This window comes from Streptomyces sp. NPDC050164 (assembly GCF_044459945.1).
Taxonomy (GTDB): domain Bacteria; phylum Actinomycetota; class Actinomycetes; order Streptomycetales; family Streptomycetaceae; genus Streptomyces; species Streptomyces coeruleorubidus_A.
In genome coordinates this window covers 1-54,566 of the sequence record NZ_JBITJK010000009.1, presented here as the reverse complement: position 1 = coordinate 54,566, position 54,566 = coordinate 1, and the positions used below count along the sequence as shown (strand labels likewise).

Annotated in this window: 53 protein-coding genes and 3 pseudogenes (1 of these 56 running past the window's edge); 28 read left to right on the top strand and 28 right to left on the bottom strand. The window is 71.7% G+C overall.

Annotated elements, in window-relative coordinates; translation table 11 throughout:
* The 4 genes from ACIBNA_RS15655 to ACIBNA_RS15640 all read left to right on the top strand — a co-directional run.
* Window positions 1-250, top strand: partial view of an amidohydrolase family protein gene (locus ACIBNA_RS15655; RefSeq protein WP_399165754.1) — the 3' portion only. The gene continues 947 nt to the left of window position 1, outside the view; 250 of the gene's 1,197 nt are visible here — the last part of the coding sequence; its start codon lies beyond the left edge, outside the window; the stop codon is at window positions 248-250.
* Window positions 250-1,383, top strand: coding sequence for an acyl-CoA dehydrogenase family protein (locus ACIBNA_RS15650; RefSeq protein ID WP_399165753.1), 1,134 nt, complete (start codon window positions 250-252; stop codon window positions 1,381-1,383). The genes ACIBNA_RS15655 and ACIBNA_RS15650 overlap by 1 nt, the downstream gene beginning before the upstream one ends.
* 2 nt (window positions 1,384-1,385) lie before the next feature.
* Window positions 1,386-2,267, top strand: coding sequence for an acyl-CoA dehydrogenase family protein (locus ACIBNA_RS15645; RefSeq protein ID WP_399165752.1), 882 nt, complete (start codon window positions 1,386-1,388; stop codon window positions 2,265-2,267).
* Window positions 2,268-2,710: 443 nt separating this feature from the next.
* Window positions 2,711-3,190 carry an ATP-binding protein gene (locus tag ACIBNA_RS15640; protein WP_399165875.1) on the top strand — a complete coding sequence of 160 codons (480 nt, stop codon included), beginning with the start codon at window positions 2,711-2,713 and terminating at the stop codon, window positions 3,188-3,190.
* 506 nt (window positions 3,191-3,696) lie between these two features.
* Here the strand turns inward: ACIBNA_RS15640 and ACIBNA_RS15635 are convergent.
* The gene (locus ACIBNA_RS15635) at window positions 3,697-4,623 is read right to left on the bottom strand and encodes a cyclase family protein (protein WP_399165751.1); all 927 of its coding nucleotides are present in this window, start codon (window positions 4,621-4,623) and stop codon (window positions 3,697-3,699) included.
* A 106-nt stretch (window positions 4,624-4,729) separates the two neighbouring features.
* On the opposite strand from ACIBNA_RS15635, the gene ACIBNA_RS15630 reads away from it, so the two are divergent.
* The 3 genes from ACIBNA_RS15630 (at window position 4,730) to ACIBNA_RS15620 (ending at window position 7,949) form a co-directional block, all read left to right on the top strand.
* Window positions 4,730-5,644, top strand: a complete 915-nt coding sequence (locus tag ACIBNA_RS15630; protein ID WP_399165750.1) for an SDR family NAD(P)-dependent oxidoreductase — start codon at window positions 4,730-4,732, stop codon at window positions 5,642-5,644.
* 107 nt (window positions 5,645-5,751) lie between these two features.
* The gene (locus tag ACIBNA_RS15625; RefSeq protein WP_399165749.1) at window positions 5,752-6,900 is read left to right on the top strand and encodes an acyl-CoA dehydrogenase family protein; all 1,149 of its coding nucleotides are present in this window, start codon (window positions 5,752-5,754) and stop codon (window positions 6,898-6,900) included.
* Window positions 6,900-7,949 (top strand): Zn-dependent alcohol dehydrogenase, encoded by a 1,050-nt coding sequence (locus tag ACIBNA_RS15620; protein ID WP_399165748.1) that lies wholly within the window; start codon window positions 6,900-6,902, stop codon window positions 7,947-7,949. Before ACIBNA_RS15625 ends, ACIBNA_RS15620 begins: the two co-directional genes overlap by 1 nt.
* Here the strand turns inward: ACIBNA_RS15620 and ACIBNA_RS15615 are convergent.
* Window positions 7,939-9,018: a GlxA family transcriptional regulator gene (locus tag ACIBNA_RS15615; protein WP_399165747.1), complete on the bottom strand. Its 1,080-nt coding sequence runs from the start codon at window positions 9,016-9,018 to the stop codon at window positions 7,939-7,941. The two genes, ACIBNA_RS15620 and ACIBNA_RS15615, sit on opposite strands and share 11 nt — an antisense overlap.
* 71 nt (window positions 9,019-9,089) lie before the next feature.
* Between ACIBNA_RS15615 and ACIBNA_RS15610 the strand changes: the two genes are divergently transcribed.
* Window positions 9,090-10,409, top strand: a complete 1,320-nt coding sequence (locus ACIBNA_RS15610; protein WP_399165746.1) for an MFS transporter — start codon at window positions 9,090-9,092, stop codon at window positions 10,407-10,409.
* Between the two features lie 376 nt (window positions 10,410-10,785).
* On the opposite strand, the gene ACIBNA_RS15605 is transcribed toward ACIBNA_RS15610, so the two are convergent.
* Both ACIBNA_RS15605 and ACIBNA_RS15600 read right to left on the bottom strand, forming a co-directional pair.
* A complete protein-coding gene (locus ACIBNA_RS15605) occupies window positions 10,786-11,724 on the bottom strand; it encodes a hypothetical protein (RefSeq protein WP_399165745.1) in 939 nt (312 codons plus the stop codon).
* A gap of 182 nt (window positions 11,725-11,906) precedes the next feature.
* Window positions 11,907-12,383, bottom strand: a complete 477-nt coding sequence (locus ACIBNA_RS15600) for a DUF2000 domain-containing protein (protein ID WP_399165744.1) — start codon at window positions 12,381-12,383, stop codon at window positions 11,907-11,909.
* A 327-nt stretch (window positions 12,384-12,710) separates the two neighbouring features.
* Between ACIBNA_RS15600 and ACIBNA_RS15595 the strand changes: the two genes are divergently transcribed.
* From ACIBNA_RS15595 to ACIBNA_RS15585, 3 genes are all read left to right on the top strand, one after another.
* Complete coding sequence (locus ACIBNA_RS15595; RefSeq protein WP_399165743.1) at window positions 12,711-13,220, top strand: GNAT family N-acetyltransferase; 510 nt, start codon at window positions 12,711-12,713, stop codon at window positions 13,218-13,220.
* An 11-nt stretch (window positions 13,221-13,231) separates the two neighbouring features.
* On the top strand, window positions 13,232-13,939 hold the full coding sequence (locus tag ACIBNA_RS15590; protein WP_399165742.1) for a maleylpyruvate isomerase family mycothiol-dependent enzyme: 708 nt from the start codon (window positions 13,232-13,234) through the stop codon (window positions 13,937-13,939).
* A 195-nt stretch (window positions 13,940-14,134) separates the two neighbouring features.
* Window positions 14,135-15,253 (top strand): methyltransferase, encoded by a 1,119-nt coding sequence (locus ACIBNA_RS15585; RefSeq protein ID WP_399165741.1) that lies wholly within the window; start codon window positions 14,135-14,137, stop codon window positions 15,251-15,253.
* A gap of 15 nt (window positions 15,254-15,268) precedes the next feature.
* Here ACIBNA_RS15585 and ACIBNA_RS15580 read toward each other — a convergent pair whose 3' ends face one another.
* The 3 genes from ACIBNA_RS15580 to ACIBNA_RS15570 are packed head-to-tail and all read right to left on the bottom strand — an operon-like array spanning window position 15,269 to window position 18,951.
* Window positions 15,269-15,871 (bottom strand): flavin reductase family protein, encoded by a 603-nt coding sequence (locus ACIBNA_RS15580; protein WP_399165740.1) that lies wholly within the window; start codon window positions 15,869-15,871, stop codon window positions 15,269-15,271.
* Window positions 15,872-15,928: 57 nt separating this feature from the next.
* Window positions 15,929-16,726 (bottom strand): enoyl-CoA hydratase/isomerase family protein, encoded by a 798-nt coding sequence (locus tag ACIBNA_RS15575; RefSeq protein WP_399165739.1) that lies wholly within the window; start codon window positions 16,724-16,726, stop codon window positions 15,929-15,931.
* A complete protein-coding gene (locus tag ACIBNA_RS15570; protein WP_399165738.1) occupies window positions 16,723-18,951 on the bottom strand; it encodes an acetate--CoA ligase family protein in 2,229 nt (742 codons plus the stop codon). The genes ACIBNA_RS15575 and ACIBNA_RS15570 overlap by 4 nt, the downstream gene beginning before the upstream one ends.
* A 136-nt stretch (window positions 18,952-19,087) precedes the next feature.
* Between ACIBNA_RS15570 and ACIBNA_RS15565 the strand changes: the two genes are divergently transcribed.
* Entirely contained in the window at window positions 19,088-19,357 is a 270-nt protein-coding gene (locus ACIBNA_RS15565; RefSeq protein ID WP_399165737.1) for an endonuclease/exonuclease/phosphatase family protein, read from the top strand.
* A gap of 180 nt (window positions 19,358-19,537) precedes the next feature.
* Here ACIBNA_RS15565 and ACIBNA_RS15560 read toward each other — a convergent pair whose 3' ends face one another.
* Window positions 19,538-20,737 carry a flavin-containing monooxygenase gene (locus ACIBNA_RS15560; protein ID WP_399165736.1) on the bottom strand — a complete coding sequence of 400 codons (1,200 nt, stop codon included), beginning with the start codon at window positions 20,735-20,737 and terminating at the stop codon, window positions 19,538-19,540.
* A 311-nt stretch (window positions 20,738-21,048) separates the two neighbouring features.
* Here ACIBNA_RS15560 and ACIBNA_RS15555 point away from each other — a divergent pair, with 311 nt between their 5' ends.
* Both ACIBNA_RS15555 and ACIBNA_RS15550 read left to right on the top strand, forming a co-directional pair.
* Window positions 21,049-21,474, top strand: coding sequence for a pyridoxamine 5'-phosphate oxidase family protein (locus ACIBNA_RS15555; protein WP_399165735.1), 426 nt, complete (start codon window positions 21,049-21,051; stop codon window positions 21,472-21,474).
* A 27-nt stretch (window positions 21,475-21,501) separates the two neighbouring features.
* Window positions 21,502-22,167: a pyridoxal 5'-phosphate synthase gene (locus ACIBNA_RS15550; protein ID WP_399165734.1), complete on the top strand. Its 666-nt coding sequence runs from the start codon at window positions 21,502-21,504 to the stop codon at window positions 22,165-22,167.
* 12 nt (window positions 22,168-22,179) lie between these two features.
* On the opposite strand, the gene ACIBNA_RS15545 is transcribed toward ACIBNA_RS15550, so the two are convergent.
* The 3 genes from ACIBNA_RS15545 to ACIBNA_RS15535 all read right to left on the bottom strand — a co-directional run bounded on the left by ACIBNA_RS15545 (window position 22,180) and on the right by ACIBNA_RS15535 (window position 24,842).
* Window positions 22,180-23,184, bottom strand: coding sequence for a HEAT repeat domain-containing protein (locus ACIBNA_RS15545; protein ID WP_399165733.1), 1,005 nt, complete (start codon window positions 23,182-23,184; stop codon window positions 22,180-22,182).
* A 6-nt stretch (window positions 23,185-23,190) separates the two neighbouring features.
* The gene (locus tag ACIBNA_RS15540) at window positions 23,191-23,859 is read right to left on the bottom strand and encodes a HEAT repeat domain-containing protein (RefSeq protein WP_399165732.1); all 669 of its coding nucleotides are present in this window, start codon (window positions 23,857-23,859) and stop codon (window positions 23,191-23,193) included.
* Between the two features lie 71 nt (window positions 23,860-23,930).
* Complete coding sequence (locus ACIBNA_RS15535; RefSeq protein ID WP_399165731.1) at window positions 23,931-24,842, bottom strand: LysR family transcriptional regulator; 912 nt, start codon at window positions 24,840-24,842, stop codon at window positions 23,931-23,933.
* 117 nt (window positions 24,843-24,959) lie between these two features.
* Here ACIBNA_RS15535 and ACIBNA_RS15530 point away from each other — a divergent pair, with 117 nt between their 5' ends.
* Entirely contained in the window at window positions 24,960-25,310 is a 351-nt protein-coding gene (locus ACIBNA_RS15530; protein ID WP_399165730.1) for a DoxX family protein, read from the top strand.
* A gap of 9 nt (window positions 25,311-25,319) precedes the next feature.
* Here ACIBNA_RS15530 and ACIBNA_RS15525 read toward each other — a convergent pair whose 3' ends face one another.
* The 4 genes from ACIBNA_RS15525 to ACIBNA_RS15510 are packed head-to-tail and all read right to left on the bottom strand — an operon-like array spanning window position 25,320 to window position 27,804.
* Window positions 25,320-26,177, bottom strand: a complete 858-nt coding sequence (locus ACIBNA_RS15525; protein WP_399165729.1) for a GNAT family N-acetyltransferase — start codon at window positions 26,175-26,177, stop codon at window positions 25,320-25,322.
* A 40-nt stretch (window positions 26,178-26,217) separates the two neighbouring features.
* Window positions 26,218-26,847 (bottom strand): GNAT family N-acetyltransferase, encoded by a 630-nt coding sequence (locus tag ACIBNA_RS15520; protein WP_399165728.1) that lies wholly within the window; start codon window positions 26,845-26,847, stop codon window positions 26,218-26,220.
* A gap of 31 nt (window positions 26,848-26,878) precedes the next feature.
* Complete coding sequence (locus ACIBNA_RS15515; protein WP_399165727.1) at window positions 26,879-27,355, bottom strand: Zn-ribbon domain-containing OB-fold protein; 477 nt, start codon at window positions 27,353-27,355, stop codon at window positions 26,879-26,881.
* The gene (locus ACIBNA_RS15510; protein ID WP_399165726.1) at window positions 27,355-27,804 is read right to left on the bottom strand and encodes a DoxX family protein; all 450 of its coding nucleotides are present in this window, start codon (window positions 27,802-27,804) and stop codon (window positions 27,355-27,357) included. The genes ACIBNA_RS15515 and ACIBNA_RS15510 overlap by 1 nt, the downstream gene beginning before the upstream one ends.
* 190 nt (window positions 27,805-27,994) lie before the next feature.
* On the opposite strand from ACIBNA_RS15510, the gene ACIBNA_RS15505 reads away from it, so the two are divergent.
* A complete protein-coding gene (locus ACIBNA_RS15505) occupies window positions 27,995-28,888 on the top strand; it encodes an NAD(P)H-binding protein (protein WP_399165725.1) in 894 nt (297 codons plus the stop codon).
* Window positions 28,889-29,017: 129 nt separating this feature from the next.
* Window positions 29,018-29,668, top strand: coding sequence for an HAD family hydrolase (locus tag ACIBNA_RS15500; RefSeq protein WP_399165724.1), 651 nt, complete (start codon window positions 29,018-29,020; stop codon window positions 29,666-29,668).
* 32 nt (window positions 29,669-29,700) lie between these two features.
* On the opposite strand, the gene ACIBNA_RS15495 is transcribed toward ACIBNA_RS15500, so the two are convergent.
* Complete coding sequence (locus ACIBNA_RS15495; RefSeq protein ID WP_399165723.1) at window positions 29,701-30,684, bottom strand: hypothetical protein; 984 nt, start codon at window positions 30,682-30,684, stop codon at window positions 29,701-29,703.
* A 91-nt stretch (window positions 30,685-30,775) separates the two neighbouring features.
* Window positions 30,776-31,948, bottom strand: a complete 1,173-nt coding sequence (locus ACIBNA_RS15490; protein ID WP_399165722.1) for a thiolase C-terminal domain-containing protein — start codon at window positions 31,946-31,948, stop codon at window positions 30,776-30,778.
* A gap of 110 nt (window positions 31,949-32,058) precedes the next feature.
* On the opposite strand from ACIBNA_RS15490, the gene ACIBNA_RS15485 reads away from it, so the two are divergent.
* Window positions 32,059-33,240, top strand: coding sequence for an acyl-CoA dehydrogenase family protein (locus tag ACIBNA_RS15485; RefSeq protein ID WP_399165721.1), 1,182 nt, complete (start codon window positions 32,059-32,061; stop codon window positions 33,238-33,240).
* The gene (locus ACIBNA_RS15480; protein WP_399165720.1) at window positions 33,237-33,719 is read left to right on the top strand and encodes a nitroreductase/quinone reductase family protein; all 483 of its coding nucleotides are present in this window, start codon (window positions 33,237-33,239) and stop codon (window positions 33,717-33,719) included. Before ACIBNA_RS15485 ends, ACIBNA_RS15480 begins: the two co-directional genes overlap by 4 nt.
* Window positions 33,720-33,801: 82 nt before the next feature.
* Here the strand turns inward: ACIBNA_RS15480 and ACIBNA_RS15475 are convergent, their stop codons facing one another.
* Complete coding sequence (locus ACIBNA_RS15475; RefSeq protein WP_356926052.1) at window positions 33,802-34,437, bottom strand: TetR family transcriptional regulator; 636 nt, start codon at window positions 34,435-34,437, stop codon at window positions 33,802-33,804.
* A 134-nt stretch (window positions 34,438-34,571) separates the two neighbouring features.
* Between ACIBNA_RS15475 and ACIBNA_RS15470 the strand changes: the two genes are divergently transcribed.
* Complete coding sequence (locus ACIBNA_RS15470) at window positions 34,572-35,294, top strand: VOC family protein (RefSeq protein ID WP_399165719.1); 723 nt, start codon at window positions 34,572-34,574, stop codon at window positions 35,292-35,294.
* Window positions 35,295-35,496: 202 nt separating this feature from the next.
* Window positions 35,497-37,893, top strand: a complete 2,397-nt coding sequence (locus ACIBNA_RS15465) for a PQQ-binding-like beta-propeller repeat protein (RefSeq protein WP_399165718.1) — start codon at window positions 35,497-35,499, stop codon at window positions 37,891-37,893.
* Between the two features lie 251 nt (window positions 37,894-38,144).
* Here the strand turns inward: ACIBNA_RS15465 and ACIBNA_RS15460 are convergent, their stop codons facing one another.
* From ACIBNA_RS15460 to ACIBNA_RS15445, 4 genes are all read right to left on the bottom strand, one after another.
* Window positions 38,145-39,095 carry an alpha/beta fold hydrolase gene (locus ACIBNA_RS15460; RefSeq protein ID WP_399165874.1) on the bottom strand — a complete coding sequence of 317 codons (951 nt, stop codon included), beginning with the start codon at window positions 39,093-39,095 and terminating at the stop codon, window positions 38,145-38,147.
* A 69-nt stretch (window positions 39,096-39,164) separates the two neighbouring features.
* A complete protein-coding gene (locus ACIBNA_RS15455) occupies window positions 39,165-39,938 on the bottom strand; it encodes an enoyl-CoA hydratase/isomerase family protein (protein WP_399165717.1) in 774 nt (257 codons plus the stop codon).
* A complete protein-coding gene (locus ACIBNA_RS15450) occupies window positions 39,935-40,348 on the bottom strand; it encodes a Zn-ribbon domain-containing OB-fold protein (protein WP_399165716.1) in 414 nt (137 codons plus the stop codon). Before ACIBNA_RS15450 ends, ACIBNA_RS15455 begins: the two co-directional genes overlap by 4 nt.
* Window position 40,349: 1 nt before the next feature.
* Complete coding sequence (locus tag ACIBNA_RS15445; RefSeq protein WP_399165715.1) at window positions 40,350-41,510, bottom strand: lipid-transfer protein; 1,161 nt, start codon at window positions 41,508-41,510, stop codon at window positions 40,350-40,352.
* A 97-nt stretch (window positions 41,511-41,607) separates the two neighbouring features.
* Here ACIBNA_RS15445 and ACIBNA_RS15440 point away from each other — a divergent pair, with 97 nt between their 5' ends.
* A complete protein-coding gene (locus ACIBNA_RS15440; RefSeq protein WP_399165714.1) occupies window positions 41,608-43,218 on the top strand; it encodes a FadD3 family acyl-CoA ligase in 1,611 nt (536 codons plus the stop codon).
* Here ACIBNA_RS15440 and ACIBNA_RS15435 read toward each other — a convergent pair.
* The 3 pseudogenes from ACIBNA_RS15435 to ACIBNA_RS15425 all read right to left on the bottom strand — a co-directional run.
* A pseudogene (locus tag ACIBNA_RS15435) lies at window positions 43,208-43,597 on the bottom strand (SMP-30/gluconolactonase/LRE family protein); the annotation flags it as partial. The gene ACIBNA_RS15440 and the pseudogene ACIBNA_RS15435 sit on opposite strands and share 11 nt — an antisense overlap.
* 6 nt (window positions 43,598-43,603) lie before the next feature.
* Window positions 43,604-45,163: pseudogene (locus ACIBNA_RS15430) on the bottom strand (IS200/IS605 family accessory protein TnpB-related protein).
* Window positions 45,164-45,352: 189 nt separating this feature from the next.
* Window positions 45,353-45,889, bottom strand: a pseudogene (locus ACIBNA_RS15425) (SMP-30/gluconolactonase/LRE family protein); the annotation flags it as partial.
* Between the two features lie 116 nt (window positions 45,890-46,005).
* Here ACIBNA_RS15425 and ACIBNA_RS15420 point away from each other — a divergent pair.
* Window positions 46,006-46,272: a hypothetical protein gene (locus tag ACIBNA_RS15420; RefSeq protein ID WP_399165713.1), complete on the top strand. Its 267-nt coding sequence runs from the start codon at window positions 46,006-46,008 to the stop codon at window positions 46,270-46,272.
* Window positions 46,272-46,667, top strand: a complete 396-nt coding sequence (locus tag ACIBNA_RS15415; protein WP_399165712.1) for a hypothetical protein — start codon at window positions 46,272-46,274, stop codon at window positions 46,665-46,667. Before ACIBNA_RS15420 ends, ACIBNA_RS15415 begins: the two co-directional genes overlap by 1 nt.
* 114 nt (window positions 46,668-46,781) lie before the next feature.
* Here the strand turns inward: ACIBNA_RS15415 and ACIBNA_RS15410 are convergent, their stop codons facing one another.
* Both ACIBNA_RS15410 and ACIBNA_RS15405 read right to left on the bottom strand, forming a co-directional pair.
* Window positions 46,782-46,967, bottom strand: a complete 186-nt coding sequence (locus tag ACIBNA_RS15410; protein ID WP_399165711.1) for a hypothetical protein — start codon at window positions 46,965-46,967, stop codon at window positions 46,782-46,784.
* Between the two features lie 231 nt (window positions 46,968-47,198).
* Complete coding sequence (locus tag ACIBNA_RS15405; protein WP_399165710.1) at window positions 47,199-50,210, bottom strand: BTAD domain-containing putative transcriptional regulator; 3,012 nt, start codon at window positions 50,208-50,210, stop codon at window positions 47,199-47,201.
* A gap of 217 nt (window positions 50,211-50,427) precedes the next feature.
* Between ACIBNA_RS15405 and ACIBNA_RS15400 the strand changes: the two genes are divergently transcribed.
* The 3 genes from ACIBNA_RS15400 (at window position 50,428) to ACIBNA_RS15390 (ending at window position 53,327) form a co-directional block, all read left to right on the top strand.
* Window positions 50,428-51,663 carry an amidohydrolase family protein gene (locus ACIBNA_RS15400; RefSeq protein ID WP_399165709.1) on the top strand — a complete coding sequence of 412 codons (1,236 nt, stop codon included), beginning with the start codon at window positions 50,428-50,430 and terminating at the stop codon, window positions 51,661-51,663.
* 2 nt (window positions 51,664-51,665) lie between these two features.
* Window positions 51,666-52,583, top strand: coding sequence for a TIGR03619 family F420-dependent LLM class oxidoreductase (locus tag ACIBNA_RS15395; protein WP_399165873.1), 918 nt, complete (start codon window positions 51,666-51,668; stop codon window positions 52,581-52,583).
* A 102-nt stretch (window positions 52,584-52,685) separates the two neighbouring features.
* A complete protein-coding gene (locus tag ACIBNA_RS15390; RefSeq protein ID WP_399165708.1) occupies window positions 52,686-53,327 on the top strand; it encodes a LuxR C-terminal-related transcriptional regulator in 642 nt (213 codons plus the stop codon).
* A 20-nt stretch (window positions 53,328-53,347) separates the two neighbouring features.
* Here the strand turns inward: ACIBNA_RS15390 and ACIBNA_RS15385 are convergent, their stop codons facing one another.
* Entirely contained in the window at window positions 53,348-54,139 is a 792-nt protein-coding gene (locus ACIBNA_RS15385) for a hypothetical protein (protein WP_399165707.1), read from the bottom strand.
* Window positions 54,140-54,355: 216 nt separating this feature from the next.
* On the opposite strand from ACIBNA_RS15385, the gene ACIBNA_RS15380 reads away from it, so the two are divergent.
* Window positions 54,356-54,566 (top strand): transposase (locus ACIBNA_RS15380; RefSeq protein ID WP_399165706.1); only part of this gene is annotated, 211 nt, incomplete at its 3' end.

The following is a 54,566-nucleotide window of genomic DNA, read 5'->3' as shown; positions in this document are numbered from 1 at the left end:
GCCGCCGTCGACGTACTACTACCGGCAGATCTTCTGCTGCTTCTTCCGCGACAAGCACGGAGTGGCGTCGCTCGATGCCGTCGGCCGCGACAACGCCACCTTCGAGACGGACTACCCGCACGTCGACTCGACCTTCCCGCACACCAAGGAGGTCGCCCTCGACCATGTGCAGGGCCTCGACGACGAGACGGTCTACAAGCTGATGCGCGGCAACGCCATCCGGATGCTGGACCTGGACCTCGACCGCTGATGGACCTGTCGGACACGCCCGAGGAGGAGGAGTTCCGGGCCCGGCTGCGGGAGTGGCTCGCGAAGACGCTCCCCGGCCTCCCGCCCAAGCCGTCCCCCGACGACTGGCCCGGGCGGCGGGCGTACGACCTCGGCTGGCAGCGCAGGCTCTACGACGCCGGATACGCCGACGTCCACTGGGACGCCTCCCCGGCCACCCGGCTGATCTTCCTGGAGGAGACGGAGAAGGCGGGCGCGCCCTACGTGGGCGCCAATTTCGTGGGGCTGCTGCACGCCGGGCCGACCATCGCCGCCGAGGGGACCGAGGAACAGCGGGAGCGCTGGCTGGCGCCGATCCTGCGCGGCGAGGAGGTCTGGTGCCAGGGCTTCAGCGAACCGGACGCCGGCTCCGACCTCGCGGCCCTGCGCACGCGCGCGTGGCGCGACGGCGACGACTACGTGGTGACCGGCTCCAAGATCTGGACCTCCCACGCGGAAGTCGCCGACTGGTGCGAGCTGTTGGTCCGCACCGAACCCGAGGCGCCCAGGCACCGGGGCATCACCTGGCTGGCCATGCCCATGGACGCGCCGGGCGTCACCGTACGGCCGCTGCGCACGCTCGCCGGGTCGGCCGAGTTCGCCGAGGTATTCCTCGACGAGGTGCGGGTGCCGGCGGTGAACCGGGTCGGGGACGAGAACGACGGCTGGCGCGTGACCCTGGTGACGCTGTCCTTCGAACGCGGCACGGCCTTCGCCGGCGAGGTCGTCGCCTGCCGCCGTGTCCTGGGCGAACTGGCTGTCGAGGCCCGAGAGAACGGCCGCTGGGACGACCCGGCGCTGCGTCGCCGGCTGGGCAGGCTCAACGCCGAGTTCCGGGCGCTGTGGCGGCTGACGCAGTGGAACGTGAGCGCGGCTCAGGCGTCGGGCTCGGTGCCCGGCGCCGCGGGCTCGGTCTTCAAGCTGCGGTACTCGCACGCCCGCCAGGAGCTCTACGACGCCGCCGCCGAGGTACTGGGCGCCGACTGCCTGGACCTGGACCGCCCCTGGACGCTCGACCGCCTCTCCTCCCTGTCGTACACCATCGCGGCCGGCACCTCGCAGATCCAGCACAGCATCATCGCCGAGCGGATCCTCGGCCTGCCGAAGGGACGGTGACCGTGCGCTTCCGGTTGACGGACGACCAGCGGGCGCTGCGCGACGGGATGCGGCAGCTGCTGGCGCGGCGCTTCGGCGGGGAGGCGCTGCGAGGGGCTGTGGAGAGCCCCGGGCGGCTCGACAGGGCGTTGTGGCGGGCGCTGGGGGAGGCCGGGTTCTTCGCCCTGCGGTTGCCGGAGGCGCAGGGCGGGGTGGGACTCGGGCTGCGTGAGGCGGTGTTGGTGTTCGAGGAGGCGGGGCGGGTGCTGCTGCCCGGGCCGTTGGCCGCCACCCATCTCGCGGCCGGTGTGGTGCCGGGTGCCGCCACCGGAGAGGCGGTCGTCTCGGCCGTGGACGGCGGGCTCGTGGAGTGGCTGGCGGAAGCCGACGTCGTACGCGGCGACGCCGCCGGAGCCGTGCCGATGCGCTCCCTCGACCCGCTGACGCCGCTGCACCGCGTGCCCGGCGGCGCGGCGGGGGACCCGGATCCCGTCGCCGTCCTGCTCACCGCCGCCGAGCAGCTCGGCACGGCCGCACGCGTCTGCGAACTGGCGGTGCAACACGCCCGGGCGCGCGAGCAGTTCGGTCGGCCCGTAGGGGCCTTCCAGGCGGTGGCACACCTGTGCGCCGGGATGCTGGTCCGGTCGGAAACGGCCCGCGCGGCGGTGTACGCGGCGGCCGTCACCGGCGACCCGGTCGACATCGCCGCCGCCCGCCTGCTCGCCGACGAGGCCGCCGTGCGCGGCGCCCGCGACTGTCTCCAGGTGCACGGCGGCATGGGCTTCACCTGGGAGTCCGAGGTCCATCTCCATCTGAAACGCGCATGGGTTCGAACCCAACGTGCGGGGGGAGTTACACAGAGTGAGGAAACTCTCGCGGCTGCTCTGACGGCTGGGACGGCCTGACAGGCCGTCTGGCTGCGGTGTCACCGGACGTGCCCGCGAAGATGTCGCGGATCGTGGCATACCGCGATCACGGAGCGTTGATACCGGCTCGTGTCCTCGGCGGGGCTCGTCACGGCCCGGAGTCGACTGCCCGCTCCGGTACCTTGTGTGAGATGCGAGTGGCTCAGAGCGCAGTGCGTCCCCATGGCGCCGCCTGTTCGACTCCCCGCAGCGAGCGTCGCACAGTATGCCGCACGGGTACTCCTTCGCGCTGGAATATGCCCGAAGCGCTTGTTGGGGTGACTGTACGTCAACCATGCTGTCCCACAAGGGATTCACGTTCCGTGATCCTTGTCCCGGCCGTTGTTCTGGCCATGCAGGAAATGGCTACGATCGTGGCCTTCGTGAGGCGCGAGCCTAAGTGTCCGCCGGTTCGGATGGTGTGAGCGGTGCAGGTGCTTCAAGTGCAGCTGGAGATCCGGCCCGACCCCACAGAGGTGGGGCGGGCCCGGCGGTGGGCCCGCTCCCGCCTGGCCGGGTCGGGCATACAGGCCGACGAGCCGCTCGCCGAGACCCTGATCCTGCTCGTCTCCGAGCTGGTCACCAACGCCGTGGTGCACACCGGCCGGCCCGCAGTGCTGCGGCTGTCCCTGCCGCACGCGGTGACGGAGGAGACCACCGTCCGTCTCGAGGTCGCCGACCGCAGTGGCCGGGCCCCCGTGCCCCGGTGCGCGGACGACGACGCGACCGGCGGCCGGGGCCTCGCCCTCGTCGACGGCCTCGCCGACCGCTGGGGCTGGAGCGTCGAGAGCACCGGCAAGCGCATCTGGTGCGAACTGGACCGGTGTTCGAAGTCCCCTGAGATCACGGCGGCGTGCGGGAGCGGCGCGATGGCGTGCGGCGGCGGGGCGTCCTTCGAGGGGCTGGCGTACGAGGCCGTGTAGGGCCGGGGCGCTTCGGGGTGCCCCGGCCGTGACTGCCGGGCACGCGGTCGACGAAGTGTGGTGTACGGCGGCACATGCCGCGCGGTGTTGCGGCGAGGCCGGGGCACGGTCGCAGGCGCGTCCGTCGTTTTCGTCATGGCATGCGGCGATGCGCCGGGATGTGCTTCCGTGCGCGCCCACGGGAAAAGCCGCATAAGCGATAAATCGCCGAACGGGTGTTGACGCCTCGTGACCGTTTGATCACGCTTGGAGGCAGCGATTCGCCGTGAGGGGACGGCGAGGGCTGCGACGACGGCGGCCCTCGGCGAGTGTGAGTCGTGATTCGGCGTCGGCTCCCTGTTTCAGGGCCACGGGAGCCGGGGCGGGAGCGCCGGAGTCGGGTGGCGGCGCGCGCTGCCGTGCTCGGGGCGAGCAGCGCGTCGCCGCCATCCAGCTTCAGACGGCCGGATGGCGGCCTGGCGGATGGCTTGGCGTGGCGGCCTGTCGCGCCGGCCTGTCGCGCCGGCCTAGAGGACGGCGACCGGGGCCACCGGAGAGCCGGTCGCTCCCGTGAACGGCTCGGGGGTCGCCGTCAGCAGGAACGCGTAGCGGCCCGTTTCTCCACAGGCTGTGGACAATTTTTCGAAATTCCAGTTCTGGCCCTGCGGCATCCCCATCTCCACGAGGTGGAGGGCGTGCACCGGCAGCCACAGGTCCTCCACTTCGGGCGGGAACACCTCGAAGGTGAGGGTGTCGTTGGCGACCGCCGCGACATCGCGCGCGTGGAACCACTCCGGCGTCCGGATCGACAGCCCCGGCGACGGATACGCGTACGCGTGCCGGTCCCCGGCCAGACAGAGCCGGACCTGTCCGGTCCGTACGAGCACCACGTCGCCGGCCCGCACGCGCGTACCGGCCAGCTCCTCGGCCGCGTCCAGGTCCTCGGGCGTGACGGCGTACCCGCCGTCGAGCCGGTCCGTGCCCCGGGCCCGGGCGACGTCGAGCAGCACCCCGCGTGAGACGAGGTGCCGGACCTTGTCGATGCCGCTGAACTCCGCGCCGTCGTGCGGGGTGATGGAGTTCGCCGGGTGGCCGTTGTAGAGCCTGCCCGAGTGCGAGACGTGCGGCAGCGCGTCCCAGTGGGTGGCCGCCTGGAGCCCCATGGTCACGGCGTCGTCGCTGCACGCGACGGTGCCCGGGCCGAAGAGCTCCTGGTTGATCTGCACCATGACGTGCAGCGGGTCGATCCGCCCCGGGATCATCCCCGTCTGGACGCCGTCGCGCCGCAGGGGCAGCGCGAGCGGGACCCGGCGACCGGTGCGGACCGTCGCCGCGGCTTCCCGGACGACCTCGTCGTTGATCAGGTTCAGCGTGCCGAGCTCGTCTGCGGCTCCCCAACGGCCCCAGTTGTTCACGCGCTTGGCGATGTCGTGGAACGCGTCCGGCAGCGACATGAGTCCTCCCCGGGGCTTGTGTTCCCGTATCTGGCGGGTCGTAGAATCTGAGGGTCTGCAAAATCTAACGGTCCGTCAGAAATCGTGGGACGGGAAGGGGCCGGGCGTGGGGAACTTCTTGGCAGGCAAGGTCGTCGCCGTCACCGGCGCCGGGCGGGGCATCGGCCGGGCGGTCGCGCTCGCGGCGGCGGCCGAGGGAGCGAAGGTCGTCGTCAACGACTACGGCGTGGCGGTCGACGGCGCCTCGCCGACCAGTGAGGTCGCCGAGGCCGTGGTCAAGGAGATCGAGGCGGCGGGCGGGGACGCCGTCGCCGTCGCCGACGACATCTCCACCATGGCGGGCGGGCAGCGGGTCGTCGACGTGGCGCTGTCGTCGTACGGGCGGCTCGACGGGGTGGTCTGTGTGGCCGGGATCCTGCGGGAGCGGATGCTGTTCAACATGACCGAGGAGGAGTGGGACCCGGTCGTCGCGACGCACCTGAAGGGCACGTTCACGGTGTTCCGGGCCGCCTCGGCGGTGATGCGCAAGCAGCGCGCCGGGACGCTGATCGGCTTCACCAGCGGCAACCATCAGGGGTCGGTGTCGCAGGCCAATTACAGCGCGGCCAAGGGCGGGATCATCTCGCTCGTGCGGAGCGCGGCGCTGGGCTTGCACAAGTACGGGGTGACCGCGAACGCCGTGGCGCCGGTCGCGCGTACGCGGATGTCCGCGGGCGTGCCGATGGAGCTGGCGGAGATCGGGGAGCCGGAGGATGTCGCCGCGCTGGTGGTGTATCTGCTGTCCGACGGGGCGCGGGAGCAGGGGATCACCGGGCAGGTGTACACGGTCGCCGGGGCGAAGATCGCCGTGTGGGCGCAGCCGAGGGAGCTGCGGGCCGCGTATGCCTCCGGCGGTTGGACCGTGGAGAGGATCGCGGAGTTTCTGCCCGGGTCGGTGGGGGTGGATCCGATGCCGATGCTGGAGCGGGTGCGGGAGATGGAGAGGGCGGCAGTTGAGGGGGAGCGGCCCAACGCCCAGTAGCTCGGGGGTGCGCGCGGTTTGGCGGGTGCGGGGTTTCGTCGTGGCTGGTCGCGCAGTTCCCCGCGCCCCTGGGGATTGGCACCTGCGGCGGCGAGAGGAGAACCCTGATGGACTTCGGCTTCAGCCCAAAGGACGACACGTTCCGTATCGAGGCCCGGGACTGGCTCGCTTCGCACGTCGGCCGTACTGCGGACCGCCGCACCTGGGAACGCACCCTCGGCGCAGCCGGATGGATCGGGCTCGGATGGTCTGCCTCCGGGTACGGCAACCGCACCGCCACGCTCACCCAACAGGTCGCCTGGGCCGAGGAGTACGCCCGGTCACCCGCACCCCCTCGCTCCGGCCACATCGGTGAGAACCTCCTGGCCCCCACGCTCATAGCGCACGGCACCGAGGAGCAGAAGTCCCGCTTCCTGCCCCCGATCGCCGCCGGCGAGGAACTCTGGTGCCAGGGCTACAGCGAACCCGGCGCCGGCTCGGACCTGGCCGGTGTCCGTACCGCGGCCGTGCGCGAGGCGGACGGCCGTACCTACCGTGTCACCGGGCAGAAGATCTGGACGTCACTCGCGCACGAGGCGGACTGGTGCTTCGTGCTCGCCCGCACCGAGCCCGGGTCAAAGCGGCACCACGGACTGACCTTCCTCCTCGTCCCCATGGACCAGCCGGGCCGGATCGAGGTCCGTCCCATCCGGCAGATGACGGGCACCAGCGACTTCAACGAGGTCTTCTTCGACGGCGCGCACGCGGAGCATGTCGTCGGTGGTGAGGGCAACGGCTGGCGCGTCGCCATGAGCCTCCTCGGCTTCGAGCGGGGCGTGTCCACGCTGGCGCAGCAGATCGGGTTCGCCGAGGAACTGGGCAGCGTGGTGCGGGCGGCCGTGGAGTCGGGTGCGGTGCGGGATCCCGTCGTACGGGAACGGCTCGTCCGGCAGTGGGCCGAGCTGCGCGCGATGCGCTGGAACGCCCTGCGCACACTGGGCGGTTCGGGCGACGCGGGTGCCCCGAGCGTGGCGAAGCTGCTGTGGGCCGGCTGGCATCAGCGGCTCGGGGAGCTGGCGGTGCTGGTGCGGGGCGCGGCGGCGAGCGTCGGTCCGGCGGACTGGTCGGCGTCGTCGCCGTACGAACTGGACGCGGCACAGCACCTCTTCCTCTTCTCGCGGGCCGACACCGTCTACGGCGGCTCGGACCAGATCCAGCGCACGATCATCGCCGAGCGCGTGCTCGGCCTGCCCAGGGAGCCCAAGGGAGCCGCGTGATGCGAGGCGTGATCTTCGACGGGAAGCAGGTCCGGGTCGTCACGGATCTTGAGGTGCGGGAGCCGGGGCCGGGTGAGGTGCGGGTCGCGATCGCGGCGGCCGGGCTGTGTCACAGCGATCTGTCGGTGGTGGACGGGACCATACCCTTCCCGGTTCCTGTGGTGCTGGGCCATGAGGGGGCCGGGGTCGTGGAGGCTGTGGGTGAGGGCGTTACACATGTGGCCCCCGCTGACCATGTGGCGCTGTCCACCCTTGCCAACTGCGGTACGTGCGCGGAGTGCGACCGGGGGCGCCCGACCATGTGCCGGCAGGCGATCGGGCGCCCGGGCCGGCCGTTCCGTCAGGCCGGGGTGCCGGTGCACCAGTTCGCCGCGAACTCGGCGTTCGCGGAGCGCACGGTCGTGAAGGCCGTCCAGGCGGTCCGTATCCCCGAGGACATCCCCATGGCGTCGGCGGCGCTCATCGGGTGCGGGGTGCTGACGGGGGTGGGCGCCGTGCTGAACCGGGCGCGGGTGGACCGCGGCGACAGCGTCCTGGTGATCGGGACGGGCGGGATCGGCCTGAACGTGGTGCAGGGGGCGCGGCTCGCGGGGGCCTTGCGGATCGTGGCCGTCGACGCCGACACGGCCAAGGAGGAGGTGGCACGCCGCTTTGGTGCGACGGACTTCCTCACCTCGGCGGAGGGCGTGCGGGACATCCTGCCCACGGGCGTGGACCACGCCTTCGAGTGCGTCGGCCGTGTGGAGCTGATCCGCCAGGCGATCGACGCACTGGACCGGCACGGCCAGGCGATCCTCCTCGGCGTGCCGCCGGCCGCGGCCGAGGCGTCCTTCCGCGTCTCGTCGATGTACCTCGACAAGTCCATCCTGGGCTGCCGCTACGGCTCCTCCCGCCCACAGCGGGACATCGCCCTCTACGCGGACCTGTACCGCCAGGGCCGGCTGCTGCTCGACGAACTCGTCACCCGTACCTACCCGGTCGAGGACTTCGAGAAGGCGGCGGCGGACGCGGAGGCGGGGCGGGTGGCGCGCGGAGTGCTCACGTTCTGACAGCCGCCGCCCGGTCCCTTCCGGCCCGTTCCGATCTTTCCGATCCCTTCCGGTCCTTTCCCGTCCGGAAGGTCCGCCGGTAGGCGGTGGGCGTGACACCGAGCGCCGCCTGGAGGTGCTGGCGCATCGACTGGGCCGTGCCGAAGCCCGCGTCGCGGGCCACCTGGTCGACGGAGCGGTCGGTGGACTCCAGCAGGTGCCGGGCCCGTTCCACGCGCTGCTGGGTGAGCCACTGGCCGGGGCTGACGCCGGTCTCCTCGCGGAAGCGGCGGGTGAACGTGCGGACCGACATGGCCTCCTGGGCGGCCATGTCGCGCAGCTGGATCGGCCCGTGGAGGCGGCCCAGGGCCCAGGCGCGGGCGGTGGTGGTGGAGGCCTGCTGCGGATCGGGCACCGGCCGCTCGACGTACTGCGCCTGACCGCCGTCGCGGTGCGGCGGTACGACCGTACGGCGGGCCACGTCGTTGGCGACGGCCGCGCCGTGGTCGCGGCGCACCATGTGCAGGCACAGGTCGATGCCGGCCGCGACGCCCGCGGAGGTCAGCACGTCGCCGTCGTCGATGAACAGCACGTCCGGATCGACCTCGACCTTGGGGAACAGCCGCTGGAGGCGCTCGGCGTCGGCCCAGTGGGTGGTGGCGGGGCGGCCGTCGAGGAGGCCGGCGGCGGCGAGGACGTAGACGCCGGTGCAGATGGAGGCCAGCCGGGTGCCGGGCCGCAGGCGGGCGAGGGCCGCGGCCAGTTCGTCGGTCAGGACGCCCTCGTCGTAGACCGGGCCGAGTTCGTACGACGCCGGGACGATCACCGTGTCGGCGTCGGCCAGGGCCTGCGGGCCGTGCGCGACGTGGATGGCGAAGTCGGCGTCCGTCTCGACCGGGCCCGGCGGCCGGACCGAGCAGGTCACGACCTCGTACAGGTGCCGTCCCCGGGCGTCCCTGGGGCGGCCGAAGATGCGGTGCGGGATGCCCAGTTCGAAGGGCAGCAGCCCGTCGAGGGCGAGGACGACGACGCGGTGGGGACGGAAGCCGGCGCCCGGGTCCGGGCTGGGGGAGTCGGGGCCCGATGTCATGGCCCGATCCTAGCGAATGCTGTCCTCCGGGCCACTCGATGGAGCTCGGCGCAGGCCGGAAGCTCTATGGCGTGACCCAGACAAGCGAAGCCGCAGCAGTCGGACAGCAGCCGTCGAAGCCCGGCCGAGGCGGCGGCCGCAGGCGTGTGCACCGGGCCTGGTTCGTCGCCGCCGTCACCTTCGTGACGATCATCGGCGCCGCCGCCTTCCGTTCCGTGCCGGGCCTGCTCATCGACCCGTTGCATGACGAGTTCGACTGGTCGCGCGGCACGATCGGCGCCGCCGTCTCGGTCAATCTCGCGCTGTACGGTCTGACGGCGCCGTTCGCGGCGGCCCTGATGGACCGCTTCGGCATCCGCCGGGTCGTCGCGGTCGCCCTGACGGTCATCGCGCTCGGTTCGGGCCTCACGGTGTGGATGACGGCGGCCTGGCAACTGATGCTGTGCTGGGGCCTGCTGGTCGGCCTCGGCTCCGGCTCCATGGCGCTGGCGTTCGCGGCGACCGTCACCAACCGCTGGTTCACCGAGCGGCGCGGCCTGGTCAGCGGCATCCTCACCGCCGCGTCCGCCTCCGGCCAGCTGATCTTCCTGCCCCTGCTGTCCTGGATCGTCGAGCGGCACGACTGGCGCCCGGCGGCCGTGACGGTCGCGCTCGCCGCCCTGGCGGTCGTCCCGTTCGTCTGGCTCCTGCTGCGCGACCACCCCGCGGACGTGGGCCTGAAGCCGTACGGCGCGACCGAGTTCGTACCGAAGCCCGCACCGGTACCCGGCGCCGCCCGCCGGGCCGTGACCGTCCTGTTCTCGGCCGCACGCACCGGCCCGTTCTGGCTGCTCGCCGGCACCTTCGCGATCTGCGGCGCCTCGACCAACGGCCTGATCCAGACCCACTTCGTGCCCGCCGCCCACGACCACGGCATGCCCCTGACGACCGCCGCCTCGCTGCTCGCGGTCATCGGCGTCTTCGACGTCGTCGGCACGATCGCCTCCGGCTGGTTCACCGACCGCTTCGAGGCCCGGCGCCTGCTCGCCGTCTACTACTCCCTGCGGGGCGTCTCCCTCCTCTTCCTCCCCCTGCTGCTGGTGACGCCCAGCGTCCAGCCCCCGATGATCTTCTTCATCGTCTTCTACGGCCTCGACTGGGTCGCCACCGTCCCGCCCACCCTCGCCCTGTGCCGCGAGCAGTACGGCGACGACAGCGCGATCGTCTTCGGCTGGGTCCTCGCCTCCCACCAGGTCGGCGCCGCCCTGGTCGCCTTCCTCGGCGGCGTCGCCCGCGACACGTTCGGCTCGTACGACGTGATGTGGTACGCGTCGGGGGCGTTGTGTGCGGTGGCGGCGCTGATGGCGTTGGTGATCCGGCGGCGGGGGGTGGGGGTGGAGAGCGTGGCCTGAGAGCGGGTTCTCGGTCGCCTGAGCGCAGAAAGCACCGGCAAGTGATCGGCCCGTGCTGTTCTGGCTGTTCACGGCCATCGCCGCGCTCGGTGCCGTTTCCGCCGTCGCAGGTCTGCGGCGCATGTGGAACACACACCAGCGTCGCGCCCTGCCCGCGTGGACCCGATTCCTCGGCGTGCTTCTCGCGTTGTACGGGCTTCATGTCGCCTACCGGCTCGCCGGGGAGACGAAGGCCGCCTCAGCGCCCGGGAAGTACCCAGGTGAGCGACGAGCACCCGCTGCTGTTGCTCGTGCCACCGGCAACCGTCGGCGGCCCTGCGTTCATAAGCCTCGCTGTGAGGAGTGCGGTTTGCGGTGCCTGCGGGTCAAGCCGGCTTCAGGCGCCGGTGCTCGCGGTGGTTGCTGAATTTCGCCGCCGTACAGCCCGACTGCTGCCGCCCGTTGCTTCCGGCCTGGACAACCGGGCGTACCACGAGGCCACGGCGATCAGGCAGCAGATCAGTGCGAGCGACGTGGCGTTGAACGCGCCGTGGAAGAGGGTCTCGGCGAGGTACGTGGCGCCGGGCAGGGTGGTCAGCAGCACCATGGCCACCATCGGATCGGCGCGCTGCAGCCCGGCCTGCAGCAGGAACAGCGGGATAGTCACTGCCAGTACGCCTAGCAGGAGCAGCGTGAGCGGCTCGGCCCCCCACTGGAGACCGGGTCCGCCGGCCGCCAACAGGAGTGCCCCGCCGCACAGGTAGGTGAGGTGAAAGCGGTGGGCGGTCACGTACACGGGATCGACGCCGCGCTGCCCCAACTTGGCTGAGATCAGCGCCAGTACCGCAGCCCCGATGCCGGCGCCGGCCACCAGGGCGAGCCCAAGGGCTGTGCCGGCCGACGGCTGCACACCGCCGGTGCCGGTGAAGCTCCAGGCGATGCCGAGGCCGAGCAGGACCAATACGGCAGCGGCCGCCGCGCCCTGCCTGGTGGGGCGCCGCCCGTACCCGGCCAGCCCGAGCAGAGCCAGGACGGCGGGCCCGATTGCCGTCTCGATGCCGGTGGCGAGCGCGGAAGGTACCCAGCTCAACGAGGCGTAGAAGCCGAGAAAGGTTACCGCTGTGACCACGTTCATCAGCGCGAGCAAGCCCGTGGCCTTCGGGGAAGCGGCGGCCGGTCCGCGCCGCACCCGGCGCACCATCAGTGCGGCGTTGAACAGCACCGCCGCGGCACCGAACCCTGTACAGGAAAGCGTCAGGCTCGCCGTGGCGTCCAGCCGCCCAGAGATGTAACCGAATACCCCAGCTTGCAGCAGCACCGACGCGACGATGCGCACTATCGGCACGATTTACCTTCCCATCCATACGAACCGGCATGAGACGACCGGCCCCAGCCGGCCTGCTGAGGCAAACCCATCACGATGGTGGCGCCTCCTTACCGGAGAGGCTCGTCCAGGCAACCACGAGGCAACCTCGCCCAGCCTGAACAGTGAGCGAGGTTGCCGTGTTCGTCCTGGGGTCAGTGCAGCAGGGAGAACTTCTTGGTCAATGGGTCCAGCACATCGCGCTGACCGAACAAAGCGATTCCGTAGTAGTCCAGGCCCTGCTCGGGCGTGGTCTTCATCCGGTCGACCTGTTCTGCGTAGGTATCCCCGGTCATCTCTTCGGTGAAGTCGGTGTACAGCAGTCCCGAAGCGTCGGCCTGATCGCGCAACCGCCGGACCCAGGCCGGGCGCCCTTCGAGGACAACGAGGGAGAGCCCGGAGATGGGGGCGTGGCTTCCGCCATCAGCGTCCGAGAACGTAAGGAACGACATCTTGCGCAGCAGCTCCGGCTGTTCGGTGGCTGCCTTGGCAGCCAGACCCAGGCACAGGTGCGATGCCGCATTCGCCGCCACCCCGGGGGGAAGTTTCCCCTTGAGGGCGACGACGAATTTGTAGCGGCTGTCGACCTCAGTCGCAGCGACACAAGCGCGGTTGGCAGTGAGTGCGGTCATGGCGACCTCTTTCGGCCTCTCAAAGGAATGTCACTGAGGGGAGCCTCAGGCGGTGATCTAGAGACTGGTCCAGACTCGCCCGCCGGTCTTGTACGTTCTTGCACCCCGACCTGCCGAAGGGGGACTCCAGGAAACGGCGACGACACTTGCCCACCGTCTGCGGCCGGACGCCGAGTTCGGCGGCCACTTGCTGGTTCGACACCGCTGACGAAATCACTTCCCGCTTTCGCTCACTCCAGCGGCTCGGGCTCCAGGAAGCTGCGCATCTCCATGCCACGTGCGGAATCGGATGGACACGCCTCGGTGCGGTGACCGATGATCTCCGGCATGATCCGGGCCGCCACTGTGGACGACATCGCGGAGATCCGCGCGATGATCCGCGAACTCGCCGAATACGAACGGGCTGCCGAGCAGGCCCGAGCGACCGAGGAGCAGCTCCGCGAGGCGCTGTTCGGAGAACATCGCGCTGCGTTCGCGCTGATCGCCGAGGACGACGAGACGGGCAAGGCCGTGGGCTATGCCCTGTGGTTCCCCCGCTTCTCGACCTGGACCGGCATGCGCGGCATGCACCTGGAGGACCTCTACGTACGGCCGCACGCCAGAGGCGCAGGACACGGCAAGGCTCTGCTCGCCTCCCTGGCCGCGATCTGTCGGCAAAGCGGCTTCGAGCGCTTCGAGTGGTGGGTCCTGGCCTGGAACGAGCCGACGATCGACTTCTACAAGTCGCTCGGCGTGGAGCTCCTGAACGAGTGGACGGTATGCCGGCTGAGCGGTGAACCACTCAGGGAACTCGCCGCCCAGGCCCCGGCAGTCCGCAACCAGACACCGGCCCTGTAGGACGGAGGGTCATGCAGCCTCCTGTCGCAGCTGTGATCGAAGCCCACCGGACACTGGAAAGGCTCGTGGCCGGGCTGAGCGACCGGCAGGTCGCCGAGGCGTCCGCCCTTCCGGGCTGGTCACGCGGCCATGTCCTCGCGCATCTCACCGACAACGCGAGAATGTTCGCCCGTCTCGCGGAACACGCACTGCGCGGTGAGCTCGTAGCGGGCTACGAGGGCGGGGTGGACGAGCGCAACGCGATCATCGAGGCCACGGCGGGCCGCAGCGCGGCCGAGCATCGCGCGCGGCTCGCCGCGCACACGGCTGGGCTGGAGGCAGCCTGGGCACGCGCCACCGACGTGGACTGGAGTCGTCCGGTCACGTTCCGCAATGCGGACCTTGCCGCCACCGTCTTCGCGCGCTGGCGCGAGGCGTGGATCCACATGGTCGATCTGGAGCTCGGCGTGCGGCCGGACGACTGGCCCGAGGACCTGGCCGCACACGCCGTCGACTTCCTCCTCGGCCGCCTTCCGGCAGGCACACGCGTCCGTGCCGAGGACGTGGGCCGCCAGTGGTCCGTCGGCGACGGGCCGCCGGGCACGGTGGTCACCGCAGGCGTGCGCGACCTGGCGGCCTGGCTGGCCGGACGTACGCCCGTGGTGCCGCCGGTGGCGGCGAAGGAGCTGCCTGCGCTCGGGCCCTGGCCGCCCCCCCCACAGCGCCTGGACCGCGGCTGACGGCGTCACCGGGCAGGGTCGCTGAGGAGCGCGTCGATGCGTGAGTACCCGCGTGAGAATCCGTCGGCGGCTGATCAGCGCGCAAGCCATGAAGCTGTCAGAAAGGTCAGTCGATGACACTCGGTATGGTTCTCGGTGACGTGGTCGTCGTGGCGTCGCTTGTTCGTTCACGCTCGACCTTCCGAGGAGTTCGCCGTGTCCACGATCCACTGGACCGAGGCTCAAGCCCGTTCCGCCCGCTGGCACTCTGAGTCCGGGCTGCCCCTGCCCCGCCGGGTCGTCGTCGCCGACGATCGGATGAAGGCCGCCGTCGCCTACCGTCTGGCCTGCGAGGGCACCGCGTTGTTGTGGCGCGGGGATTTCCAGAACGCGCGCCAGTTGTTGCGCGCGATGGACCGCCGTGTCGGCCGTGCCGCGCCCGGTGCGGGTCAGACGCCGGCCGATACCTTTCGCCTGCAACGCCGGTTCCGCGCTCACCGTGCGCGCGTGCTCGGCAAGTTGCTCGTTCTGCTGGAGGAGGGATACGTACTTGCGCTGCGCCGGGCGCCCGACGTGCGGCTGGCGTGCACCGAGGCGTACGGGCCCTCCGACGGGCCCGTGGCCGTCGCCCTCACCGAGCTGCTGGGTGTGATCAGTGCCCGGCAGTGGCGGGAGAAGGGGGTGTACGTTCCGGCGCTGGGCGCGCTGATCCATCCGCATTACGGGGTGTTCGCGCCGACGAGGGGCGAGTACGTCGATCTCGTCGCGCGGGCGCCGCTGCCGCGTGGTGGCGGTGTGCGTACGGCGTTCGACCTGGGCACGGGCACCGGTGTGCTCGCCGCCGTGCTCGCCCGGCGGGGTGTCGGGCGGGTCGTGGCCACGGACGTCAGCGCGCGGGCGCGGGAGTGTGCGAGGGACAACGTGGAGCGGCTGGGGCTCGGGCAGGCGGTCAGCGTCACCGGCCCCGAGCTGTACCCCGAGGGACGCGCGGATCTGGTGGTGTGCAACCCGCCCTGGATTCCCGCCCGGCCCGCCTCCGACCTCGACCTGGGCGTCTATGACGCGGGCGGCGGCATGCTCCACGGGTTCCTCGACGGGCTCGCCGGCCGGCTGGAGCCGGGTGGTGAGGGCTGGCTCGTCCTGTCCGATCTGGCCGAGCGGCTCGGGCTGCGCAGCCGGGAGGAGTTGATGGCCGCCGTGGAGGGGGCCGGGCTGCGGGTCGTCGACCGTCTGGACACCCGCCCGAGCCATACGCGCGTGCGGGACACGGACGATCCGCTGCACGCCGCACGGGCCGCCGAGGTCACGTCACTGTGGCGGCTGGCCGTCGCCTGATCCGTACGGGCCCGATCAGTCCGACAGCCGCGCGAAGCGCCCTCGGTGGAAGAGCAGCGGTCCGTCCGGATCGTCGGTGGCCGTGCCGAGGGCGTCCACCCGGCCGACCACGATGAGGTGATCGCCGCCGGTGTGGACGGCGTGGATCGTGCAGTCGATCCAGGCGACGGCACCCGACAGGCGCGGCGAGCCGGACACCGGCGCCGCGTCGTAGGCCACACCCGCGAACTTGTCCGCGCCGCTCACCGCGAAGGCGCGGCACAACTCGCCCTGACCGGCGCCCAGGACGTTCACGCAGAACACCCCGGCCCGGGCGATACGCGGCCAGGTCGTCGACCTGCGGCCGACCATGAAGGCGACCAGTGGCGGGTCGAGGGACAGGGACGTGAAGGACTGGCAGGCGAAGCCCGCGGGGGAGTCGCCGGTGGTGGCGGGTGGTGCCGTGATCACGGCCACGCCCGTCGCGAAGTTTCCGAGGACGCGGCGGAACTCCGCCGGGTCCAGGGGAGCGGGCTCGTCCTCGCCGACGCACCGCAGCTCGGGGCGCGGCAGCGCCTCGACGGGCTCCGGGGCGGGTGTGCGGACCGACCTGAGGTAGCGGACGGCGGCTTCTGCCATTCCTGCTTGTCCCATCACATACGTCATTCAAGCTGACGGAGCGTCAGATAGGAAGGCTCAGTGGCCCTTGAACACGGGACTGCGCCGCTCCACGAAGCTCCGTACGCCCTCCCGCGCGTCCGCCGTCGTCATGTTGATCTCCTGCGCGGCGGCCTCGGCGGCGAAGGCGGTGGCGCGGTCGGCGTCGAGGGCGGCGTTGACGAGCTGCTTGGTCAGGGCCAGGGCGCGGGTCGGACCGGCGGCGAGGCGTTCGGCCCAGGCTCGTGCCGTCTCGTCCAGGTCGCCGTCCGGGACGACCCGGTTCACCAAGCCCATCCGCTCGGCGTCGGTCGCCGTGAGCGCGTCGCCGAAGAACATCAGTTCCTTCGCGCGCTGCGGGCCGACGAGGCGGGGCAGGAGGTAGGCGCCGCCGCCGTCGGGGACCAGTCCGCGCCGTACGAACACCTCGATGAACCGGGCGGATTCGGCCGCGAGGACGAGGTCGCAGGCGAAGGCGAGATGCGCGCCCAGCCCGGCCGCCGTGCCGTTCACCGCCGCGAGCACCGGCTTCTCGCAGTCCAGGACGGCGGCGATCAGGCGCTGGGCGCCGGCGCGGAGGGTGCGCGCGACATCCCCGGTGACGCGTTCGCCGGTCGTCGTGGCGGCGGTGCCTCGGAGGTCCGCGCCGGCGCAGAAACCGCGCCCCGTTCCCGTGAGCACGACCGCTCGTACCTCCCCCGACGCGGACGCCTCCGACAGCAGCCGCACGATCTCGTCCCGCTGGTCGGGCGTGAGGGCGTTGAGGGTCTCGGGCCGGTTGAGGGTGATGGACAGGACGTGGTCGCCCGTCGTGTGCAGGACGGCGGGTTCCGTCATCGGCCGCACACCGCCAGCGCGTCCAGCGCCACCGCGCCCTGCCCCTGCGGCAGGACCATCAACGGGTTGATGTCCAACTCCGCCAGCTGGTCCCCGAGTTCGAGCGCCATCCGCTGCACCCGCAGGACGACCTCCACGAGCGCGTCCAGGTCCGCCGGCGGCCGCCCCCGGACCCCGTCGAGCAGCGGTCGCCCGCGCAGCCCGGCGAGCATGTCCCGCGCCTGCTCCTCACCGAACGGTGGCACACCTACGGCCGTGTCGCGCAGGACCTCCACGAGCACCCCGCCGAGCCCGACGGTCACGGTCGGCCCGAACAGGTCGTCGTGCGTGATTCCGACGACCATCTCGACGCCCTGCTCGACCATCTGGCAGACCAGCACGCCGTCCAGCGGGACGTCCTCGTAGCGGGCGATGTCGGTCAGCTCCCGGTAGGCGTCGCGGACCTGGCTCGCCGAGGTGAGGCCGATCTTCACCAGGCCCAGGTCGGTCTTGTGGGCGATCCGGGCGCCCGAGGCCTTCATGACCACCGGGTAGCCCACCAGTCCCGCCGCCCGTACGGCCGCCGCCGCGCTGGTCACCAGCTGCTCGCGCGGCACGCGGATGCCGTACGCCCGCAGCAGCTGCTTCGCCGCGTGCTCGCTGAGCTGCTCGCCGGGTCGCATGAGCGCCTGGGCCTTGCGGTAGGACGGCGAGGGGGTGCGCGGGGCGTCGTCGAAGGGGGAGCGGTAGCCGGTCCTGAAGCGGTGGTGGCCGAGGTGGGCGCGGACGGCGGTGAGGCAGTTGCCGACCGTGCGGAAGGTGGCCACGCGGGAGGAGCCGAGCAGGACCTCGCGGTAGGCCGGCTCGGTGCCGACCGGTGATCCCCAGACCACACACACCAGCTTGTCCGTCTGCTCCGCCGCCTCCACCAGGTCCCGTACGAGACGGTCGCTGAGCGGGGGGAACGGCCCGGTGATCGGGCAGACGAGCACGCCCACCTCGGGGTCGTCGAGGATCGCGTCGATGATCTTCCGACCGCGCCAGTCGCCGACCGGGTGCCCGCCGTTGTCGACGGGGTTGGCGACGCTCAGGTACTCGGGTATCCACTGGTGCAGCTCGGCCTGCCTGGCCTCGGACAGGACCGGCAGCCGCAGGCCCGCCTCGGTCGCCAGGTCGGCGACGTGCGCGCCCGTGCCGCCGGAGATCGAGTAGACGACGACCCCGTCGGCGCGCGGCGGGCGGGCCCGGGCCAACAGAGCTGCCGTGTCCTGGAGTTCGTCGAGTCCGTCGACCCTGATCACGCCGTACTGCCGTAGCGCCGCGTCCACCACCGCGTCCGCGCCGGTCAGCTTGCCGGTGTGGGAGGCGGCCGTGCGGGCGCCGGTCTCGGTGCGGCCCACCTTGACCGCGACGACCGGCACGCCGCGCCGGGCGGCCCGGTCGGCGGCGAGCAGGAAGGAGCGGCCGTCCTTCAGCCCCTCCAGGTAGCAGGCGATGGCGCCGACCTCGGGCTGCTCGGCGAAGTAGGAGAGGAAGTCGGCGGTCTCCAGGTCGGCCTCGTTGCCGGTGGGCGCCCAGTGGGAGAGCCGGATGCCGATTTCCTGGAGGGCGAAGACGGGACGGCCCTGGTGGCCGGACTGGGTGATCAACGCGATCGCCGGCCCCTGAAGGTCGTCGCGGAACCGCTCGAAGGCGTTGAGGTTGGTGTTGGGTCCCAGCAGCCGCATTCCGGACCGCTCGACGGCGGCGGCCAGTCGCCGCTGGGCGGCCTCGCCCTCCGGCCCGGTCTCCGCGAACCCGGAGGCGAAGACGACCGCGAACCGTGCCTTGGCCTCGGCCAGTTCCTCGACCACCGGCAGGGGGTCGCCGACCAGTACGACGGCCAGGTCGACCTGCTCGGGCAGGTCGGCGACGGAAGGGGAGCAGGGTGTGCCGAAGACGGACGGCCGGCTCGGATGCACCGGATACAGCCGGGCCCCGACCCGCTCGGCCCAGTCGGCCAGTTGCCGCGTGATGCCGGTGTGGGGACGCCCCTCGGCATCGGACGCGCCGATCACGGCGACGGACCGCGGGCGGAAGAAGCGGTCCAGGTCGGGTACGTCGGCGTGCAGCGGACGCCCGCTGACATCGAGGTCTCCCAGCCGGGCCGGATGGCCGTGCACGACGGGCCCGGACGGCTCGCCACAGGCGATGGCCCGGGCCCGGCGGGAGTCGGTGGTGAGGGTGCCGTGGGTCGATCCAAGCATCGTTTCGCCCGCTCCTGTGAGACAGCCGCTAACTGACGCTCCGTCAGATTATCCGAACTGACGTGATGTCAGGAATGGTTGGGGACGAGCGAAGTTCCCGCTGAGTGAGAGTGAGGCGTGCACCGGTATGCGGTTGATGACCACGAACGTGCTGGCACCGCAGTACGCCGACGGCGCGAGCCCGCGGGCGGTCCTGGCGCGGGAGATCCAGCGCCAGGACCCGGACGTACTCGCGCTCCAGGAAGTCACGCGCGAGGACGTGGCGGCCCTCGTCGACGCCGGCCGGCACGTCGCTGCGCATCCTCGCTGGTCTGCCGACGGTGTGGGGGCCGTACTGGCCGCCCGCCGCCCCTTCGGGCACACCGTGACGGACACGCTCCAGGTGACCGAGCGTACGGTGCGGTGATCCGACGCCTCGGGCATGTCCCCCCTGCCGTACGGCGTGTACGCGAGCGACCACTACGGCTTGGTCGCCGACCTGACGCCTCCCGGCCACCCTCCGGGCCGGTGGGAGGAGCGGAGGTGACGACACGGGACGCCGGGTACGCACGCCGCCTCGGCTCGGCGCACCACCGCCGGACACCCCCTAGCCCGGCAGTCGGGACACCCTCCCCGAACCCTCCCGCGCGATGGCCTTCGCGATCCTCACCGCGTCGATCGCCATCTCGCGGAGCATGCCGCTGATCGGGTTGGTGAAGCCGGTGAAGTACAGGCCGGGGGCGGTCCGCGGGCTGCGGGGGCCGTGGGCCACGGGTCCCCCGCGGGCGTCGAGTACGTCGAGGTGGCCGACGAGGCCCTCCAGTGCCCGGGTGTAGCCGGTGGCCGCGACCACGGCGTCCGGGGAGAGGCGGGTGCCGTCGGCGAGCAGGACCTTGCCGTCCTCGAAGCCCTCCACGGCGGCCACGACCTCCACCCTGCCCTTGCGCACGGCGTCGATCAGGCCGACGTCCTGGACGGGGATGGCGCCCTCGGCGACCCGGGAGTAGAGGCCGGTGTCGGGGCGCGGCAGGCCGTGGGCGGACAGATCGGGCACGCTCAGTCTGCCCATCTGCCGGGCCATCCGGTCGACGAGGCCGACCGGCAGGTGCCGTGCCATGACGCCCGAGTACTGCGCGGCCCAGCCCGCGGTCGAACGGCGCACGACGTGCGGGACGGTGCGGATGGACAGCCGTACCCGGGCGCCGCCGTCCGCCAGGTCCACGGCGATCTCGGCTCCGGTGTTGCCGGCGCCCACGACGAGGACCTCGCGTCCGGCGAAGGGCTCGGCGTTGCGGTAGGCGGAGGCGTGCAGGAACTCGCCGGGATACGTGTCGCGGCCGGGCCAGTCGGGCACGCGGGGCGTGTGGTTGTAGCCGGTGGCGACGACGACCGCCGCGCCGGTCAGCTCCCGGCCGCCGGTGGCGTGCAGCAGCCAGCCCGTGCCGTCGGGTGCCCGCTCGATGCGGGACACCTCGACGCCGGTGACGACTTCGAGCCGGTGGTGCTCGGCGTACTTCTCCAGGTACCGCGCCACGTTGTCCCGGGACGCCCACCGCCCGAACCGGCGCGGCATCGGCAGCCCGGGCAGGGACGAGAGGCGACGGGTGGTGTGCAGGTGCAGCCGGTCGTAATGGCCACGCCAGGACGCCCCGACACGGTCGGACTTCTCCAGGACGACGGCCCGTATGCCCCGGGCCCGCAGCGCGTACGCGACGGAGAGTCCGCCGGGGCCGCCGCCGACGACGTAGACGGGACGGTCGGGTGCGGGGTGCGCGGAGGAGTGTGTGGGGGGAGTGGAGTCGGCCATGAGCGGGAGCGTAGCCACGGACCTGCTTGATGGGTCTCGGTCAAGACCGGAATTGGTTTCGGATTGATCACGGCTGTAGGAGGAAGGGGCGGGGCTGGTGTCCTAGGGGGCCTGGTTGTGGCGAGCCGGTGATCGTTCCTGATGGATCGTTCCTGACGGCCGCAGGGTGCGGCCTCCGACGCGGAGGGGAGGACGGGAGGGCCGGAGGCCGTGTGTGGCGTGTGGGCTGGCCGCCACGGGAACACCCGGGCGGCGAACGGGTGTTGAGATGACGCCGACGGCGACCGAACAGCCCTGCGAAGGAGAAGGGAATGGCCCTGACTCGAGAAGAGCGCGAACAGTTCCTGGCCGAGCCGCACATCGCCGCACTGGCGGTCGACGCGGGGCCGGACCGCGCGCCGCTGACCGTGCCGATCTGGTACCAGTACGAGCCCGGCGGCGACATCTGGATCCTGACCGCCCTCGACTCCCGCAAGTACGGACTGATCAGCGCGGCGGGCCGGTTCTCGCTGATGGTGGACCGGCTCGAACCCACGATCCGGTACGTGTCGGTCGAGGGCCCGGTCGTCGACACGGCCCCCGCCACCCTCGACCAGGTCCGCGAGATGTCGGCGCGCTATCTGCCAGCCGACAAGGTCGACGGCTACGTCGACTTCTCCTGGAAGAACCACGGAGAACAGCTGGTGCTGCGGATGCGGCCGGAGCGGTGGGTGTCGTCGGACCTCGGGCAGGTCTGAGGGGCATCCCGGGGTGACAATCGGGGGATGGCAACGGATCTTCACGAGCTGCTGAGGTCACTGCGGGTCTGGGACCCGCAGGTCACGCAACTCCCCTCCTTCGACCCGACGAGCGCCCCGGCCGCCCCGCTGCCGCTCTTCACCGAGTGGTTCGCGGCGGCGGTGGCGGCCGGGCAGAGCGAGCCGCACACCATGTCGCTGGCGACCTCCGACGAGTCCGGCCTGCCCGACGTACGGATCGTCATGCTGCACGGCGCCGACGAGACCGGCTGGTCCTTCGCGTCCCACGCCGGCAGCCGCAAGGGCCGCCACCTCACCGCCCGCCCGTACGCCGCGCTCGGCTTCTACTGGCCGGTCCTCGGCCGCCAGGTACGAGTCCGCGGCCCGGTGTCGGCCGCCCCGTCCGAGGAGGCCCAGGGCGACCTCCACGCCCGCTCGACGGGCGCGCTGGCCGCGGCCCTGACCGGCCGCCAGAGTGAAATCCTGGGCTCGGTGGAGGAGTTGGCACGGGCCTCGGAGTCGGCGTGGGAACGGGCCGCGCGGGAGCCGGAGACACCGGTGCCGTCCTGGACGCTGTACCGGCTGCGCGCCGAGGAGGTGGAGTTCTTCCAGGGAGACGCGGCGCGGCGGCACGTACGGCTCCGCTATCGGAGCACCGGGGAAGGGTGGGCACGGGAACTGCTGTGGCCGTGAGCGGTCCTGGAGCTATCGGGCGTTGCGTATCCCGAGAATGTATGCCGCGGTAAGCGCAACGGCACGGTCTTCGTCCTGCGACAGATCCGTGAGGGCACGTGACGCCGCGCTTCCCGGAATGTCCGCGAACGCCTGTGCCAGCCGTCGGCGTGCGGACGATTCGACGGTGCCGTCGGCGAGGCAGTCGGCGAGCCCGGCAGCGATCTGATCCGCCAGCTCGGGACGACTCGCCAGCACGCTCAGCGCATCGGCTGCGTCGACGTCGTTCGTCTCCTCGACGATCATGCCGATGAGCGTCGGGACCGCGTCGGCCACCCCACGTGCTCCGAGCGCCAGAGCCGCATACCTGCGGACCACGAGGTCGGGGCCCGCGAGGGCGTCCCGCAGCAGTGCCGTCGCTTTGCCGCTCGGCATCTCGGCGATGCACTGGACGGCACGCTTGCGCACCTCGGCCGCCGGTGAGCCGAGGCCCTCCGCCAGCAGCGCCAGGCCGTCGTCACCCGACTGCGCCAAGGCCCACCGAAGGGCTCCGGCGACGTTCGGATCCGTCTCGCTCAGCGCTGCCTCGACCAGTGCTTCCACCGGCACCGGCACCTCGTCGACCGAGGACAGGGCCGCGCGTTGGCGCGTCCCGGCGCTCTTCGACCCGAGCGCCTGGAGGAGTGCGACGGTCTGGAGGACGTCCTCCCAGCCGGCGGGTTCCGCGGCACCGATCCGGCAGAGTCGCGCGAGCAGCTCCGTCTCGGCTGCGATGCGTTCTCGCGTCTGGCGGATGAGGTCGGCGACGAGCTCTGAGGGCGTGAAGCCGGGATCATCGAGCGCGCGCCCGACTTCACGCAGCGACAGCCCCAGTGACCGCAGGCTCTCGATATGGAAGATCCGCCGGATGTCCTCGCTGGAGTACTCGCGATAGCCGGCGTGGGTCCGACCCGTCGGCCGCACCAGGCCGAGCGAGTCGTAATGCCTGAGCATGCGGGCGCTGACCCCGGACCGTCGTGCCACATCACCGATCAACACTGCCTGTCACCTCTCCTGGCGGGTCGTGCCGAGGGCCACGACGCGCTTCGCCTCCTCGATCGCGAACTCGAATCCGGCATCCGGGTCGCGCCACAGCCGTTCCGTGGCGATCGCGTGCGCACGCACGCGAGGGTCGAGATCCGTCATCGCGGTGCGCAGGGTCGGCATGATCGCCTCACCGAGCGCGATCAGCGCCCGGCTGAGGCTCAACTGCGTCTCCCGCTCGCCGCGCCCGAGCTGTGTCACGAACACTCCGGCCAATTCCGGCTCTTCACCTCCTGGCACGAGTACGACCGCTGCTCGCCAGGCGCTCCGCGCCACCTCGTCGTCGGCGTCGGTCAGCAGCGCCCGTGTGATCGCCGGCCACGCCTGCCGGTCCCCGGCCTTGGACAGCGTGTGCAACGCCTGGCTCCGTGCCTGCGCACGCTCCGAGCGGAGTTCCTTGAGCAGCTCCGGGACCGTCATCGATGCCGGGTGGCGGGTGAGCGCCCACGTGAGCATTTCGCGGACGTAGAACTCCGGCTCGATCGCGCATCGTTCGATGAGCTTGCCGATGAACCGCGGGTCAGGGGACGTGCCGACCGCCAGCGCCGCCCGCAGCCGCACAGACGAGCTGCTGTCCTCCAGCCCCTGGAGACCTCGCACCGTATCCGCGTCCTGTTCCGGCAGGGTCATCCGGACCACCTCCTTGCCCCAGTGAAGGCCTTGTCACTGTGTCAAGGTCAAGCGGACGCGGATCCTGTGGATCAGGTGGTGGTCTCCTCCGGCCGCGGTCTGTTGTCCAGGCAGCAGCGGACGAAGTCCTGGACGACGGGAGCCGTGTCCTCGGAGCGGGCCCACGCGACGCCGACCTGACTGGGGCTGACGCCGCTGACGGGGCGATAGGTGATGCCTGGGCGGGCGTAGAAGCGGGCGGCGGATGCGGGGGCCAGGGCCATGCCGTAGCCATTGGCGATCGCACTGAGCCAGTCGTCCGGCTGGTCGGTGACAGCGCCGATGCGGACCGGGTGGCCCTCGCGTTCGTCGGTGGCCAGCCAGTACTCGCGCCACCGGCCTGATTCAGGTGGGGCAGCCACGAACGGCTCGTCCCACAGGTCCCGGAACGGGATCACATCGCAGGTGGCGAGAGGGTGTCCGGCGGGGAGGGCGACCCAGCGGGGCTCGGTGAACAACACCACCGTCCGCAGAGCGTCCTGGCCGGGGAAGGGCAGCCGCAGCAGGGCGACGTCGACGTCCCCGTCGACGAGCCCGGCGCTCGGGTTCGACCAGGCGGCCTGCCGCATGTCCGCCCGCCAGCCGGGTCGGCGTCGGGCGAACTCCGCGATGATGCGCGGAGTCGCCTCGTTGGCGGCACTGGCCATGAAGCCGACCCGCAGCACGCAGGCCGCGCGGCCTGCCGCGCTCCTGGTCTCCCGCCGCACCCGGTCCCACTCGGCCAGCAGGGCGGGCACCCGCTCTTCCAGGATCCGGCCCGGTTCGGTAAGAGCCATGCCGGTGCGGGACCGCGTGAACAGTCGCACTCCCAGCTGGGCCTCCAGTTGCTTGATCTGCTTGGTGAGCGCCGGCTGGGACACGAACAGTCGCTCCGCGGCGCGGGTGAGGGCCCCCTCCTCCGCCACGGCGACGAAGTAGCGCAGGAGCCGAGTGTCCACGTCCATGCCGCCAGGTTATAGACGCAGGTATTGGACGTCACTCCGGCGCTCGGGAAGGCTCGTTGCGGTGGGCACGCAGGGCTCGCCAACCTCCGATGCGCTCGGCAGAAAGGCGAGAGAAACATGTTCACCGCCTACGTCATCATCACCGTGACCACCATCCTGGCCAACGCCGGAATCGCCATCGCGGACTTCTTGCAGGCCGAGTTCGTCGTCGCCAATTCGACGGAAGTGGGTCTACCGCAGAACTGGCTGCCGCGGCTCGCCGCGCTCAAGGCCGCAGGAGCCGCTGGTCTCTTACTCGGGCTCACGAGTCTCACGGTCATCGGCGTCGCCGCCGCGGTGGGACTCGTCATCTTCTTCATCGGTGCGGTCGCCGCACACGTCCGTGCTCGCGTCTACCACAACATCGTGTTTCCTGGCGGCTACCTGGCCCTGGCCACCGCGTCTCTCGTTCTTGCCGCCGCGCGATGAACAGAAGGGCTACGTGAAGTCGTACTCCGCGAAGTCCGCCACCGCCCGGTACCCGATCCGCTGGTACAGGCCGTTGCTGGTCGGGTTCGACAGGTCCGTGAAGAGGAGTACCTCCTGCGCTCCGGCGGCCAGGGCGGCGCGGCTGACCTCGGCCGTGGCGGCGCCCGCGTAGCCGCGGCCGCGGAGGTGGGGCGGGGTGTAGACGGGGGCGACGCGGATCTGGCCGGCGACCTGGGGGGTCGTTCCGGCCATGGCGACGGGGGTGCCGTCGGGGGTCTCCCAGAACGTGATGCCGCCCTGCTCGATGCGGGCGTCCGCCCACTCGGCGGCATCCCGGACGGTGCCCGCGCCGACTGCTTCGGTGAACTCCTCGTGCCAGCGGATGAGTTGCTCGCGATCCCCCTTGCCGGCGATGCGGGGCCCGCCGGGCGGTACGGGACGGGGCACCGTCAGGGTGCCGAGCCGGTAGAGCCGCTGACGTTGTCGGAGTGTGGCCACGGCGCCCGTGCGCCGCTGCCAGGCCTCGGCGAAGGCGGTGGCGGTGCCGCGGTCGGCGTGCACGCCGGGCAGGCGTTGCCCGAGGTCGGCCAGCCGTGCGGCCAGCGCATCGGCCTCCTCTGCCGTCAGGGCGGTGAGGTTCAGCCGGTGCGGTGGTGTGCGGAAGAACGTCGCCCGCACCGCGCCGTCCCGTTCCAGTACGCCGAACTGCGGTGCCTCGTCGCCGTAGATGTGCAGGCCGAGCGTGCGCAGGTTCTCCGTGACGGTCAACGGGACGGTGTGCAAGGCCGGCTGGGAGTGGAGGAAGGCGCCGGCTCGGGTCAGGAAGGAGTCGAGGTCCCGGGTGAGGTGCCAGTCGTCGGTGCGCATGCCCCATGGTGCCGCCCGCGCCCCGGCCGGCACCTCCGAATTACGCCCCGGGCTCTCGACTCGTATCCGGTTCCGCATACGGTTCCGGATCCGTCGCCAGCCGTGCGTGCAGGTGGGCGTCCCGGAACGCGTCGTGCCGGCCCTCCTCGAAGATCGCCCCGCGCAGGGTCCCCTCGTACGCGAATCCGCACCGCCCGGCGATCCGGCACGAGGCGTCATGGCCGACCGCGTGGTCCAGTTCCAGCCGGTGCAGGCCGAGTTCGGTGAAGGACCAGTGGGCGGCGAGCAGGAGGGCCCGGGTGGCGACGCCCTGGCCGCGGGCCTCGGGGAGCACCCAGTAGCCGACGCGGGCGACCTTCAGGTGGTACTTGATCTCGTTGACGCCGATGTGACCCAGGGCGGTGCCGCTGCGGGCGTCCGCGATCCGGAACGACATGGACGTGCCCTCCGCCGCGCTCTGGGCCCGCGCGAGCAGCGACTCCCGGGCGCTCGCCCGGTCCGTGACCAGCCTCAGCGGGGTGTTCCAGCGCCGGAACTCCGGGTCCCGCATACCGCGCAGCCATGTCTCGACGTCGGCGCCGGACGCGGCGTCCCAGGGGCGGAGATGGAGGCCGCGGCCGTTGATTTCCGGGAGGGGCCCGGTCAGGGACCGGTCGCGTATGGGGGCCATGGGGCCATTCAAGCGCGTGGGGCGGCGCCGTTCACCCGCCGACCGCGCCCGGCACGACCCGGAACACCGGGATCCCCTCCCGGAACGCGACCTCCAGTTCCGCCCCGGCCGACGGCTCCCCGGCCGACAGCTCCCCGGCCGACGGCTCCCCGGCCGACAGCTCCCCGGCCGACGGCTCCCCCGCCGACAGTTCCCCCACCCCCACGACCTCCGTCATCATCCGCGGCCCCTCGGCGAGGTCGACCACGGCAGCGACGTACGGCGTGCGTTCCGCGAAGGGCGGCAGCTCGTTTCGGTGGACGACGGACCAGGTGTAGAGGGTGGCTCGGCCGCTCGCGGGCTCCCAGACGACGTCCTCGCTCCAGCAGTGGGGGCAGAACTCGCGCGGGTAGTGGTGGGCCCGGCCGCAGGCCCGGCAGCGGCGGATCAGCAGCCGGCCCTCGGCGGCCGCGTCCCAGTACGTCCGGGTGAAGGCGTCCGGCTCGGGCAGGTCGAAACGCCCGGCCATCAGAACAGCCCCAGCGCGCTGTCCAGCGACCAGGTCTGCCAGGACATCCCGAACAGCCCGACCACCGACATCAGCGCCATCATCGAGTTCTGCCCCTGCTCGGCGACGTCGTGGACCATGAGGGTGAAGTAGAGGGCGTTGAGGAGGAACCCGCCGGCCAGGGCGATCGGGGTGAGGAAACCGGTGATCAGGCCCAGTCCGAGCGCGAGTTCCGCGTAGACGACGACGTACGCCATCGCGCGCGGGCGGGGCGCGACGACCGTGTCGAAGCCCGAGCGCACGGCGCTCCAGCGGTGTTCGGCGGCTATCCCGGCCGCCCAGGTGATGCCGGCGCCCCGTTCGAACCAGGCCTTGCGGTCCTTGTGCCGCCAGCTCTCCAGCCACCACAGCCCGAGCCCGATCCGCAGCACGGCCAGCCATTCCGCTCCGGTGAGCCAGATCGTGTCCATGCCCATGCTCCCGCATTGCCGCCCGACACCGTATCTGACGGTACGTCAGATACGGTGGCGGCAACAAGCCCTGGAGGCGGGCCGACTGGGGCTTACTGACGGCTTCGAAATGCGTTCGGCGGGCGACTGGAGACGCTTCCCCGCTGCGTGTCATCCTCGCCGCCGTGCCGAACAAGGCGTCCCGTGAGCAATGACGATCAGAGGGAGAATCGTGGCGATCCTGGTGACCGGAGCCACCGGAAACGTCGGCCGGAACGTGGTCCGGCGACTCGTCGAGGCCGGCGCGGAGGTGCGGGCTCTGTCCCGCAGTCCACGCCCGGCGGTGTTACTGGAAGGCGCGCACGCAGTTGCGGGTGATCTCATGCAACCGGAGTCACTCGCCGACGCGTTGAAGGGTGTCGACCGGATGTATCTCTTCCCGGTCGCCGAAACGGCACGGGACGTGGTCGCCTTGGCACGGCAGGCCGGCGTGCGCCGTATCGTCGTGCTGTCCTCCGGAGCCGTCACGGCAGGCTTCGACAGCGACTTCCACCTGCCGGTCGAGCGGGCCGTGGAGAAGTCGGGCCTGGAGTGGACTCACGTGCGCCCCGGCGAGTTCGCGATGAACAAGCTGGCCCTGTGGGGCCCGTCCATCCGCGCCGAGAGTGTGGTGCGCGACCCCTACCCCGACGCGGCCTGGTGCCCGGTACATGAGCAGGACATCGCCGACGTCGCGGCCCTGGCTCTGCTGGAGGACGGCCACTGCGGACGGGCTTACACCCTCAACGGCCCCGACATGCTGTCGCATCGTCGACAGGTCGAACTCATCGCCGAGGCCATCGGGCGCGCGATCCGCTTTGAAGTGGTGAGCCGGGACGAGGCGCGGGAGATCTACCGTGAGCAAGGAGGATTCGCGGCGGAGAACGCCGACTTCCTTCTCGGCTTCGAGGACTACTCGGGCGGCGAGACGGACCCGCAGGCACCCGAGGAATTCGACCCGACGGCGGCCGGCGCGGTACCGACAGCCGAGGAGGTCACCGGCGTCCCAGCTCGCACTTTCGCCCAGTGGGCACATGACCATGCCCGGGAGTTTCTCCCTGACTGACGGTTTGCGCGGAAGATCGGAGTAGGCCGCCACGAGCAACAGCACAGCGCACCGGTCGCGGAGAAGGCGCATGCCTTCTCCGCGACCGGCGGGGCTACGACTGCCGAAGAAGCTGATCTACTGCCGGTCATGCCGTTGTTGCTGCTGGACCTGGACAACACACTCGTCGACCGCGATGCGGCCTTCCGCTCCGCCGTCGTCGACTTCCTCGCCGAGCACGGTCTGCCCGCCTCCGACCTCACTTGGGTGATGGCCACCGACGCCAGCGGCTACACCGCACGTCACGAAGTCGCCACGGCCCTGACCGGCCGCTACGGCGACGTGGTGCCAACCACCGCCATCCGTGCCCTGCTCGACACTGGCGCCGCCGATCGCGTCGTCCTGGAGCAGAGAGCGCGCGATGCGCTGGGCAACGCGCAGGCGGACGGCTGGGCTTGCGTCATCGTCACCAATGGGCGCACTGTCCAGCAGGAAGCGAAGATCCGGAATACCGGACTCGATCAATTCGTCCAGGGCTGGGTCATCTCCGAAGACGTCGGCCACAAGAAGCCGGAACCGGAGATCTTCCAGGCGGCAGCCGCTCTCGTCAGCCTCCCCCTGCCGGGCGCGTGGGTCATCGGCGATTCACCGCACGCCGACATCGCGGGCGCCAACACGCTAGGTCTTCGGAGTGTATGGGTGACGGACGGACGTGTCTGGACCGAGGACTCCTACCGGCCCACTCATATCGCTGACGACGTCGCCTCCGCGATCAACCACGCCATCAGCACATCGGGATGAGGCACCGCTGACACGCGGGCAGCGGACGGCCCTCAAGACACGCCGGCAACCCGCCCCGCCGCCTCCCGCGCGAGCAGTTCCCCGTGGTGACGGGCGAACCCCGCGCACACCAGCGGCATGACCAGCGGAGGCAGCAGGAGGAGGGCCACGGCTGTGGGCAGGATCAGCACCAGTACGCCGGTGATCCACACGTTGTCGTCGCTGAGCCACAGCATGCCGAGGCCGGCGAAGTGGGCCAGGGGAGCGGCCGCGTACCGGGCCAGTCCGAAGACGAGCACCGCGACCGCGGTGACCAGCGTGCCCAGGCCGAGGACGCGCCGGCGTGCGCGGCGGGCCAGCACCCAGGAGCGGTACAGCGCCACGAAGGGGGAACGGCCCTCCAGCACCGTCTCGGCCGTGGCCACCGAGAGGCGGAAGTACAGCAGCGGGCCGAGGCACCCGACGGCGATCGGCAGCACCCAGCCCACGAGCGTGTACTGCGGGGTCGCGGTTCCGTGCAGGGGCGTGGGCTCGACGCCTGGCACCTTGCCGCGCTCGACGAGGTCCCACCACACCAAGGCCGCCCCCGCTGCGGCGCCCACGGCCAGTCCGGTCAGCGCGTTGACCACGAGGGCGGCGGGGAGGCGTCCGCGGGTGCGCCGCCACAACTCGCAGGGGGTCAGCGGTCCGCCGTCGCGCCTGGCGTGCGAGTCGCCGACGGCGTACGCGGTGTGCAGGACGGAGAGGACGAGCAGCAGAAGCGCCACCACGGCACCGGCCCGGACCAACGGGGGCATGCCGCCGTCGGCGTAGGCCACGTAGGAGTCCTCGTTGGCGATGTTGGAGTCCGCGTAGTCCCGGACGGCCTCGAAGGTGTCCCACGTCGCCGCGAATCCGCCTGCCACGATCGCGCAGCCGACCACGGCTGTCAGAACGGACACGCGGAGGGTGAAGCCGTACAGCGCGCGGCGGTAGCGTCTGACGGCGCCGACTGCCTCACCGACACCGCCGACCGGCTGGTTTCCGTCGTGTGCCATGACCTGGCGTGACCTCCATGCGGCTCGGTAGCGATGAAGGCCGAGACGCCGCGCGGGGCCCGGGGGGTTCCGAGGGGCCGGAGGCAGACCCTCACCCCGCCCCCAACACCACCGTCCCCGAAGAGCAGAACCACCCACCCGTCCCGGACGCCACCCCCAGTCGCGGCGGCCCCCCGTCGCCGCGCCGCCGTACCTGCCGCTCCCCGCCCTCCCCCCGCAATTGCCGCACCGCCTCCACCAGCAGGAACAACCCCCGCATCCCCGGATGCTGAGCCGACAGCCCACCCCCGTCGGTGTTCACCGGCAGCCCTCCGCCCTCGACCCGCAGTCGGCCCTTCTCCAGGAACGGCCCGCCCTCGCCCTTCCCGCAGAAGCCGAGGTCCTCCAGCGTCACCAGGGTCATGTAAGTAAACGCGTCGTAGATCTCCGCGAAGTCCATCTCCTCCGGCCGTACGCCCGCCCGCTCGAAGGCCAGCCGTCCGCTCACCGCCGCCGGGGACACCGTGAAGTCCGCCCACTCGGACATCGCGGCGTGCGAGACGTACTCCCCGCTCCCCAGCACCCACACCGGCGCGGTACGGCAGTCCCGTACGTACTCCTCCGCCGCCAGCAGCACCGCCGCCCCGCCGTCGGAACGCACGCAGCAGTGCAGCTTGGTGAAGGGGTCGGCGATCATGGGGCCGGCCAGGACCTCGTCCACCGTGACCGGGGTGCGGAACATCGCCTCCGGGTTCAGGGCCGCGTTGGCCCGGGCCTGGACCGCCACCTCCGCCAGCTGCTCGATCGTCGTGCCGTACTCGATCATGTGGCGGCGGGCCGCCATGGCGTACTTGGCGATCAGGGTGTGACCGTAGGGGACTTCGAATTGAAGGGGTCCGCGTGTGCCGAAGGACAGCGTGCCCGTGCGGCGGCCCGCCCTGACGTCCGCGCGGGCCGTCGAGCCGTAGGCGAGCAGCACCACGCGCGCGTGCCCGGCAGCGATCGCGTCCGCCGCGTGGGCCGCCATGACCTCCCAGGTGGAGCCGCCGACGGAGGTGGAGTCGACCCAGGTGGGGCGCAGGCCCAGGTACTCGGCGACCTCGACGGGGGCCAGGGTGCCCAGGCCCGCCGAGGCGAAGCCGTCGACCAGCGAGCGGTCCAGGCCCGCGTCGGCCAGGGCGCGCCGGGCCGCCTGGGCGTGCAGGGCGTACGGGGTCGCGTGGTCCACACGGCCGCAGTCCGAGAGAGCGACACCGACGACGGCCACTTTCCTCCGGGCAACCATAAATCTGACGGTACATCAGATATCCCCCAGCACAACCGCGGCAGAGCTCTGGGCATCCCAGACCCCCCGCCCTAATATGACGCACCGTCAGATGCGGAGGTGCTACCCCCATGGACGCCCGCTTCACCGCCGAACAGGACGAGATCCGCCGTACCCTGCGCGAACTGCTCCACAAGCGGTGCGGCCCCGCGGAGCTGCGGGCCGCCGCCGACACCCCGGCCGGATACGACCCCGCCCTGTGGACCGCCCTCGCCGAACAGCTCGGTCTGCCCGGACTGGCCCTCCCCGAGGCCCACGGCGGCGTCGGCTGCTCGGTCACCGAGCTGGCCCTCGCCTGCGAGGAGACGGGCCGGGCCCTCACCCCCTCGCCCCTGCTCGCCACGGCCGTCCTCACGGCACCTCTGCTGCTCGCCCTCGGCACCGACGCCCAGCGGGCCGACCTGCTCCCGCGGATCGCCTCCGGCACACTCACCGCAGCTCTGGCGGTACCGGGTCCCGCCCTCGCCACCGCCCTCGGACTCACCGGCCACGACCGGCGCGGGGAGTGGGCCGGCGGCGGGCGGGCCGGGGGCGTGCAGGCCCGGCGGGCCGACGGTGGCTGGCGGCTGTACGGGCAGGTCGACCAGGTCCTCGACGGGCACAGGGCCCAAATGCTCGTGGTCGCCGCGCACGCCGGTGGGTTCGCCCGCTCCCGCGTCCTGCTCTTCCTCGTGCGCGGTGACGCCGCCGGTCTCACCCGCGTACGGCAGACCGCGCTGGACGTGATCCGTCCGCAAGCTCGTCTGCAACTGCGAGACACAAACGCCGAGTTGCTGGGACCAGACGGCGAGGAGGCCCTCCCCGCCCTCGCCCGGCTCGGCGACACCGCCGCCGCCTGTCTCGCCGCCGAGGCCGTCGGGGCCGCCGACCGGGTGCTGGAGCGAACCGTCGAGTACGTCGGGCAGCGCGAGCAGTTCGGGCGGCCGATCGGCTCCTTCCAGGCGGTGAAACACCGGCTGGCCGATGTGTACGTCCAGGTGCAGGCGGCCCGCTCGGCGGCGTACTACGCGGCCTGGGCCACAGCCCAGGGGGAGCGGGTGGGCGGCCTCGCCCTCGCGCAGGCGATTCAGGCCCTGCGCGGTGCCGCCGCCGAGGGGATCCAGCTGCACGGCGGCATCGGTTTCACCTGGGAGCACGAGGTCCACCTGTATTTCAAGCGTGCCGCGGGCGACGAACTGCTGTTCGGGCCGGTGCACCGGCTGCGGGCCCACGCCGCCGAGGCGGCGCACGTCTTCGAGGAGGCCGGCCGATGAGGGGCGTGCGGTTCGTGCAGAAGGTGTCCTCCAGCCGGGGGTTCGCGCGCGTGGCACCGTACGTCTTGCCGGCCCTCGACCGGGCCGTGCACCGGCTCACGCGTGGAAAAGTGCTGCTCAGCGCGCAGCTCCTGCCGGGGGTGGTGCTGACCTCGACCGGGGCGAGGAGCGGCCTGCCGCGTCGTACGCCGCTGGCCTGCATGCCGGAGGAGGGCGGGAACAGCTGGATTCTCATGGGGTCCAACTTCGGCCGGCCCGGCCATCCCGCCTGGAGCCACAACCTGCTCGCCCGCCCCGACGCCGTGATCAACTGGCAGGGCGAGGACATCGCGGTCACGGCCGGGCTGCTCAAGGGCGAGGAGCGGGCGGCGGTGTGGAAGGCGGTCGTGGAGTTCTGGCCGCCGTACGCCGCGTACCAGCGCCGGGTGGAGCGGGAGATTCGGGTCTTCCGGGTCGTACGGAAGCACGCGGAGCGGTAGAGCGCAACAGGCGGCGGTCCACTCGGGTGGACCGCCGCCTGCCAGACAGGACTTGGGGGAAGGAAGAGGCTGCTGCGCCGGGCTACTTCGTCGGCTTCCTGCCCGTGACGCCCAGATGCACCAACAGCGCGAGGTTCGGCTTCAGTTCGGCCTGCTTCACGCCCCAGGAGGAGAAGCCCTTCTGGTGGGAGGCGACGGCCGCGAGCATCGCGACCAGCGAACCGGCGATGGCCGCCGGGTTCACGTCCTTGTCGACCCTGCCCTTGGCCTGGAGCTCGGCGACGGAGTCCGCGAGGGAGTTGTTCACCGAGTTGAGGATCTTCATCCGGAGCTTGTAGAACCGCTTGTCCCCCTCGGCGGCGCCGAGATCGACGACCCGGAGGATCGCGTCGTTCTTGCGCCAGAACTCCAGGAACCCGTCGACGAGTTCCTGCGCCGTCTGCCAGCCGGCCTTGCCGGCCCAGGAGCGGCCCTGAAGGAGCTCGGTCAACGCGGCGCCCTCGGTCGCCATTTGCTCGGCGATCTCCAGGACGGCGCCCTCGACGTCCGGGAAGTACTGGTAGAAGGTCGCGGGCGAAGTGCCCGCCTTCCGGGCGACATCGATGACTTTGACGTCCCGGTATGGGGAGGAGCTGAGCATCTCGCTGAGGCAGTCGAGCAGCTTCTGCCGGGTCGCCTGCCCACGCCTACCGGCCACGCGGCCGTCGACGGTACGCACTTGTCCTGTCATGCCGTCAGCTTACCGAGGCGTGATCGGGGCGCGATTCGGCCGACTGCAAATGGGGTGTAAGGGAGTGCGGGGGCTGGTGTGCCTGGTCTGCGGGGTGCGGCAGTCGCGGTTACGTTGTCGGCATGGCCGAAAACAGGGCATCGGTGTACGCAGAGGGCGTTCCCTGCTGGGTGGACGCGCAGCTTCCCGACGTCGAGGCGGGCAAGCGGTTCTACGGTGAACTTTTCGGGTGGACCTTCGAGGACTGGTTCGGCCCCTTCGCGCAGGCGCTGAAGGGCGGCGAACCCGTGGCCGCGCTGGTCCGCAAGATGGACGGCCGGCTGCCCACCGTCTGGACCGTGTACTTCGCGACCCCGGACGCGGCGGCCCTGGTCCGGCGCATCCGGGCGGCCGGCGGGCAGGTCGTCTCGGCGCCGGTGCCGGCCGGCGAGCTGGGCGTCACCGCCCTCGTCACCGACCCGGAGGGGGCCGTCTTCGCCCTGTGGCAGCCGGGGGAGCACCCCGGCTTCGGCAGGCGGCACGAGCCGGGCACCTTCGCCTGGGCCGAGCTGTACGCCCGGGACACCGAGGCGGCCAACGCCTTCTACGGCGACCTCTTCCAGGAGGCCCTGTTCGGGTCGGACGCCGAGCCCGACTTCGGCCGCGCCCCCGTCTCCGACGTCTTCCCGGCCGAGATGCCGCCGCACTTCCTCGTCCACTTCGCCGTCGAGGACGTACCGGCCGCGCTGGAGGACGTCACCCGGCTCGGCGGCCGGATCCAGGCCCCGCCTTTCCAGACCTCGTACGGCACGGTCGCCGTCGTCACGGACAATCAGGGGGCGTCCTTCGCGCTGCTGCACCGCTGAGCAGGGCTGATCAGGCGTTGTTTGGTCATTGTTTGGTCGACTGTGTACCGAGACATCCCAATTGTCACCGGGTTCGCAACCAGGGCTCCGGCCAGGAAGAATCGGGGTGCGTGCCGCCATGGCGGTGCGGTGGTGAGACGCTGCACGGGGTCGCGTGGAACATGTGGCTTGGCGCGGCTCGTACGGGGAGGTGGCAGGCAGAGTGGTGGATCAGCTGACGCAGCACGATCCGCGGCGGATCGGGCCGTTCGAGGTGCTGGGACGGCTGGGTGCCGGCGGCATGGGGCTGGTCTATCTCGCGCGCTCGGCGTCCGGTCGGCGCGTGGCGATCAAGACCGTCCGGACGGAGCTGGCCGAGGACCAGCTGTTCCGGGTCCGCTTCACGCGTGAGGTGGAGGCGGCCCGCGCCGTCTCCGGCTTCTACACGGCCGCGGTCGTGGACGCCGACCCGCGCGCCGCCGTGCCGTGGCTGGCCACCGCGTACGTTCCCGCACCCTCCCTCGAAGAGATAGTGAACGACTGCGGGCCGCTGCCGGCCCAGGCGGTGCGCTGGCTGGCGGCGGGCGTGGCCGAGGCGCTCCAGTCCATCCACGGTGCCGGGCTGGTGCACCGGGACCTCAAGCCGTCGAACGTGCTGGTCGTCGAGGACGGGCCCCGGGTGATCGACTTCGGCATCGCCTCGGGTGTCTCGAACACGCGTTTGACGATGACGAACGTCGCCGTGGGCACACCCGCCTACATGTCCCCCGAGCAGGCCAAGGACTCCCGCAGCGTCACGGGTGCGAGCGACGTCTTCTCCCTCGGCTCCATGCTGGTCTTCGCCGCCACCGGACACCCGCCCTTCCACGGCGCCAACCCGGTCGAGACCGTCTTCATGCTGCTGCGCGAGGGCCCGGACCTGGAGGGTCTCCCGGACGAGCTGCGTCCGCTCATCGAGTCCTGTATGCAGATGGACCCGACGGCCCGCCCCAACCCGGCCGACCTCCAGGCCCAGCTGGCCCCCCACCTCTTCGGCTCCGGCTCCGACGACAGCGGCACGGCCTCGGCGTGGCTGCCCGAGCGGGCCGTGAGCCTGATCGAGTCCCGCCGCAACGGCCGCCCGGCCGGCAAGCCCGCCCCCGGTGCCGGCGCCGGACGCAGCGGCGGCGGACGCCCCGGGCCCGGCCCGGCCCCGGGCCCCGCGCCCATCCCGCCCCCGCCCTCGCACGACCCCGTCGTCCCGGCGCCCGTGCCCGCGCCCGTCGGGGGCCCCGACACCGGCCCGGTGCGGCTGGCCGGCGCCCAGGTGCCCATCGGCCCGGGCCCGCGCGTCGCCGACGTCCGTGCCGCCGCCGTCAAGGCACCCCCTCCGGAGGCCGCCCTCGCCGCCTCCTGGTCCAAGCCCCGCCCCGGCGTCAACGGCACGGACCCTGCCGTAGGCCCTGCCGTCGCCGCGCCCCCGGCCCCGGCCGCGCCGCCCGAGCAGGCGAGCGGCTGGCGGCCCTGGCGGTTCCGCATGTCGAACGACGTCTGGGGCACCCCCTCCGTCGACGGCGACCTGGTCTACGTCACCTCCTTCGAGGTACACGCCCTGGACGTGGCCACCGGCCGCCGCCGCTTCAAGACCCGGGACGTCGCCTGGTCCATGGCGGTCGCGGACGGCCGTATCCACGCCTCCGACGGGCCCACGCTGTTCGCCCTCGACGCCCGCGAGGGCGCCGACCTGTGGCGCCTGCAGACGGACGCCTGGGTCTACTCGCTCAAGGCCGGCCGCGGCACCGTCGTCACCGGCACCCGGGGCGGCGGCGTCCAGGGCTGGGAGGCCTCGAACGGCCAGAAGCTCTGGGAGGTCACCGGCTGCCAGAGCGACTTCGAGTCCCCCGAGGCCGGGCCCGCCCTGCACGACGGCACGGTCTACGTGTGGCAGGACGCCCGGCTGCGCGCCCTGGACGCCCGCACCGGCGACGAGCGCTGGTCGTACCCCATCGGCGACGCGGCCTCCTGCGGCGGCGTCCCGGTCCGGATCGCCCAGGCGTCCGACGGCTACGTCTACGTCTGCGCCGGCACCCGCGTCCTCGCCCTCGACGTGGCCGCCGGGCACGTGAAGTGGCACTTCGAGGCCCCGGCCGTCTTCCTCTGCCCGCCCACCTTCGTACCCGGCCCGGCCGTCACCGGCGGCGGTATCTACCTGGCCGACTACCTCGGCACGGTCTACGCCCTCGACGCCACCGACGGCCGTGACCGCTGGCGCATCGCCACCGAGTCCCGGGCGTCCGTCGACCCCGTCCTGGTCGCCGCCGGCCATGTCCACGTGGGCAGCGGCAAGGGCCTCTACACCCTCGACGCGGTCACCGGCACGCCCAAGTGGCGCTTCCAGGCGGGCGGCGACATCGTGGGCGCCCCCTCGGTGGCCGAGGGCCGGATCCACTTCGGCTCCACCGACCACCTGCTCTACACCCTGAAGGCCGACGACGGCCGGCTCCGCTGGAAGCTCGCCACCGGCGGCGAGATCACCGGCTCCCCGGTCGTCCAGGACGGAGTGGTGTACGCGTGCAGCAAGGACCGCTGCGTGTACGCGCTGGACGCGGAGAAGGGCACGGGCACGGCGCGCACGAGCTAGGGTCTGTCGTTTGGATCACGTCGCAGACGCGGGGTCTGGCACGCACCTCCGCGGCGTTGTCGTCGGTTGCCGACTCCCCCAAGCTCTCGACTTCGCTCGAGCAAGGGGGGACCCCCATCGCGTCGACGCCCTCCTCCGCCTTGCAGAGGCACGCACCAGACCCCGCTCGCCGGCACCGAGCAGAACAGTCGCTTCCCTGCGACCTGATCCAAACGACAGACCCCAGGGACTGATCCACCCACGCAGGGGCGTCAGTCCCGCAGCTCCGTCAGGAAGTCGAGCAGCGCCTCGGTCACCTCGGCGGGCCGCTCCTGCTGCGTCCAGTGGCCGCAGCCCGGCAGCACGAGCGGCTTGCGGCGCAGGTTGGGCATCAACTCGGGCAGCTTCTCGATCAGTTCGGGCGTGCCCGGGAAGGCCGGGACCAGGTCCCGGTCGCCGTACACGTACAACGCGGGCGGGGAGACGACCGCTCCCTGCCAGGGGGCGGTCAGCTCCCAGTTGCGGTCCAGGTTGCGGTACCAGTTGAGCGCGCCGGTGAAGCCCTGCGCGTAGCTGTCGGTGAGGGTGTCGAGGTCCTCCTCGGTCAGCCAGTCGGGCAGCACCTCGGGGTCGGGCGCGTCCGCCAGCCAGCCCCGCTCCAGGTCGACCAGGGCCTGTTCGGGACGCCCGGCGCCCGGTGCGTCGCCCGAGGCGGAGTACAGAAGCTTGCGCAGGGTGGCGCGGGTGTCGGCGGTGAACTCGGCCTCGGCGACCCCGGGCTGCTCGAAGTAGTTCCAGTAGAAGCGCCCCTCGAACCGCTCCCGCATGGTTGTGAGCGGCGGCTGCCCGCCACGGAACGGCGGCGGCACGCTCAGCCCCGCAACCCCGCGCACCACGTCCGGCCGCAGCAGCGCGGTGTGCCAGGCCACCGGCGCTCCCCAGTCGTGCCCGACGACGAACGCCCGCTCCTCACCCAGCGCGTGGACCAGCCCGACCACGTCGCCCACCAGGTGGAAGATGCTGTACGCGGCCACGTCCTCGGGGTGATCGCTGCGCCCGTATCCGCGCTGGTCGGGCGCGACCACCCGGTAACCGGCCTCGGCCAGCGGCCGGAACTGGTGCCGCCAGGAGTGCCAGGACTCCGGGAATCCGTGCAGCAGCACCACGAGCGGGCCCTCGCCCTGCTCCGCGATGTGCAGCCGTATGCCGTTCACGTCGATCATCCGATGCTCAACCACCCGACGAGCATACGCGTGTACGGGTAAACGATTTCCAAACGCAACCGGTATTGCCTAGCGCAACCGGTACTCGCGCCGCCGCCCCGCGAACAGCCGGGCCTGCTCCTCGCGCGCCGCGTTCCCGAGCGCGATGAGATGCGGCGCCTGTGCGACGCCCCGGGACCGCCCCGCCTCGCTCGCGGCCCACAGCGCCCGCACGGTCCCCTGCACGGCCTCCGTCGGATACCCGGCGATCACGGCGGCGCACGCACGCGCCGCCCCCAACGCCTCGCCCTGCGCGACGAGTTCCGACACCAGCCCGACCTCGTACGCCCGCCGCGCGGAGATCCGCTCCGCCGTCCCCATCAACGCCATCCGCGCGACCTCCCCGTACGGCATGCGCTGCGCCATCAGGACGGACTCGTAGGCGCTGACCATGCCGTAGGTGGTGTGCGGGTCGAAGAAGGCGGCGGTGGTGTCGGCGACCACGAACTCCGCCTCTCCGAGCAGGTAGAAGGCACCCCCGCAGGCCATCCCGCGCACGGCGGCGACGACCGGCTTCCACAGGTCGTTCGCCTTCGGCCCGATGCCGAGCAGCGGATCGTCCTGCGCGTACGGCGAGCTCGGCTGCGGCACGACGGCGTCCCGGTCGATGCCCGTACAGAACGCACGCTCACCGGCGCCGGTGAGGACGACGGCCCGCACGGAGCCGTCGAACCGCAACTCCCGCCAGACCCGGGCGAGTTCACCGGCCATCTCCAGGTCGACGGCGTTGAGCCGGTCCGGCCGGTTCAGGGTGACGACGGCGACCCCGCTGTCCTCGTCGGCACTGACCAGAACCCTGCTCATGACCGCTCCGGAACCCATCGGGGAAGCCCGTCGGCGAACACGGCCCGCACCCGGGTGCCGATCCGGAGACGGTCCGTGGCAAGGGAGTTGATCGGCTCACCGGGCCCGGCGACGAGGTTGCCGACGAGGCGGATGCGCGGCGCCTCGTCGAGCTCGACGACGACCACGTTGTACGGCGCCAGCTCGGCATAGCCGGGCAGCAGCGGCGGATGCGGAACGACGTACGACCAGACGCGGCCCCGGCCGGACACCCGGCGCCACTCGGACTCGAAGGACTGGCAGTGCGGGCAGCAGGGCCGGGGCGGGAAGCGGAGCTCACCGCAGCCGGCACAGGCCTGGACACGCAGTTCGCCCCGGGCGGCGTACTCCCAGAACGGGGCACCGTCGGTGTCGGTGACGGGACGCAGCATCTCAACTCCTCAGCAGAAGGGCGGAGGTGGGCACTCCTTCACCCGCCGTGACCAGACAGGCCGACGCGCCCGGCACCTGCGCGGTACTGGTCCCGCGCAACTGCTTCACGCCTTCGTTGACGAGGTTGAAGCCGTGGACGTAGGCCTCGGACAGCCCGCCCCCGCCGGTGTTCACGGGCAGCAGCCCGCCGGTCTCCAGCGCCCCGCCCTCGGTGAACGCCCCGCCCTCGCCCCGCCCGCAGAATCCGTAGCCCTCCAGGGACAGCAGGACCAGGGGTGTGAAGGCGTCGTAGATCTGGGCGACGTCCACGTCCTGGGGCGTCAGGTCGGAGTGCTTCCACAGGTGCCGGGCGGCGGTCCAGGCCGGGCCGGTGAGGGGGTCGTCGTTCCAGTAGTTGACCATGCCGTGGTGCTGGGCGGGGAGCGACTGGGCGGCGGAATGGACGTAGACGGGTTTCCGGCGGCAGTCCCGGGCCCGCTCGCCGGAGACGACGACACAGGCCAGCGCCCCGTCCGTCTCCAGGCAGTTGTCGAAGAGGCAGAGCGGCTCGCTGATCCACCGGGACGTCATGTACATCTCGCGGGTCAGGGGCCGGTCGTACATGATCGCGGCGGGGTTCTGGTTGGCGCGGTTCCGGCAGGCCAGGGCGACGTTGAACAGGTGATCGCGGGTGGCCCCGTACTCGTGCATGTACCGACGGGCGAGCATGGCGATCTCGTCGACCGGCCTGAGCAGCCCGAACGGCCGGGTCCACTGGGCCGGGGTCGGCAACTGGACGGCCGTGTTGGTCCACGGCCGGGGCCCGCTGCCCCGCTTGCGCGACCGCCAGGCGACCCCGACGCTCGCCTGCCCGGTGGCGACGGCGGCGGCGAGATGGGCGACGGTGGCACACGAACCGCCCCCTCCGTAGCCGACCTTGCCGAAGAAGGTGAGGTCCCCGAAGCCGCAGGCCTTCGCCAGCTCCACCTCGTCCGTCTCCTCCATGGTGTAGGAAGCGAGGGCGTCGACCTCGCCGGGCGCGATCCCGGCGTCGTCGAGGGCGGCCAGGACGGCACGGCAGGCGAGGGTGCGCTCGTCCTCGGGCAGCCGCTGGGCGAAGGGCGTCTGGCCTATGCCGACGATGGCGGTGGCGTCCTTGAGGCCTCCCGATCCTGCTGCCATGCTGCGCGCACCTCCGGGGCCGAACGATCGCTGACAGGTCGTCAGGTTACCGATAATCTGACGGTCAGTCAGCTCCTATGTCTTCGGGAGGCGCGCTGTGCGAGCGGATACGGAGTGGGGAAGCATCCCGGGCCTGGTGCGGGCGGCCGCCGAGCGGTACGCGGACGCCGAGGCGGTCGTCGAGGGCCGCACCCGGATCACCTACGCGGAGCTGGGCGCCCGTGTGGAGCGCGCGGCGGCGGCCTGCCTGGCCGGCGGCATCCGGCCGGGCGACCGGGTCGGCATCTGGGCGCCGAACACCCTCGACTGGATCGTCAGCGCCCTGGGCGCGGTCTCGGCGGGCGCGGTGCTCGTGCCGTTGAACACCCGTTTCAAGGGCGCGGAGGCGGCGGACGTCCTGCGCCGCAGCGGGGCGCGGCTGCTGTTCGTGACGGGCACGTTCCTCGGCACGTCGTACGTGGCGTCGCTGCGCAGGGCGGCGGGCCAGGGCCCAGGGGGTGTTCCGCTGCCCGGCCTGCCGGCCCTGGAGCAAGTGGTGGTCCTCTCGGAGGACGCCCCGGCCGACTTCCTCACCTGGAAGGACTTCCTGGCGAGCGGAGAGGCGGTCGGGGCGGCGCAGGTGCGGGCGAGGGCGGAGGCGGTCGACGGCTCCCGGCCCTCGGACATCGTCTTCACCTCGGGCACGACGGGCCGTCCGAAGGGCGCGGTCATCACCCACGCGCAGACGCTGCGGGCGTACGGCATCTGGAGCGAGCTGGCGGGCCTGACCCGGGGCGACCGCTACCTCATCGTCAACCCGTTCTTCCACACCTTCGGCTACAAGGCCGGGGTGATCGCCTGCCTGATCCGGGGCGCGACGATGATCCCCCAGCCGGTGTTCAACGTGAACACGGTCCTGGCCAACATCGCGGCGGAACGGGTCTCCGTGCTCCCCGGCCCCCCGACCCTCCTCCAGTCCCTCCTGGACCACCCGGCACGGGACGCGCACGACCTGTCGGCACTGCGCCTCGTGGTGACGGGAGCGGCGGTGGTGCCGCTGAGACTCGTCGAGCGGCTGCGCGGGGAACTCGGCATCGACACGGTCCTGACGGCCTACGGCCTGTCCGAGGCCGGCGGCGTCGTCACGATGTGCCGGCGCGGCGACGACCCGGCGGTGATCGCGTCGACGTCGGGCCGCGCGATCCCCGGCACACAGGTGCGGGTCGTGAACTCCCGGGGCGAGCCCCTGGAACCGGGCACGCCGGGCGAGGTCCTGGTCCGCGGCTTCAACGTCATGACCGGCTACCACGAGGACGAGGCCGCCACCGCCGAGGTGCTGACGGAGGACGGCTGGCTGCGCACGGGCGACGTCGGCGTCCTGGACGCCGCGGGCAACCTGCGCATCACCGACCGCCTCAAGGACATGTTCATCGTCGGCGGCTTCAACGCCTACCCCGCCGAGATAGAGCAACTCCTGGGCCTGCACCCGGACGTGGCTGACGTCGCGGTGATCGGCGTACCCGACGCCCGGCTGGGGGAGGTCGGCAGGGCCTACGTCGTACGGCGCCCGGGCGCACTTGTGACGGCGGACGACCTGATCGCCTGGTCCCGCAGGGAGATGGCCAACTACAAGGTCCCAAGGACGGTGGAGTTCGTGGCGGAGCTGCCCCGCAACGCGAGCGGAAAGGTCGTGAAGGGGGCGCTGCGCGGCGGCCTCCTCAGCGGCTGACCGGTGGCAGCGGCGGGGTCCCGGTGACGGACATGACCAGGGAGTAGAGGGTGCTGTCGGCGGCGATGAACAGCCGGTTGCGCCGGGCGCCGCCGAAGCGGATGTTGGCGACGGTGCCGGGCACGAGGATGCGGCCGAGGAGCGTGCCGTCGGGGTCGTAGCAGTGCACACCGCCGTGCATGGCGGCGGCCCACAGGCGTCCCTCGTCGTCGAACCGGATGTTGTCGAAGTTGCCGCTGCGGCACTCGGCGAAGACGTCGCCGCCGGTCAGGGTGCCGTTCGGCCGGACGTCGAAGACGCGGATGTGATTGGCCACGCTGTCCGACACGAAAAGCTTGCGCTCGTCGGGGGAGAACACCAGCCCGTTGGGGCCCTGGAACCGTTCCTAGAGACTGAGCGGGAGTGAGTCCTGTTGCCAGAACCCGTGCTCAGTCGCGTGCCCCGAACGGTGTTGGACACTCTGGTCCCCCGCGTTCGCTCCGCGTCCGGCGCGCGCGGATCGTGTCCGTGGTCCGGGAATGCGGGGGCGGGTTTCCTCACACCCCTGAGCGCCCAATCCGGCCTGGGCGGTCCGATGCCCGCACCCATCGCTCTGGTGGGTGCGGGGCGGTGCCGTCCGTCGCCGGATCGGGTGCCCGAGGGCGCGCCTTCCGATCGCCACCGAGGCGGCATCGTGCCGGGTGGTGGCGCGTTTGTTGCTGGTGAGGGGTTTCTGCCAGTGCTGGGCGCCCCACTTGGAGGTGTAGGCCGGGTCGACGGCCACGATGGAGATGCCGAGTTCGGCTGCCATCGACACCAGCCGTGCCCGCAGCTTGGACACAGGCATGCCGGAGATCAGCTTGCGGAACCGCTTGTGTCTGCCGTGCTTCTCCCGGGTCTTCTCCGCGGCGAAGTCCAGATCCTCGATCGCGATACTCAGGCCGTGACGCTTGGTCCAGTGCAGCAGGCGCACCAGTGCGTGCCGTACCTGGGCGTGTCGCGGTAGGTGGCGGGTCCGTCGAGGCCGAAGAAGAACCGGCGCGGTGCGCCGACCGGGTTGCCGTGCGCATCCAGGCGCCATGCCGCGAGGTGATCGGCGTTGGTGTCGACACCGATCACCCCGCCGGCGCGGACCTGAGCCAGTGGAACGGTCAGAGTCGGCGAGATCGTCCACGAGGCGGTCAGGTACCAGCGGTTCCGGTCGGTATCGAGGTGGATGCGGTAGGCCACGGCCCGGTTCGCCGCCACACGGTCCGCCCACTCCACGCCCCGGTGGCGGAAGGCGACGGTGCCGGTGAGGACGTACCGGCCGTGCCTGGCGTTCGCCAGATACGCCAGCGGCGCGGGGAGCTTGATGCTGACCTCACCGTCCGGCGTGAGGCGGATCGTCTCGTTCCCGAACCGCTTCCCGCTCTCGCCGTCGGCCTGCAGGAACCAGCGCGTCGCTTCCCACTGCTGCCGCCATGCGGCCTCGGTGAGCTGTGCTTGGTCGAGGTGGTGACGGTTGCGGGCCAGTCGCCACGTGCAGGCGGCGGGCCTTGGCGAACCACTCCTGCCGACTCCGGTAGCCGCCCGGCGCCCGTTTGGTTCCCTCCTCGCCCACCGGCAGCGACAACCGGTGCGCGATCGTGCGCACCCCGGCTTCCAGAGCCTGGATGTGGGCGAGCTGCGCACGCCGCGACAGCGCCCACTGATCATGCGTCGCCTTGGTGATACTGCCCGCCCACCGCGAGGAGGACTCCCCGCTCAGAGCACGCTTGCGCTGCGCCCACGTGTCCGTGGAGTGCTCCAGCCCCTCGGCGCAGCGCCGCTTCAAGTCACGGGAAGCCAGGGATCCGAGATGCGCGCCGACCAGCCGCAGCACCTCCTCGTCCCCAGCGGTCAGGCCCTTGAGCCGGGTACGGATCGCCACCCCGGACGGGCCAAGGACAACGAACGGCGCCGAAAACTCACGCGGCACACTCACCCCATCCCCCCTTCCACACACGCCCCGGGCACGCCTGTCACCCACCCAACGACCACGTCCATGAAAAGGTCACGCATTCGATCCGCGAACTCCCGTTCCCTCCCCGGAAATGACGCACGCCGCAGCCCGGACACTCACTCACACACGCCAGAACACACTCATACGCACTCAACCAGCAACAGCTCACAACCCCTCGGCGGCCACGCGCACCTCGCCGCTGCCGGGGTCCACGCGGTACACGTTCCGGGCGCCGATCTCGCTCTGCGCGCGGTGCCCCTCGTAGTCGGTCGCGATCCCGAACTCGGGATCGGAGAACCACACCGACCCGTCGGACCTCACGACGGCGTCGTTCGGGCTGTTGAGCCGCTTCCCCCGGAACCGCTCGGCGATCACCGTGACCGAACCGTCGTGCTCGGTCCGGGTCACCCGCCGGTTGCCCTGCTCGCAGGTGATGAGCCGGCCCTGGCCGTCCAGGGTGTTGCCGTTGGGATACCCGGCGGGCGAGCGGAACACCCCGACGGCCCCGCTGGTCTCGTCCCACCGCAGCAGCCGGTCGTTCGGGATGTCGCTCCACAGCAGATACCGCCCGGCCGGCACGTACACCGGCCCCTCGGCCCACCGGCACCCCTCGAACAACGTCTCCAGCCGCGAGTCCCCCGCCTGACACCGGCCGGTCCGGAACCGCTCGTCGAGCGTCTCGTACGTCTGCGGTTGCTCGCCGGGCATGGGGGCCACCTTCGAGGTCGGGCCGATCGTGATCGTTCCGGGCCCACTATCGCGCGCCCGGAGCGGCAGCGCACGCCACCGGGCCGAACTCCTCCGACCCGGGTATGGTGAACGGTATGGCAACGAAGAAGTACACCGTGACCCTCCCGGAGGAGCTCGCCGAGGAGATCCGGCAGGAGGTCGGGTCCGGCGGCTTCAGTGCCTATGTCACGCGGGCCATAGAGCGTCAGCGGGAGCAGGACCGGCTCGGTGAGCTGGTGGCGTGGCTGGAGGGGGAACACGGCCCCGTCACCGACGACGAGATGGCGTCGGCCGAAGCCGAGCGCAGAGAGTTCGAGAGCCGCTTCGCGGAGCAGGGTGAGCAGCACCGGAAGGCGAGTTGATGCGGCCGTCCTGCTACGTGCTGGACTGCGAGGCGCTGTCGCGCACCGTGCTGGGTGACCGGGCGATGCTCGCGCGGCTCAAGGACGCCCACCGCTGCGGCATCCGCGTCGTGACCAGCTCCATGACGCTGATCGAGGCGTACCACGGCCGGGTGCAGCGCGCGGCCTGGGCGTGGGCGATGTCCCGTGTCGTGGTGGAACCCGTGACGCGGGAGGTCGCCGATGCCGCTGTCGCGCTGCTCCAGGACACGGGCCTGCACGGCCACAAGTACGCCATCGACGCGGCCTTGGCCGTGATCGCGGGCCGGCAGCCCGGAGGCGTGGTGCTCTTCACGTCCGACGAGGACGACATGGGAAAGCTCTGCGGGTCGGGTGTGAGGGTCGTTCCGTCGTAGCCGGACGGCCCCGCTTCCGGCACACGCCTCGGCCGCGACGGCTCCCCCTCCGCGCCGCCGCGGCCGAACCCCGTGTGGAGATGGCTTACATCGCCCGTCGCCTGGGCCGGTCGCCTACTTGGTCGGCTTGAAGGGCTCCGACGTGGCGTGCAGGTCCTTGGTCTCCAGCGGCTCGTCGGTGGCGTGCAGGTCCTGCGTCTTCACGGCCCCCTCCTCCGTGGCGTGCAGGTCCTCCGTCGATGCCTCGCCGTCCGTGCCGCCCGTGGCGTGCAGGTCCTGCGGCTTGAGCTCGTCGCCCATGATCGTCAACTCCCCTTGGCATGATCAAACAGTGAGGTCGGCGGGCCCGACCGGTCACTCCCCCGAGGGCGACCGGGCGGGCCCGCCTGGGCCGCTCACCCTAGGCCCTGGACCTAGTTCGGCGGTGCGAGGCCCTGCGCAGTGACCCGTCTGCCCCCCGACGCGACGGATCGACTGCCTCAAGCATGGCGTGGAGCGATAAACGAATGATGAACGCGGGCGCGCCAGGCCTCAGGCCGCCCGTACCGGGGACAGCAGCGCGCGCACGGCGGCGGCCTCGGGCGAGCCCAGCTCCTCGTAGATCGCCGCCGCCTCCTGCCAGCAGACCTGGGCCCGGCCGGTCTGTCCTATGCCGCTGAGCGCGCGGCCGAGGACGGTGAGGACGTTGCCCCGCCGCCACTCCCCGCCGATGCCCCGCAGCACGGTGAGGGCCATCTCGGCGTTGGCGGCGGCCTGTGCGGGGCGCCGGGCGGCGAGGTCCACCTCGGCCAGCCGGAACAGGCTCATGCCCTCCCAGAGGCGCTGCCTGCTGTTACGGAACACCTCCAGCGCCTCCTGGAGCCGGCCGGCCGCGTCGCCCAGCTCACCGCTCTGGGTGAGGGCGAGGCCCAGGGCGTAGCGGGCGTTGGCCCCGCGCATGGAGTTGCCCATGGCGTCGTAGATGTCGATGCCCTCCTGGGCCAGCGCGACCGCGCTCTGGGTGCGCCCGGTCGCGAGGTGGATCCGGGAGAGGTTGCAGAGCGCGGAGGCCTCGCCGGGGCGGTTGCCCAGAGCCCGGAAGTGTTCGATGGCCCGGGAGAGGTGTTCCTCGCCGTCCTCGTGCCGGTTCTGGTACAGCGCGATGATGCCGCGCGCGTTGCGGGCCCAGCAGACGGGAAGCAGGTCGTCGGCCTCCTGCGCGAGGACGATGACCCGTTCCGCCTCCTGGTCCGCCCGCTCGAAGCGGCCGCCGACGTGGTGGACGTTGACGAGCGTCGTGAGCGCCCGGGCTTCCGACCGCGTGAGGCCGAACTGCCGCGCCGCGCCCAGGAGTGCCTCGGCCGTCGCCTCGTACTCCCTGGAGTTGGCTCCCGACTCGGAGAGGTCGTGCGCGGCCCACAGCAGGTCGATCGCCCGGGGGAGGGTGTCCGGATGTCCCGCGGACTGCCGCACGCACGCGAGGAGACAGATGGCCTCCGCGTACAGCCAGTCCCGCGCCGTGTGCCGGTTCTCGAACCGCAGCCCCGGATACGAGGTCGGCTCCAGATGGTCCACCAGCCCGTCACCGGGCCGCTCGATCGCGTACACCCCGGCCGCGGACGCCAGATAGAAGTCCAGCAGGCGTGACAGCGCCGCTCCCCGCTCGCTCGGCGGCAGCTCGTCCCTTTCCGCACAGGCACGCGCGTAGAGCCGTACCAGATCGTGGAAGCGGTAGCGGCCGGGAGCGGCCGACTCCAGCAGGGAGGTGTCCACCAGGGATTCCAGGAGGTCCTCGGTGTCCTCCACGGGCAGGTCCAGGATCGCCGCCGCGGCCGGGAGGGAGATGTCCGGGCCGTCGGCCAGGCCCAGCAGGCGGAAGGCGCGGGCCTGGGCGGGCTCCAGCTGTCCGTAGCCCAGCTCGAAGGTGGCCTTCACCGCCAGGTCGCCGGCCTGGAGTTCGTCCAGGCGGCGGCGTTCGTCGGCGAGCTTCGCCGCGAGGACCGACACCGTCCAGGTACGGCGGGCCGCCAGGCGGGAGGCCGCGATGCGGATCGCGAGCGGCAGGAAGCCGCAGGCCGCCACCACGTCCAGGGCGGCCTTCCGCTCGGACACCACCCGCTCCTCGCCCACGATCTTCGTGAACAGCGCCAGGGCCTCGTCCGGCGCCATCACGTCCAGGTCGATCAGATGGGCGCCCGCCAGGTCCACCATCCGCATCCGGGAGGTGACCAGGGCGGCGCAGCCGTCCGTGCCGGGCAGCAGGGGGCGTACCTGGGCGGCGTCGCGGGCGTTGTCCAGCAGGACCAGGACGCGGCGGCCGGCCAGGACCGAGCGGTAGAGCGCCGCGCGCTCCTCCAGGGAGTCGGGGATCGCCGAGTCGGCCGTGCCGAGGGCACGCAGGAAGGAGCCCAGGACCGTCTCCGGCTCCGCCGCCCGGGCGCCCGCGCCCTGCAGGTCGACGTACAACTGCCCGTCCGGGAACGCCCCGCGCGCCTGGTGGGCCACGTGCACGGCGAGGGTCGTCTTGCCCACGCCGCCGATGCCGGCCAGGGCCGAGACCGCCATGACCCGGTTCTCGGCGGAGGCCAGGATGTCGCCGAGCTCGCGCACGAAGCCGGAGCGGCCGGTGAAGTCCGGCACCGTCGCCGGCAGCTGGGCCGGGCGGACCAGGACGGAGGCCGGCTCGGGGGCCGGGGAGGAGGGCTCCGCCAGTCCCGGGTCGGCCTGGAGGATCCGCTGTTGCAGTTCGCTCAGGCCGGGGCGCGGGTCCACGCCCAGTTCGTCGGCGAGCAGACGGCGCGTGTCGGCGTACACCGCGAGGGCCTCGGCCTGCCGGCCGCTGCGGTACAGCGCCAGCATCAGCAGTTCGCGGAGCCGCTCGCGGAGCGGATGGGTAGCGGTGAGGGCGGTGAGCTCCGAGACCGCCTCCGCGTGGCAGCCCTGCTCCAGGTCCATGTCCAGGCGGGATTCGACGAGCTGGAGCCGCCATTCCTCCAGGCGGACGCGCTGTGCCTCCGCGTACGGGCCGGGTACGCCGGCCAGCGTCTCCCCGTCCCACAGGGCGAGGGCCCGCCGCAGCACCTCACGGGCCTGGCAGAGGTCGCCGGCCGACCGGGCCTTCTCCGCCTCGGTCGCCAGGTCCTGGGCGACGGCCAGGTCCAGGGCGCCGTCGCCGAGGCCCCGTATCGCGTATCCGCCGGATTCGCTGACCAGGACGCCGGAGTCCAGCACCTTGCGCAGACGAGAGGCGTACGTCCGCAGCGCCGCCAGGGCCTGCGAGGGCGGTTCCTCACCCCACAGGGCGTCGATCAGCTCCGCGGCCGTGGCGGTACGGCCCTCGCGCAGCAGCAGGGCGGCGAGCAGGGCGCGCTGCTGGGGGGAACCGGTGGTGAGCGGCTCGTCGCCACGCCAGGCGCGCACCGGCCCGAGCACGCCGAAGCGCAGCGCCGCCCGCGCCGTCGATCCCCCCGACTCCGCCGACTCCGGTGACCTCGGCGGCTGTGCCGAGGAGTCGGAACGCCGCTGCTCCGGTACGCGCGGTACACCGTCCGGTACCCCGTCCATGCAGTCCCCCTAGACATCCTGAGCAACCACGCCAGTTTGCCTTGTGCGCGGCGGATACGTCAGCCGTGGGGGACACCGATCACAGGGCGACGCACGGGAGTCCACAAGGTCCGCACACTCTCTCCGCACCCGCCCGCCCCAGCCCGGCCATCGCGGCCGGAACCCGCCCCCGCTCACGTAGCTGACGCTCCGTCAGATCGGCGCTACCGTGAGCGCCATGGACACCCACGACAGCACGTTTCCGCTGATCATCTCCGTGGACGACCACACGGTGGAGCCCGCGACCGTCTGGCAGGACCGGCTCCCGGAGAAGTACCGGGGCGCCGGACCCCGGATCGTCCGTGCGCCCGTGAAGGAGATGACGTTCCTCGGCGGGCGCTTCAAGCCCGTCATGGGCGGGCCCGGCGACGAGGGTCCCGTCGGTGACTGGTGGGTCTACGAGGACCTCCGCCGGCCCCTGACCCGCCTCGACACCGCCGTCGGGTACGACAGGGACGAGATACGCCTGGAGGTCATCACCTACGAGCAGATGCGGCCCGGTTCCTACGACGTCCCGGCCCGGCTCGCCGACATGGACGTCAACCACGTCCAGTCCGCCCTCTGCTTCCCGACGTTCCCGCGTTTTTGCGGCCAGACCTTCACCGAGGCGAAGGACCACGAGCTGGGACTGCTCTGCGTCCGTGCATACAACGACTGGATGGTGGAGGAGTGGTGCGGCCCCGAGGCGCACGGGCGGCTCATCCCGCTCACCCTGATCCCTCTCTGGGACCCTGAGCTGGCCGCCGAGGAGGTCCGACGGAACGCCGCCCGCGGTGTCCGTGCCGTCGCCTTCTCCGAGATACCGCCGTACCTCGGGCTCCCCTCCATCCACACCGACGACTGGGACCCCTTCCTCGCCGCGTGCGACGAGACCGGCACGGTCGTCGCCATGCACATCGGCAGCAGCAGCCGTATGCCCTCCACCTCCGCCGACGCCCCGCCCGCCGTCGGCTCCACCATCACCTTCGCCAACTGCTGCTTCTCGATGGTCGACTGGCTGATGAGCGGCAAGTTCGAGCAGTTCCCGAATCTGAAAGTGATGTACGCGGAGGGGCAGATCGGCTGGATTCCCTACATCCTGGAGCGGGCCGACGTCGTGTGGGAGGAGAACCGCGGCTGGGGCGGCGTCGCCGACAAGGTGCACCGGCCGCCGTCCGAGCTGTTCGCCGAGCACGTCTACGGCTGCTTCTTCGACGACGCCTTCGGGCTGCGCAACCTGGACGCCATCGGCCTGGGCAACGTCCTGTACGAGACCGACTACCCCCACTCCGACAGCACCTGGCCCAAGTCCCGCGAGGTCGGCCAGGCGCAGATGGGGCACCTGGATCCCGAGGTGGTGGAGCGGATCGTGCGGCGGAACGCGATCGAGCTGCTGGGGCTGACCGACGACGGGCTGTGGGACGGGGCGAGGTGAGCCTGGCCTACGGGATCCAGCTCCCGGTCCAGTCCCAGAGCACGATCTACGCCGAACCCTGGGAAGCCGCCGCCGGACCCGAGGACCTCCTCGCCGTCGCTCGCGCCGCCGACCGCGCCGGCTTCGCCTACCTGGCGTGCTGCGACCACGTCGCCATCCCGCGCCGCCTCGCCTCCGCGATGAGCACGGTCTGGTACGACCCGGTCGCCACCCTCGCCTTCCTCGCGGCGGCCACCGAGCGGACCCGGCTGCTCAGCCACGTCGCCGTGGTGGGCCTGCGGCATCCGCTGCTCACCGCCAAGCAGTACGCCACCCTCGACCATCTGTCGGGCGGCCGGCTGGTCCTCGGGGTCGGGGCCGGGCACGTCCGGGAGGAGTTCGAGGCGCTGGGGGCCGACTTCGAGCGGCGCGGGGCCGTGCTGGACGAGTCGGTCGACGCCCTGCGCGCCGCCCTCGGGCCGCAGGAGTTCCCCGAACACCACGGCAAGCTGTACGACTTCGAGGGACTCGGGCAGCGGCCCCGCCCGGCCCAGGACCGTGTCCCCCTCTGGGTTGGCGGGTCCTCGCCCGCCGCCCTGCGACGGGCCGCGCTCAAGGGCGACGGCTGGCTGCCGCAGGGAGACCCGAGGGACCTGCTGCCGGACCGGATCGCGCGGATACGGCGGCTCAGGGAAGAGGCCGGGATCGAGGGGCCGTTCACCGTGGGAGCCATCGCCGAGCCCCTGTACGTCGGGACGGCGGGCTGGGACGTCGGGCGGCGGACGCTCAGCGGGCCCGCCGACGCCATCGCCGAGTCGTTGCGGGCCTTTTCCGCGATGGGGGTGGACCAGGTCCAGGTGCGGTTCCGCAGCCGCACCCGGGACGAACTCGCCCAGCAGATCGGGCAGTTCGGGGAGGAGGTCGCGCCGCTGCTGCCGTAAGCGCGTTCCTTGAAAGCTTGAACATGTCCACGTCGGCCTCCGTATGTACGGACGTACGGACACGTACGGACACGTACGGCTTCGGCGGAAGGACACAATGACGTGCGCACTTCCCGGAAACTCTCCGTCGCCCTCGCCTGCCCCGAGGGCACCTGGCCGCATCCCGACTGGCCGGCCCCGGACGACCCGTACGTCGAGCGGGTGGTGAGCCTGCGCCCGCCCCCGCCCTTCCGCGTCCCGGGCGGCGTGGACGTCGTCGTCCTGCGCTGCGCCGAACCGGTGGACGCCCTGCGGGAGTTGCGGGCAGGCGGCGTGCCGCTGATCGTGATCGGTCCGCACCGGGACGCCGAGACCATCGTGGAGGTGTTCCGGGGCGGCGCCGGGTATCTGGTCGAGGGCGACTACTGCACCTGCATGCTCTCCTCGGCCGTCGTCGGGGCCACCATCGGGCACACCTACCTCTCCCCGGCGGCCTGCGCGGCCCTGCGCGAGGGGGCCCGCCGGGCGTCGTCCACGCACGACACGGCGCTGGAGCGGCTGCGCGGGCAGCTCTCGCCGCGCGAGCGGCAGATCATGGAGCTGCTGTCGACCGGGCTGGGCGCTCAGGAGATCGGGCTGCGGTTACGGCTGAGCGAGAAGACCGTCCGCAACAACCTCAGCAACATCTACGCCAAGCTGGACGCACGCGGCAGCACGGACGCGGTCCTGAGGTGGCTGGGAGCCGCGCCCGTGCTTCGCATCTGAGAACCTCGGAGGTTCTCCGGCTACGGCGCCGGAATCTCCGACAGCGGGATCTCGACGTCGGTGATGTTCTCGCCGGCCTCACCGAATCCCGGTTCGGACCTCAGAGCACGCGTGGAATTGAGCAGTCCCGACGCCTGAGGCGTTCCGCATTTCACGTTGCGCAGCCACAGCCGCCCGTCGGGGGTGCCGTTCTTCAGGATCTGCGGATAGAAGACGTGCACGCTCGTGGCGCCCTCGCTCGGGGAGAAGAAGACCTTGCCCCCGTCCTGCGCCTCCTTGTACGTGGCCTTGAGGTAGCCGCTCACATCGGTGCGCTTCGCGGACCACATGAAGAACCCGATGCTGTCCGCCTGCACGGTGTCCGTCCTGCTGAACTGCAAGGTGGTGGTCTTGTCGTCACGCGTGATGTTGATCTCGGACGTGCTGAACTTCGCGCCGATCTCGAAGAAGGAATTGCCGAGTTTCGTGTCGGCGGCCGCGGTGAATCCGTCCTCCAGCTGGATGGTCCTGGTGACGGACGTGCTCACGTTGAAGGTCTTCGAGGCGGTGCTCGTCGATCCGCAGTTGTCGGTCACCGCGGAGACGCGCTGGTTGGGCCCGAGGCTGTCCCGCTTGAACTGGACGTCGACGAACTCGCAGTTCTCCAGCTTGTCCGAGTCCGCCGAGCAGTCGGCGGTCACCTCGGAAGGGGTGGCGGCGCCCGCGGGGTTCATCAGCGGCACGGCCACCGCGACGGCCGCCACCGGGGCCAGCGCGAGGGTGATGCGCTTCTTCTTGCTCCGGTGGCTTCTCGTGCGGCCGGTGCGTGTCATGGGGTTCTCCGTAAGTTGTGGGGTGGCCCGGGAGGGCCGGATGTGGCTGATGGGGTCTTGCCTTCAGTGGCTCCGCAGGAGTGGCCGTCCGGCTCTCCGGGGCGCCCTGGCTGCTGATTGAGATGTGCGCGCCTTGTGCGGTCGCTGTTTACGGAGATGACGGCGGGGTGTTCCTCGGGCCACTGGCAATCTGCTGTTGGAGCCGAGGAGGGGCGAGTGAGTCAGCGACAGGCCCAGGTCTGGGTCGGCATCGACGCCGGCAAGGGCCACCACTGGGCCGCGGTGGTCGACGAGACCGGTGCGACCCTGTGGTCGAAGAAGATCGACAACGGCGAGTCGGCGATCCTCACCGCACTGGGCGAGATCATGGAGCTGGCCGACGAGGTCCGGTGGGCGGTGGACATCGCGGGGACGTCCTCCGCGCTGC

Coding starts and splice junctions, on each gene's coding strand:
- ACIBNA_RS15535 (WP_399165731.1), bottom strand. CDS start 24,842: ATGGACGTGGACACTCGGCTCCTGCGCTACTTCGTCGCCGTGGCGGAG.
- ACIBNA_RS15650 (WP_399165753.1), top strand. CDS start 250: ATGGACCTGTCGGACACGCCCGAGGAGGAGGAGTTCCGGGCCCGGCTG.
- ACIBNA_RS15505 (WP_399165725.1), top strand. CDS start 27,995: ATGACGATCAGAGGGAGAATCGTGGCGATCCTGGTGACCGGAGCCACC.
- ACIBNA_RS15415 (WP_399165712.1), top strand. CDS start 46,272: ATGCGGCCGTCCTGCTACGTGCTGGACTGCGAGGCGCTGTCGCGCACC.
- ACIBNA_RS15445 (WP_399165715.1), bottom strand. CDS start 41,510: ATGGCAGCAGGATCGGGAGGCCTCAAGGACGCCACCGCCATCGTCGGC.
- ACIBNA_RS15495 (WP_399165723.1), bottom strand. CDS start 30,684: ATGGCACACGACGGAAACCAGCCGGTCGGCGGTGTCGGTGAGGCAGTC.
- ACIBNA_RS15405 (WP_399165710.1), bottom strand. CDS start 50,210: ATGGACGGGGTACCGGACGGTGTACCGCGCGTACCGGAGCAGCGGCGT.
- ACIBNA_RS15450 (WP_399165716.1), bottom strand. CDS start 40,348: ATGCTGCGTCCCGTCACCGACACCGACGGTGCCCCGTTCTGGGAGTAC.
- ACIBNA_RS15385 (WP_399165707.1), bottom strand. CDS start 54,139: ATGACACGCACCGGCCGCACGAGAAGCCACCGGAGCAAGAAGAAGCGC.
- ACIBNA_RS15500 (WP_399165724.1), top strand. CDS start 29,018: ATGCCGTTGTTGCTGCTGGACCTGGACAACACACTCGTCGACCGCGAT.
- ACIBNA_RS15625 (WP_399165749.1), top strand. CDS start 5,752: ATGGACTTCGGCTTCAGCCCAAAGGACGACACGTTCCGTATCGAGGCC.
- ACIBNA_RS15485 (WP_399165721.1), top strand. CDS start 32,059: ATGGACGCCCGCTTCACCGCCGAACAGGACGAGATCCGCCGTACCCTG.
- ACIBNA_RS15490 (WP_399165722.1), bottom strand. CDS start 31,948: ATGGTTGCCCGGAGGAAAGTGGCCGTCGTCGGTGTCGCTCTCTCGGAC.
- ACIBNA_RS15575 (WP_399165739.1), bottom strand. CDS start 16,726: ATGACGGAACCCGCCGTCCTGCACACGACGGGCGACCACGTCCTGTCC.
- ACIBNA_RS15455 (WP_399165717.1), bottom strand. CDS start 39,938: ATGAGCAGGGTTCTGGTCAGTGCCGACGAGGACAGCGGGGTCGCCGTC.
- ACIBNA_RS15560 (WP_399165736.1), bottom strand. CDS start 20,737: ATGGCCGACTCCACTCCCCCCACACACTCCTCCGCGCACCCCGCACCC.
- ACIBNA_RS15520 (WP_399165728.1), bottom strand. CDS start 26,847: ATGGCCCCCATACGCGACCGGTCCCTGACCGGGCCCCTCCCGGAAATC.
- ACIBNA_RS15580 (WP_399165740.1), bottom strand. CDS start 15,871: ATGGCAGAAGCCGCCGTCCGCTACCTCAGGTCGGTCCGCACACCCGCC.
- ACIBNA_RS15470 (WP_399165719.1), top strand. CDS start 34,572: ATGGCCGAAAACAGGGCATCGGTGTACGCAGAGGGCGTTCCCTGCTGG.
- ACIBNA_RS15570 (WP_399165738.1), bottom strand. CDS start 18,951: ATGCTTGGATCGACCCACGGCACCCTCACCACCGACTCCCGCCGGGCC.
- ACIBNA_RS15480 (WP_399165720.1), top strand. CDS start 33,237: ATGAGGGGCGTGCGGTTCGTGCAGAAGGTGTCCTCCAGCCGGGGGTTC.
- ACIBNA_RS15615 (WP_399165747.1), bottom strand. CDS start 9,018: ATGACATCGGGCCCCGACTCCCCCAGCCCGGACCCGGGCGCCGGCTTC.
- ACIBNA_RS15555 (WP_399165735.1), top strand. CDS start 21,049: ATGGCCCTGACTCGAGAAGAGCGCGAACAGTTCCTGGCCGAGCCGCAC.
- ACIBNA_RS15600 (WP_399165744.1), bottom strand. CDS start 12,383: ATGACCGCACTCACTGCCAACCGCGCTTGTGTCGCTGCGACTGAGGTC.
- ACIBNA_RS15530 (WP_399165730.1), top strand. CDS start 24,960: ATGTTCACCGCCTACGTCATCATCACCGTGACCACCATCCTGGCCAAC.
- ACIBNA_RS15525 (WP_399165729.1), bottom strand. CDS start 26,177: ATGCGCACCGACGACTGGCACCTCACCCGGGACCTCGACTCCTTCCTG.
- ACIBNA_RS15595 (WP_399165743.1), top strand. CDS start 12,711: ATGATCCGGGCCGCCACTGTGGACGACATCGCGGAGATCCGCGCGATG.
- ACIBNA_RS15410 (WP_399165711.1), bottom strand. CDS start 46,967: ATGGGCGACGAGCTCAAGCCGCAGGACCTGCACGCCACGGGCGGCACG.
- ACIBNA_RS15550 (WP_399165734.1), top strand. CDS start 21,502: ATGGCAACGGATCTTCACGAGCTGCTGAGGTCACTGCGGGTCTGGGAC.
- ACIBNA_RS15590 (WP_399165742.1), top strand. CDS start 13,232: ATGCAGCCTCCTGTCGCAGCTGTGATCGAAGCCCACCGGACACTGGAA.
- ACIBNA_RS15420 (WP_399165713.1), top strand. CDS start 46,006: ATGGCAACGAAGAAGTACACCGTGACCCTCCCGGAGGAGCTCGCCGAG.
- ACIBNA_RS15620 (WP_399165748.1), top strand. CDS start 6,900: ATGCGAGGCGTGATCTTCGACGGGAAGCAGGTCCGGGTCGTCACGGAT.
- ACIBNA_RS15510 (WP_399165726.1), bottom strand. CDS start 27,804: ATGGACACGATCTGGCTCACCGGAGCGGAATGGCTGGCCGTGCTGCGG.
- ACIBNA_RS15400 (WP_399165709.1), top strand. CDS start 50,428: ATGGACACCCACGACAGCACGTTTCCGCTGATCATCTCCGTGGACGAC.
- ACIBNA_RS15540 (WP_399165732.1), bottom strand. CDS start 23,859: ATGACCCTGCCGGAACAGGACGCGGATACGGTGCGAGGTCTCCAGGGG.
- ACIBNA_RS15635 (WP_399165751.1), bottom strand. CDS start 4,623: ATGTCGCTGCCGGACGCGTTCCACGACATCGCCAAGCGCGTGAACAAC.
- ACIBNA_RS15515 (WP_399165727.1), bottom strand. CDS start 27,355: ATGGCCGGGCGTTTCGACCTGCCCGAGCCGGACGCCTTCACCCGGACG.
- ACIBNA_RS15565 (WP_399165737.1), top strand. CDS start 19,088: ATGACCACGAACGTGCTGGCACCGCAGTACGCCGACGGCGCGAGCCCG.
- ACIBNA_RS15460 (WP_399165874.1), bottom strand. CDS start 39,095: ATGATCGACGTGAACGGCATACGGCTGCACATCGCGGAGCAGGGCGAG.